Origin of the sequence: Pseudoalteromonas haloplanktis ATCC 14393 (assembly GCF_000238355.1) — a bacterium.
GTDB classification, from domain to species: Bacteria; Pseudomonadota; Gammaproteobacteria; order Enterobacterales; family Alteromonadaceae; genus Pseudoalteromonas; species Pseudoalteromonas haloplanktis.
In genome coordinates, this window is sequence record NZ_AHCA01000003.1 from 229,167 (window position 1) to 286,837 (window position 57,671).

The window sequence follows — 57,671 nt, forward strand, 5'->3', positions numbered from 1 at the left end:
TAGCCTTTTTGGGTATGAGTTTTCATCACTTCCCACTCTTCATCGGTCAATTTAGCGGGCTTATTTAAAATAGCATCTGGAATACCGACTTTACCAACATCATGCAATGGCGAAGCTAAGCGCACAAGCTCTGCCTCGCGCTTTGATAAGCCATAACCCAAAGCTAATGTATTACAAATATGTGAAACCCGTTTAACATGATTCCCTGTTTCAGTAGAGCGCTGCTCGAGCGCTTCACTTAAACGAAGTACGAGTTCTTGTTGAGTCGCTTCAATTTCCGATTGCAATTGCACATTCTCATACGCAAGTTGTACATTTTGCGAAAATATCTCAATTAAATGCCGCTGTGTGTCTGTTAAATATTTAGGGATCCCAGAAATAAATAACATTGAATTATGGTTATGCTCACTGCAACAGTATGCAAACAGATAATTATCTTTATAAACTATGGTTTTATCTCTGAGCGCTTGTCTACACGCCGAAAGTTGCTCCGTATTAAGCACTTCTTCAATTGCTTTACCTTCACTGCGCTCAAAATCGCCTCGTCCAGAAAAAACGACCAACTTATGTTGATTATCTTGTGGATTTCCTGCGACTAAACTCGTTGCATACATGGCTTGGTCAACAGTGCCTAACAACGACGTTAGTTGTTGCATTACCCCTTCAATAAAGTGATCAAGTGAATGGGCTGAAAAGATATCTCTGGATGCTGTTATTATTTTTTCAAGCCCTTGGCGAGACTGCTCAATTGATAAAATGTCACGGTAAGAACGCAGGCTCGACATTACCACTGTAAATAACTTTTGTGCTGTGAGTTCCGTTTTAGATTTGTAGTCATTAATATCGTAGTTAACGATAACTTGCCGTTCTGGAGCTTGGCCTGGCTGGCCTGTACGAAGGATAATACGAATATGATTATTTTTTGCAACTTCACGAATGTATTGCGCAACTTTTAAACCTGCGTCATCGGTTTCCATTACTACGTCAAGTAGCACCACGGCTGCATCTGGGTTTTCATCTATTTGTATCTTCGCTTCACTGCCTGAGTATGCGCTAATAAACTCTAAACGTTTATCTTGAAATTCAAAATCACTTAATGCTAGCTTTGTTACAGCATGAACCTCGGGCTCATCATCAACTATAATAACTTTCCATGTTCCCTTTATCACTTCACAAACCTCTTCTTGCGGTTCGTCCGAAAATAAAAAATCATCCATCATACTGAGTCCTCAAAGGCATTTATGCTGCTCTCGCACCGTAATTTTTATAGTTATCCAGGCCACTGTGCAAGCGTTACACGATCATTATCTGCTAAATCTTTAACTGTAAGTATATTTGTATACGCCATTTGTGCAAAAAAACTATGCACTTTAGTACTTTGTTGATATCCATGCTCAATTAAAAGCGTACCATTTGGGGCTAAAAAATCGCGAGCTTGAGTAATAATATATTTAATGTCTGCCATTCCGTCATCATCGGCCACCAGTGCAGATAGCGGTTCAAAACGCACATCACCTTGGCTTAAATGAATATCATCATGTTCAATATACGGCGGGTTACTAACTATTAAATCAAACTGTTGTGCAGCAACATGACTAAACCAATTACTTTGCACAAAGTTCACGTTAGTAAAACCCAATCGCTGTTTATTTGTATTCGCCAGTGAAACTGCATCAGCCACTCTGTCAACACCAGTTATTTGCCAATCAGGCATTTCGCTGGCCAATGCAAGGGCTATTGCGCCAGTACCAGTGCCTAAATCAAGTACTTTGGCAGTTGTGGGGAGAGCTAAACCTAGAGCATGCTCTACCAGTGTTTCAGTATCAGGACGCGGGATCAAGGTGGTTGGGTTAACTTGCAAAGGCAAGCTCCAAAACTCCCGCAACCCCGTAATGTGAGCTACTGGTTCGCCATTTAAACGCCGCTGACAATACTCGTCAAATTGCTGTTGTTGCGCATCACTAAGATGATGTTCTGGCCAACTAAATAAATAACTTCGAGGTTTTTGTAACACATCGAGTAATAACACTTGCGCATCAAGTTTTGCACTATCACTGCTACTTTGCAACAACAAAGTAGCTCGTGTTACAGCGCTTTCAACCGTGTCTGTCACAATTATTCATCACCCATCGCAGCAAGTAAGTCTGCCTGATGCTCTTGCATTAATGGTTCGATAACACAGCCTAAATCACCTGCTACAACTTCATTTAAACGATACAGTGTTAAATTAATACGGTGATCAGTTATACGTCCTTGCGGGTAATTATAAGTACGAATACGCTCTGAACGATCGCCACTACCAACTAAGTTACGACGCTCGGAAGCTTCTGCAGCGTGGCGTTTTTCATCTTCAGCTTGTTGCAGGCGTGCAGCAAGGACTGACATCGCTTTCGCACGGTTTTTATGCTGTGACCGCTCATCTTGACACTCAACCACAACTCCCGTTGGTAAATGAGTAATACGAATAGCTGAGTCTGTTTTATTTACGTGCTGGCCCCCAGCACCTGAGGCGCGGAAGGTATCAACTTTTATGTCTGCTGTATTAATTTGAATTGCTTCAGCTTCCGGAATTTCAGCCATCACCGCCACTGTACAGGCTGATGTATGAACGCGCCCTTGTGATTCGGTCTCTGGTACACGCTGTACTCGATGCGCACCTGACTCGAACTTAAGTTGACCGTACACCCCTTCACCACTGATATTTGCAATAACTTCCTTATAACCACCATGCTCACCTTCATTGGTGCTGACCACTTCCACTTTCCATTTTTTGGTTTCTGCATAACGGCTATACATACGAAACAGATCACCGGCAAAAATTGCCGCTTCATCACCACCTGTTCCAGCACGAACTTCCAAGAATACGTTATTATTGTCTCGTGGATCTTTTGGTAACATCAGCACTTGTATTTGCTCTTCAATTGCCAAAATCTGTGCTTTCGCTTCTTTATATTCTTCTTGCGCCATTTCTCGCATGTCAGGATCTGAATCTTTAAGCATTTCTTCAGCCGTTGCTACATCATCCTGTGTTTGCTGATAGGCAAGGAATGCTTTAACAATTTCTTCTAACTCTGAATACTCTTTAGAAAGTGTACGAAAGCGATTTTGATCGCTGATCACAGACGGGTCACTTAGCAGCGCTTGTACTTCTTCATAACGCTCAACTAAGGTTTCTAACTTACGATATACGGACTCTTTCATGTAACTGCTATTCCTGATCAATACCTAACATTTTCTTTAATTGGCTTAACTGAGCAACTTCACCTTTTTTTGCCGCATCTTGAATTGCACGGGTAGGTGCGTGCATCAAACGGTTGGTTAATTTGTTGGCCAGCTCTAAAATAATTTTTTCTGCGTCTTTACCGGTATTTAATTGGCTAATTGCCTTATCAACCAGTTCAGACTTTATATCATGTACATCTTGACGATATGAACGGATCAAGTCGACAGAGTCGAGAGAACGCATCCACATTACAAATTCGGTACAGCGCTCAGTTATAATATCCTGCGCTTCATCGGCGGCTTGCTCTCTTGAGGCGATATTTTCGCTTACTATTGTCTGTAAGTCATCAACCGAATACAAATAGGCAGCATCTAATTCACCCACTTGACTTTCAATATCACGCGGCACTGCAATATCAATAAATAACATAGGCTTATTACGGCGCTGTTTAAGTGCTTGCTCAACTACACCTTTACCAATTATCGGTAATGTGCTGGCTGTCGAGCTAATTACAATGTCAGCTTGATGTAAACGCTCTGGTAATTGCGCTAACGCAATGATATCTGCATTCACTTCCTCAGCTAATAAACGCGCTCGTTCAATGGTGCGATTGGCTACTGTGATCTGTTGCGGATCATTTTGATATAAATGTTTAGCAACTAATTCTATGGTTTCGCCAGCACCAATTAACAATACCTTCGTTTTATCTAATTTACCGTATATATGTTTGGCTAAATTAACCGCAGCATACGCTACCGATACCGCACTAGCACCAATATCCGTTTCAGTACGTACTTGTTTTGCGACCGAGAACGTTTTTTGAAACAAGCGATCAAACACTACGCTGACTGAGTTATGATTTTTAGCACTATTATAAGCTTGCTTAATTTGCCCCAGTATTTGCGGTTCACCGAGCACTAATGAGTCGAGTCCGCACGCAACCCGCATTAAATGATTAATCGCCTCGTTATCTTGATGGCAATATACATTACTGCTCAGTTCATATTCATCCAAACCATGGAAACTGGCTAACCATTGCAACAGTATTTGGGAATTTTGCTGGGCAAGGCTACAATAGATTTCTGTTCGGTTACAGGTTGACACTATAACCGCTTCATTAAACTGATCGTGATCACTCAGTTGCTGTAATGCTTCTGACAATTGCTCAGGCGAAAAGGCAACCTTTTCTCGTAATTCTACAGATGCGGTTTTATGATTAATACCAAGTGCTACTATGGTCATAAGTGCCAAATATTGCTAAGCCGTGCGTGAAAGACGATAATTTTACCAAAAATCAGCGGAATATGGAAAGTAAGGAACGACATTTGATTCGACTATATTTGATTTTACTCATCTTTTTTTTATTTTTAAGTGGTTGCGCGCAGCAAATTCAGCCACAAACAGCCCTTTATGATGACTGGAAGTCGCAATTATCACAACAAAGCAATTGGCAAGTAGAAGGTAAACTCGCCTTTATTAGCCCAGATGAACGCCAATCTGCTAATTTAAATTGGCAACAACAGGAAGCATTAAACCAATTAATTCTCACTAGTTTTATCGGTACCCGTGTTTTGGCATTAACTCAAAATAGTGACGGTGCTGAACTTGAATACGATGATGAAGTTTATCATGATGTAAACGCATCACGTCTCCTTGCGAGACTTACAGGGTTTACCATCCCAATGGACAGGGCTGATGACTGGTTAAAAGGCACCGTTATTGATTCAAGCCTACAGGTTGATGAACTTGGTCGCGCAAAGAGCGTAACTTGGCATGCAGCGGATGGTGCTCAATGGCAAATCAATTACGCTGACTACCAACAATATGCCGGTTTTTGGCTGCCGAAAAAGCTGACTTTAAAACACCGCGATATTAAAATAAAAATTCAACTCTATGAGTGGCACTTTGACTAACATAAATAAACACACTATGACTTCATTTTCTTTACTCGCTCCGGCAAAACTGAATTTATTTTTACACATAAATGGTCGCCGTGATGATGGCTATCATGAGCTTGAAACCCTATTTACATTTTTAAATTATGGCGATCAACTCACCTTTACTTTGAGTGAAACAACAGAGATTGAAATCACAGGCGATACCTTTGATATCCCCCTGCAAGATAATTTAATCTATAAAGCGGCTGTTTTATTACAAAAACACACCAATTCATCGCAGGGTGCAAAAATAAATTTAACTAAAATTTTGCCTATGGGTGGCGGTGTTGGCGGAGGTTCTTCCGATGCAGCAAGCACGCTTTTAGCGCTTAATAAATTATGGCACTGCCAATTATCGCTGCTTGAATTAGCAGAACTGGGGGTGCAGCTAGGTGCCGATGTGCCTGTATTTATAAATGGCAAAAGCGCTCTAGCTCAAGGTATTGGCGAGAAGTTGCTCGATGTTGAGCTGCCGTCAAAATGGTATTGTGTGGTTCATCCTAGTGAACATGTAAGCACAGCCAAAATATTTACTCACCCCGATTTAAAACGTGATACACCGAAGCTAAAAGGTGATTGGCAACAGCAAACATTAAGCAACGATTGTGAGCCTTTAGTCAAAAAGCTCTGCCCTGAGGTTGAAAAGACCCTCCAGTGGTTGCTAAAATACGCTCCGTCGAAGATGACTGGCACAGGTTCATGCTGTTTTGTTGAATTTGCCACGCAAAAAGAAGCACAACATGTTCTTGAAAATCTCCCCCATAATTGGGACGGTTTTATTGCCAGCAGCGTTAATATCTCTCCTGCCCATACGCAGTTGAACGCTATTCATTTAAGCAATGAAGTAACGTACAAGTAAATTAGTTTAAGTTAATAAGCAGTACTTTATGTATCACTTATTAGTCCAAAAATTCAGTGCCTGAGGAACCCTACCGTGCCTGACATGAAGCTCTTCGCTGGTAACGCAACACCTGAGTTAGCTCAAAAAGTTGCAAAACGTTTATATATTGAAGTAGGCGATGCTGTTGTTGGCCGTTTTAGCGACGGTGAGATCAGTGTTCAAATTAATGAAAATGTTCGTGGCTCGGATGTTTTTATTGTGCAATCAACCTGTGCCCCTACAAACGATAACTTGATGGAGCTTATCGTTATGGTTGATGCCTTACGTCGTGCATCTGCAGGTCGTATTACAGCCGTCATTCCTTATTTTGGTTATGCACGTCAAGACCGTCGAGTACGTTCTGCCCGTGTGCCAATCACAGCAAAAGTTGTTGCCGATTTCTTATCAAGTGTAGGTGTTGACCGTGTTCTTACGGTTGATTTACACGCTGAGCAAATCCAAGGCTTCTTTGATGTACCAGTTGATAACGTATTTGGTAGCCCAGTGCTACTTGATGATATGAAAGAGCGTCAGTTTGATGATGTTGTTGTTGTATCACCAGATATCGGCGGCGTAGTGCGTGCTCGTGCTATTGCTAAGCTTTTAAACGATACCGACCTTGCAATTATTGATAAACGTCGTCCACAAGCGAATGTTTCTCAAGTTATGCATATTATTGGTGACGTTGAAGGTCGTGACTGTATTATCGTTGATGATATGATCGACACTGGCGGTACTTTATGTAAAGCAGCTGAAGCACTTAAAGAACATGGCGCTAAGCGTGTATTTGCATACGCAACCCACCCTGTACTTTCTGGTAAAGCCGTAGAAAATATTCGTAACTCTGTTATTGATGAAGTAATTGTTACTGATTCAATTCCACTGTCTGCTGAATTAAAAGCAATTGATAAAATTAAAGTGTTAACACTTGCAGACATGTTAGCGGAAACGATTCGTCGTATTAGTAATGAAGAGTCAATCTCTGCGATGTTCGAACACTAAGCCGTGTAGTGACATTGTATACTGACTTATTAAAGCGCCTCATTGGCGCTTTTTTTATCTGTCGTGTTTCTTTTAATTGATGGTGGTGGTATGATAGCGCGCCTTTTGGCTAGGGACCTTGGTCGCAAAGGCCCTACACTATTTATTTATTGGAGACATCATGTCTAACGAAACATATACATTTAATGCAGAATTACGCACAGAAACAGGTACAGGTGCGAGCCGCCGCCTACGTCGTGAAGATAAAGTTCCTGCTATCCTTTACGGTGCTGACAAAGAAGCTGCATCACTTACTTTTGAACACAAAGACATTATCAAAGCACAAGAAAGTGAAGGTTTCTACACTCACATTCTTACTCTTGATATCGCTGGTGAAAAAGTTGAAGCTATCCTTAAAGATATCCAACGTCACCCGTTCAAGCCAAAAATCACTCACCTTGACTTCCAACGTGTAGATGCTGCTCACAAACTTCACACTAAAGTGCCAGTTCACTTCATCGGTGAAGACGTAGTAACTAAAGCAGGTAACACTGTAGTTCACCAATTAACTGAAATCGAAATCACGTGTCTTCCTAAGTCACTTCCTGAGTTCGTTGAAGTTAACGTATCTGGCCTAGTTGCTGGTGATTCACTACACATCTCTGACGTTAAACTTCCTGCAGGTGTTTCATCTGTTGATTTAGCGAAAGGTGCTGATCACGACCAGTCTATCGTAACTATCAAAGCTAACAAAGCTGCGCCAGTTGAAGACGAAGCTGCAGAATAATTTTTAAGGTTTGCACCTTGAATTCTATTCAAATGCTTGTGGGCCTGGCTAATCCAGGCCCCGAATACGCAAACACTCGCCACAATGCAGGTGCTTGGTTCATCGAGCAACTCGCTGCACGCTACAACTGTACGCTAAAACACGAGCCTAAGTATCACGGCCTTACAGGTAAAGTGATCATCCAAGGTCAAGAATTCAAATTACTGATCCCCACCACTTATATGAATTTAAGTGGTAAAGCAGTCGGTAGTTTAGCCAACTTTTTCAAAATCCCTGTTGAGAGCATTTTAGTTGCCCATGACGAAATGGATTTAGAACCCGGTGTTGCCAAATTAAAGAAAGGTGGCGGACACGGTGGCCATAATGGCTTAAAAGACATTATTGCAAAAATGGCAAATCAAAAAGATTTCATGCGTTTGCGCGTTGGTATTGGTCATCCTGGACATCGTGAAATGGTCACCGGATGGGTGCTTGGAAAAGCAGCCAAAGAAGACCAAGAAAAAATGGATGCCGCAGTAGATGAAGCAGTTCGTTGTATGGAAATACTTGCAAAAGATGGTGTGTTAAAAGCACAAAACAGACTACATTCGTTTAAGCCATAATCGGTTAAGCGGATCTAAACAAGGTATCTTAACTATGGGTTTCAAATGTGGCATCGTCGGTTTGCCTAATGTTGGTAAATCAACACTTTTTAATGCATTAACCAAAGCGGGTATCGAAGCCGCTAACTTTCCTTTTTGTACCATTGAGCCGAACACGGGTGTGGTACCGGTACCAGATCCTCGTCTTGACGAACTTGCAAAAATTGTTAACCCGCAACGTATCCTAACCACCAGTATGGAATTTGTGGACATTGCAGGTCTAGTAAAAGGTGCATCAAAGGGTGAAGGCCTTGGTAATCAGTTTTTAGCTAATATTCGTGAAACCGATGCAATTGGTCACGTAGTTCGCTGCTTTGAAGATGAAAACGTCATTCATGTAGCGGGAACAATTGATCCTGCAGATGATATTGACGTGATCAATACCGAGCTAGTACTTGCCGATATGGATAGCGCTGACAAAGCAATTTTCCGTAATGCAAAAAAAGCCAAAGGTGGCGATAAAGACGCCAAAGAACAAAATGCTGTTCTTGAAAAAGTAAAAGCACACCTTGATGAAGGCCTAACGTTGCGCTCTTTAGCACTAACTAAAGAAGAAAAAGCAGCCATTAGTTCGGTTAACTTCTTAACGATTAAGCCAACAATGTATATTGCTAACGTTGCCGAAGATGGTTTTGAAAATAACCCGCACCTTGATCGCGTACGTGAAATTGCTGCTGCTGAAAATGCTGTTGTTGTACCAGTGTGTGCCGCAATAGAATCTGAGCTTTCTGAGCTTGATGAAGAAGATAAGCTAGAGTTTATGGCTGATCTTGGTCTTGAAGAGCCTGGCCTTAACCTTGTGATCCGCGGTGGTTATGAGCTACTGCAATTACAAACCTACTTCACAGCAGGTGTTAAAGAAGTACGTGCATGGACAATTCCTATTGGCGCAACGGCTCCACAGGCTGCCGGTAAGATTCATACTGATTTCGAGCGTGGCTTTATTCGTGCACAAACTATCGCCTTTGATGACTATATCACTTATAAAGGTGAAAGTGGTGCAAAAGAAGCAGGCAAGATGCGCCAAGAAGGTAAAGAATACATAGTTAAAGACGGCGATGTAATGAACTTCTTGTTCAATGTGTAACAACATGCCACTGTAACTTATCACTGTTAATAATTTTAAAGGCTCGTTTTTACGGGCCTTTTTTATTTCTCCTCTATCATTAAAAAAATAAGTCTCGTTAAATCAGTTAAAAAAACACCGTTTTTAATAAAAAATAGCCGCTTAGCTTAATTTTCCTGCAAACAAACCCTGATAAGTGTTTTTTTGCAAAAAAGGTGTTGACGGATTTGGGTCATATCAGCATAATACGCCCCGCACTCAGCGATGAAGTGCTAACAAAAAAGATGGCTAAGTAGCTCAGCTGGTTAGAGCACATCACTCATAATGATGGGGTCACAGGTTCAAATCCCGTCTTAGCCACCATTTATTTTTTGTTGCTCAATGAAGAGTTTAAAATAACTACCATGTGTTTAATTACACATATGCAGAAGTGGCGGAATTAGCAGTGGTCTTGAATTAGACGCTTGATTTAGGTTCCAAAATATTAAAATCTGCATAAAGAACTGCGGGAGTGGCGGAATTGGTAGACGCGCTGGATTTAGGTTCCAGTAACTTCGGTTGTGAGAGTTCAAGTCTCTCCTTCCGCACCATGTTCTTGATAAGAACTAAAATTATCAATTGTTTTCTGTTGGGATATCGCCAAGCGGTAAGGCACCAGGTTTTGATCCTGGCATTCCCAGGTTCAAATCCTGGTATCCCAGCCAACAATGGCTAAGTAGCTCAGCTGGTTAGAGCACATCACTCATAATGATGGGGTCACAGGTTCAAATCCCGTCTTAGCCACCATTTCTTCTTTTAGAATTGGCTCTGCAAGAGTTAAATTGCACTCAATGAAGAGTTTAAAATAACTACCATTTCTTTGATTAATTCAAAGAGATAATGCGGGAGTGGCGGAATTGGCAGTGGTCTTGAATTAGACGCTGGATTTAGGTTCCAAAGCATTAAAATCTGCATTTAAAGAACTGCGGGAGTGGCGGAATTGGTAGACGCGCTGGATTTAGGTTCCAGTAACTTCGGTTGTGAGAGTTCAAGTCTCTCCTTCCGCACCATGTTCTTGATAAGAACTCAAACTATCAAACAATTCTTAGTTGGGATATCGCCAAGCGGTAAGGCACCAGGTTTTGATCCTGGCATTCCCAGGTTCAAATCCTGGTATCCCAGCCAACTTCTTCTACCAAAGAATGTTGCTAAAGAATAACTCTTTATGAGTATAAAAACTGTATGCGGGAGTGGCGGAATTGGCAGTTGTCTTGAATTAGGCGCTGGATTTAGGTTCCAAAACATTAAAATCTGCATTAAAGAACTGCGGGAGTGGCGGAATTGGTAGACGCGCTGGATTTAGGTTCCAGTAACTTCGGTTGTGAGAGTTCAAGTCTCTCCTTCCGCACCATGTTCTTGATAAGAACTCAAATTATCAAATAATTCTTAGTTGGGATATCGCCAAGCGGTAAGGCACCAGGTTTTGATCCTGGCATTCCCAGGTTCAAATCCTGGTATCCCAGCCAACTTCTTCTACCAAAGAGTGTTGTGAAAGAATAACTCTAGCTACGAGTATAAACAGCACCCCTATTGATGCGAGAGTGGCGGAATTGGCAGTGGTCTTGAATTAGACGCTGGATTTAGGTTCCAAAACATTGAAATCTGCATTAAAGAACTGCGGGAGTGGCGGAATTGGTAGACGCGCTGGATTTAGGTTCCAGTAACTTCGGTTGTGAGAGTTCAAGTCTCTCCTTCCGCACCATGTTCTTAATTAGAACTAAAACTCATCCAAATTTAGAGTTGGGATATCGCCAAGCGGTAAGGCACCAGGTTTTGATCCTGGCATTCCCAGGTTCAAATCCTGGTATCCCAGCCAACTTCCTAGAGAACCTTCTTTAATCTTTAATCTTTAATCTTTAATCTTTAATCTTTAATCTTTAATCTTTAATCTTTAATCTTTAATGTGAGCCTTCACCCACTCTATCGCTAATAGACGCTTTTTATACCAATCGTGTTAAGTTACTGACCATTTATAGCGACAGATAAATGGAGTGATAACAAGGCATAAATTTTGACATCTAGTTGTTCTCGGCAATTGCTCCTGCATTGCTCTACCTCCTGCATCCATGCAGTCGTACATGAAAAATTTATAACGCAGTTAGCGCTTTATTTAGCCCGCTAGAATGGTTAAATATTTAAGTCGATTGGTATTAGCCTACTTTGCCACTAATTGCATACTTTAATACCCAGTTTTTTACCAGTCCGGTGTTATTTGCCATTTTTAAAAAGCGACTACGCGCCCATTGTAATGGTGTCACTTGGTTGGAGAAACCAAAATAACACGCATCCATCATGCTCATCATTAATAAGTTTGCTTTACGGCGTGTATGCTCATACTGTTGCAAATGTTGTGAAGCACCGATATCGTCAGCATTATTGAGTTTATCAGCAAGCGCGACAACATCTTGAAAACCTAAGTTAACGCCCTGCCCTGCAAGCGGGTTAATAGTGTGTGCTGCATCACCAACAAGCACTATACGCCCTTGTGAGTAATGGTTTGCATGTTGACGTGCCAAAGGAAAAACAGCATGTTCAATCACCTCAAAATCTCCTACAAGCGGGGGAAAGTTATCTAGGACTTGCTGTTTCAACTCTGCAGCAGGTAGTTTTTTTAAACCCTGTAATTTGCTGCTATCGTCATACCAAATAAGATTAGCGTATGGTGCCTGCATAGGTAAAAATGCAACGGGGCCGGTGGGCTTAAATTGCTGCCACGTTTTTACTTGTTGTGGAGCATCAAGTTTAATAAGCACGCCCATACAATGTTGGCCATACTGCCAACCTGTAACACCAATACCGGCTTTTTGGCGTAACATTGATTGCCCACCATCGGCTGCAACGACTAAGTCAGCACAAAACTGTTGTTCTGCGTAATGTAATGTTACTTGTTGATCATCTTGTTCAATCGCGGATAACGGGTGGCTAATCTCAAGCACCTCAATATCATGCGCTGGAAACTGTTGCCAGAGACTTGCTTGGATTAAGTTATTTTCAATTAAATGACCTAAATGAGTGGTATTAATATCAAGACAATCAAACAATAAACTATCACCCGAACGTTCAAATGCTTCGAGCTGTTGATAAGGTGCGTGACGATGCGCGCGCAATGTAGCCATGGCACCGAGTTCATCTAATAAATTTTCTGAAAAACGATTAATTGCCGATACGCGAATATCAACTTTGTCGCTAGCAAGAACCTCAGCGGCATTAATTACGCGCTGCTCAATCACCTTTACTTGGCATCCTTGTTTTGCAAGCTTTACTGCAGTAGCAGCACCGACCATCCCGCCGCCGACAACAATAACCTTATTTTTCATCATTTTTACATCACTAATCTGGCTATTTTCAGTGTGTTTGATTGTATCGTACTTCTATTTGCAAGTGCGAGTGAGTTTCATCTTAATCGGCTATTAAAGGCGCTTTGTTTGACATCAATCCACAAACATAAAAACTATACTTGGATCTGGGCGGGTATCCAGCTAAAATACGCGTCCTTTAAGTAAGCGAACGTGCCACTTATCCTGTTTAGCGCGCTATCGTGCCACTACCGAATTGAAAACGAGGCTATATTTCAATGAGTAAAAAGCTGCATATTAAAACCTGGGGTTGTCAGATGAATGAGTACGACTCTCAGAAAATGGCGGATCTCCTCGATGCAACCAACGGCTATCAGTTAACCGAAGAAGCTGAGGATGCCGATGTCATCCTACTCAATACCTGTTCAATTCGCGAAAAAGCACAGGAAAAAGTATTTCATCAACTAGGTCGTTGGAAATTATTGAAAGATGATAAACCCGATCTGATCATTGGTGTTGGCGGCTGTGTTGCATCGCAAGAAGGTGATTCTATTCGCCAACGTGCGCCATTTGTAGACGTGATTTTTGGCCCGCAAACTCTACACCGCTTACCTGAAATGATCAAACAAGTACAAGGCAATAAAGGCAGCTCTGTGGTTGATATTTCATTCCCAGAGATTGAAAAATTTGATCGCTTACCAGAACCAAAAGCTGATGGCCCAACAGCCTTCGTTTCAATTATGGAAGGCTGCTCAAAATACTGCACATTCTGCGTGGTGCCTTACACCCGTGGTGAAGAAGTTAGCCGCCCGCTTGATGATGTTTTACTTGAAGTTGCTCAGCTTGCGGAACAAGGTGTTCGTGAAGTTAACCTACTAGGGCAGAACGTGAATGCTTATCGCGGTGAAACCCATGATGGTGAAATTTGTTATTTCTCTGACCTGATTCGTTATGTAGCAGCTATTGATGGTATTGACCGCATTCGTTACACCACATCACACCCTGTAGAGTTTACTCCTGATATCATCGACGCTTATGCTGATGTGCCTGAGCTTGTAGATCATTTACATTTACCAGTACAAAGTGGTTCAGATCGCATTTTGAATTTAATGAAGCGCGGCCATACTGCACTTGAGTACAAATCTACAATTCGTAAGTTACGTAAAATTCGTCCTAACTTAAGCATGTCGTCTGATTTTATCATAGGTTTCCCTGGCGAAAGCAAAATGGACTTTGAAGCCACCATGAACCTGATTAACGATATCGGTTTTGATATGAGCTTTAGCTTTATCTACAGCGCTCGCCCTGGCACCCCAGCGGCGGATTTACCTGACGATGTAAGCGAACAAGAAAAGAAAGAACGTTTATATCTGTTACAAAATCGTATTACCCAAATGGCTCAGCAAATTAGCCGCCAAATGTTTAATACTGAGCAACGTATCTTAGTTGAAGGGCCATCGAAGAAAAACCCAATGGAGTTACGTGGCCGAACTGAAAACAACCGTGTAGTAAACTTTATTGGCCCGCACACTGTGATCGGTCAGTTTGTTGATGTACGTATCACTGAAGCACTACCAAACTCTTTACGTGGTGACTTAATTCGTACAGAATCGCAAATGAACTTACGCCGCGCGGTTGCTCCTGCTGATATTTTAAGTAAAGCAGCACAGCCTGAACCACAAGCAACGCCAAATGAGATTGGTGTCGCTACATTCGTTCCGTAGGCGACACTTACTGTGCCAGCCTTGCTGGCACATAAAAATAGGAAGTAATTTTGAGTAATCAATTAAAAAAATTAGAGATTTATTTAGAACCCTCCGACAACAAACGTCTTTCATCTTTATGTGGCCCGTTTGACGAAAACATCAAGCACATTGAGCGCCGTTTAGGTGTTGAAATTACTCATCGCGACAACTATTTTAAAATCACCGGAAAAACCACCTGCGCGTTTGCCGCAATGGAAATTCTCAAAGACTTATACGTCGAGACTCAGCCGATTCGTGGTGTTATTACTGAAATTGAAGCTAATACAGTACACCTTGCTATCAGTGAATCAAATGCCCTTGAGCAAGATGAACTGAACGCTTATGGCAAAGAAGTTATGATCAAAACTCGCCGTGGTGTAATTAAACCGCGTAACGATAACCAAGGTCACTACGTATCTAATATCTTCCGTCACGATATCACTTTTGGTATCGGGCCTGCTGGTACAGGTAAAACTTACCTTGCTGTTGCCGCGGCCGTTGATGCATTAGAGCGCCAAGAAATACGCCGGATTTTATTGACCCGTCCTGCCGTTGAAGCGGGTGAACGACTGGGCTTTCTACCCGGTGATTTAAGTCAAAAAATCGATCCTTATCTGCGCCCCTTGTACGATGCATTGTTTGAAATGCTCGGCTTTGAAAAAGTTGAAAAACTACTCGAACAAAATGTAATTGAAGTTGCACCACTTGCCTTTATGCGTGGTCGCACACTAAACGACGCTTTTATTATTTTAGATGAAAGCCAAAACACCACGGTTGAACAGATGAAAATGTTCTTAACGCGGATTGGCTTTAATTCAAAAGCAGTGATCACCGGTGATATAACACAGGTTGACTTGCCGCGCGGTGCGCGGTCAGGGCTTCGTCACGCTATAGAAGTACTGAGTGATGTAGATGAAATAAGCTTTAACTTTTTTCAATCTCAAGACGTGGTACGCCACCCTGTGGTAGCGCGTATTGTTGAAGCGTATGAGCGCAACGATGAAGCAGAGCGACAAAAGCGCGCTGAAAAACAACGCGCTAAAGATTTGCTCGCTAATCAAGAGCAAACGCAAGCTGCGACTAAAGAGTAATAACGTGAACACTGAATTAGATTTACAAATAGCCTGTGAGTTTGACAACTTACCTAGCCTTGAGCAATTTGCACTATGGGCAAACAAAGCTCTGAGTCAATACCGTGATGAGTCAGAGTTGAGCATCGTCATTGCCGATGAGGCGCAAAGCCAACAACTCAATAATGACTACCGTGGTAAAAATAAACCAACCAATGTGTTGTCGTTTGAATTCGAAGCGCCAGCAGGAATCGAATTGCCCTTAGTTGGCGATTTAGTGATATGTCCAGCCATTGTATTAGCTGAGTCAATAGAGCAAGAAAAGTCATTTCATGACCACTTTGCCCATATGGTGATCCACGGATGCTTGCATTTACTTGGATTTGACCATATAAAGGAGGAAGATGCGAAAGAGATGGAAAGCATTGAAAAGCAATTGCTTGCCGAGTTAGGCATAGCAGACCCATATCGGGACGATATTTAAATTTACGGAGCAAATAGACGCAATGAGCGACGATAACTCGCAGACTAGCCAGGGTTCTTCTGGCAAGACCTGGTTGGGTAGAATTACCCAAATGTTGCAAGGGGAACCCCAGAATAGAGAAGAGCTGGCTGAAGTAATTGCCGATGCGCAAGTTCGGGATGTCATTGATCCTGAAACCAAAGAGATGATCGAAGGTGTGCTCGGTGTGTCAGAGTTAAAAGTGCGAGACATCATGATCCCGCGCTCACAAATGATCACTCTCGAAGTAGACGCACCACTGGAGGAACTCATTCCAATGATGGTCGATTCAACACATTCACGTTTTCCTGTGGTATGTGAAGATAAGGACCACATTGAAGGCATTCTACTGGCAAAAGATCTACTACCACTTATTCTTAACAAAGATGAACTACTGCCGTCATTACGTAATTATTTACGCCCAGCAGTCGTTGTCCCAGAGAGTAAGCGTGTCGATACACTACTGAATGAATTTCGCCAACAGCGCTATCACATGGCATTAGTTATTGACGAGTACGGCGGTGTGTCAGGCTTAGTGACAATCGAAGATATACTTGAGCTTATCGTCGGTGAAATTGAAGATGAACACGACGAAGAAGATCAACAAGATATTCGTCAAGTTGCAAAACACGTGTTCGTTGTTCAAGCCCTTACACCCGTTGATGATTTTAACGAATACTTTAAAACCGGCTACAGCACACAAGAAGCAGATACCATAGGCGGTACTGTACTGCACGCCTTTGGTCACATGCCAAGTCGTGGTGAGCTTATTGAGATTGATGGCTTTCAATTTAAAGTAACTAATGCTGATAATCGCCGATTATTGCAATTACAAGTTACTGTGCCAAAGGCTGATGATAACGACAGTGAAGACATTTCTGACTAACTGCCTGAATTTAGCAAAAGACAAAAAAGCATGGCTCGCACTGGTTGCGGGCCTTCTTTTAACTTTCAGCTATGCTCCTTTTGAGGCTTGGCCCCTCACCTTTGCCTGCTTAGCACTGGCAATTTACACCACTCAAACGACAAAACCTAAACCACAATATGGTAAGTTAGCCAGCAAACGTGCCACTAAATATGGTTTTATATTTGGCCTTGGCTGGTTTGGCGCAGGCATAAGCTGGGTGCATGTTTCAATTGCCACCTTTGGCGGTATGCCATTGATTGCCTCAATATTACTAATGGTGTTGTTATGCGCTTATCTCGCCATTTACCCTGCACTGGCCTTTATGTTTGCCACACGCTTTGCCAGCGGCCCTAATAGCTATGGTTTATTGTTACTCAGCGGTTTTGCCATCACCGAGTATTTGCGTGGCGTGGTAATGACCGGTTTCCCTTGGCTAAGCTTTGGTTATACGCAAACCGATAGCCCATTAAATCAACTTGCCCCAGTGATTGGTGAATTTGGCTTAACCCTTGTTTGTATCGCTATTGGCTTTGCGCTCTACCGCCTGCTGTTTACTCGTGACTTCAAAGCAGCAGTAGCCAGTTTAGTGGCTCTCGCTTTATTGTTTGGTATTACTCATTATACGCGAACTAACAGCTACAGTAACAAAACCATTAGTACCTTATTGGTACAAGGCAATATCAAACAACACCTGCGTTTTGACCCAAGTGAATTTTGGACCACGATGAGTAAGTACCAAGATATGACTCGCCCGCATTGGGATGCAGACTTAATCGTTTGGCCAGAAGCCGCCGTGCCGGAAATAGAAGCCCTTGCAGATAGCTATTTAGCCGGTCTTGATAGCGCAGCTTCATTTAACAACACCGCCCTCATTACTGGTATAGTTGACTATCAACGCGACACTAAAGCTATCTTCAACACCTTGATTGTAGTTGGTAATAAAGAGCACGACGACGAGCATGGCCATTATCAATACCTAGGTAAAAACCGTTACCAAAAACACCAATTACTGCCTATTGGTGAGTTTGTGCCGTTTGAAGATATATTACGCCCTATCGCTCCCTTATTTGATTTGCCCATGTCATCATTTTCTCGCGGTGACAAAGTGCAAAATAACTTACGCGCTAATGGCTTAAATATCTTACCGGCCATTTGCTATGAAATAGCTTTTGCTGATTTAGTGCGTGGTAATTACCACAATGATTCAGATATTTTATTTACCGTCAGTAACGATGCCTGGTTTGGTGCCTCCCACGGCCCTCACCAACATATGCAAATAGCCCGCATGCGCGCCCTTGAATTACAACGCCCGCTAATACGTGTTACAAACAATGGTATCAGTGGTGTTTACGACCCTATCAGTCAAACACAAGTCAGCATGCCACAGTTTGAAGCCGATACCTTAAAAGTGAACGTTAAGCTCATTCAAGGCGACAGCATCTATAGTCAATATGGCAACTTACCAGTGTGGATAGTCGTGGTGTTGATGGGAGTTGTAGGGATAGCAATAAGCAATAAGCGGTAAGCGGTAAGCGGTAAGCGGTAAGCGGTAAGCGGTAAGCGGTAAGCGGTAAGCGGTAAGCGGTAAGCGGTAAGCGGTAAGCGGTAAGCGGTAAGCGGTAAGCGGTAAGCGGTAAGCGGTAAGCGGTAAGCGGTAAGCGGTAAGCGGTAAGCGGTAAGCGGTAAGCGGTAAGCGGTAAGCGGTAAGCGGTAAGCGGTAAGCGGTAAGCGGTAAGCGGTAAGCGGTAAGCGGTAAGCGGTAAGCGGTAAGCGGTAAGCGGTAAGCGGTAAGCGGTAAGCGGTAAGCGGTAAGCGGTAAGCGGTAAGCGGTAAGCGGTAAGCGGTAAGCGGTAAGCGGTAAGCGGTAAGCGGTAAGCGGTAAGCGGTAAGCGGTAAGCGGTAAGCGGTAAGCGGTAAGCGGTAAGCGGTAAGCGGTAAGCGGTAAGCGGTAAGCGGTAAGCGGTAAGCGGTAAGCGGTAAGCGGTAAGCGGTAAGCGGTAAGCGGTAAGCGGTAAGCGGTAAGCGGTAAGCGGTAAGCGGTAAGCGGTAACGAGTTTATTCGTAGGTTGGGTTGAGTGCAACGAAACCCAACAGTTAAATGTATAATACTCAATCTTTTTCAAGGATAGAATAAATGTCACACATTAAAAAAGTTGCTCACAACTCCCATACCATATCCATGCTTATTTGCTGTACGCTGATGTTGGTTTTCATAGCTGCTTTTTTTCCCTAGTGCATTGATTGTTGATAATGAGCTTGGACTTAAACCTGAACATATTCTTTCAGCAATTATTAGCTTATTAATGTTTTTAATAACAATCGTTACTGGCTTGATTGCTTTTAAATCTTACCAAATAGCAAAGGCAGCAAATGAGTTAAGTGAAAGAATATTTACATCGCAACGAGAACAAATAGAATCTCAAGATTTTTCACGGCTATATGAAAGATTTGAAAAAAGAATTAATCAAATTGAAAAGCAAAAAAATGTTACTATTTATTGCGAAGGTTTAATTCAAGAATATTTGTCAGCCGGCAGATTCGTTAAGGGTAAATATGAACCTACTGAATTAGAATTGAAAAATGCGATAGAAATGAGTAAGCCTATTAACAGCTTTTACGAAGAAGTCTCAGATAGATGTAAAAACGTTAAAGCAAATATCCCAAACAAGTCATTAACTAAGGATTGGATAAATTCAACTTTTAGTCAACTACAACACATAGGTAAAACGGACCCTATTTATGATTCCTTTATGAGTATTCCTGATGAAGACTTAGTGTCAATTATTAAAGATTGTCATCCAATTCCTGTGAAACGAACTAACCCTCTTTATTATGCTGAAGTTCATCGCCTTATTATTTCATCATTATTAGTAACAATGAACCAGCATAAATTGGTAATACCAAACTTGAATAACGAAACAATATATAATGATTTCTTGATTAAAATAGACGAACTTATTTGGGGACAATAAACGGAGAATAAATAAAACAACATTTAAATTTGTACAAAATATACAATTGTACTGACCATAAACGTAATAAAACCAGTAGAACCTTTACTTTGAGCGCTTCATTAGCTTTTTATACACTGCATCTTTATCTCGTTTGCCGATAGCGAGTACATATACTACAACTTCATCATCTATCACTTCATAGGCAAGCCTGTAGCCTGCTGTGCGCAATTTTATTTTATATACGCTATCAAAACCCCTCAGTTTCGATGCAGGTACATGAGGATTTTCTAAACGCTCTATGAGTTTATTTTTAAACTGACTTTTTATCGGTGGAGCAAGCTTGTTCCACTCTTTTTGCGCTGCGGGTAAAAATTTGAGCTTATAAGTCATCAATATTAACTTCAACCGCCTCTGATAAGTCTGCTCTGCGACTTTCGACAATTTTTGCTAATTCGATATCGTCGATCAGTTCCATTAGGAACTCATACGTTTGCGCAGGTACTAAATAAGCTGCTGGTTTATTGTGATTTAGAATAGCTATCGCTGAACCATCAGCTTCATTTAATAACGCTGTCGGATTTTTCTTTAATTCTGAAATACTTGCTGAACAGTCTGCTAATATTTGTCTCATAACTCACCAAAATGACCATAAATATGAGCTAACTTTAGACCTTTTTTAGTTTTATAGCTAGCGCTTTTTAGAGCCTTTTATTGCCGACACACACTATTTCGTAAACAACTTTTCAAATAATAACTCTGCTTGTTTTAAGCCCTCTTCGGTCAATACGACTGATTTAGCTTTGCCAATTGGGTTATCAATTAAACCTTTTTCATGCAGCCGATTGGTTACGTCCCAATCAATTTGTTTCCATGCACGGCAATGGTCGTGCAAGGTTAAATACATCAGTGCTAATGCAGCGTCGTCTATTTTATCTGTGTCTATTTGCATATGCTGATCCACTATTGACTAAAGTTTTACTTATATTGTCATTTTAAAAGTAGCCGTTCAACAGCCACCATTATAATTTACCCAGCTAGAAATCGTCACGCAGCTCAAATTCATACTTGTTATACTTTATTTCACTGGTTTGTAATTAATCATTAGGTCATACCAAGATTACTTGAGACAATCACCACCGTCATTTTTAAATAGAGTTCATTATGAAACTATTAGTCAGAAATTTAGCACGCACCACTAGCGAACACGATATTCGCACACTATTTACCGTTCACGGTAAAGTTACTAACTGTAATTTAGTCCTAGATAAAGAAACTGGCCAATCAAAAGGCTTCGCGTTTGTTGAGATGCCAGACAATGCTGAAGCGAATGCAGCAATCACAGCGTTAAATCAAACCAGTGTTGATAAAAGCAAAATACGTGTAAAATTAGCCGATGCTTAATGTAAGTGGTTGATAAAACACTTACGCTTGTATAAACATAATGGCTTGAATCTACAAGCCATTTTTATTACTTATGCATTACGCGTTTTTACGGTGCCGCTGGGTGCTCAACAACAAAGTCTCTGCTTTAGCACCTAAATACACATAAATCGCCAGTGCAATTAATAACCCAACGACTGCTAACATCATGTAAATAGCCGGTAATAAGTATTGAGATTGACCCAGTGCTGCTTTAAACATGGTTAGTAAAGCTTCAATAGACACCGCAATCAAAATAGTCGAAATAAATCGCGTGATTGTTCGCCGTGTAGAGCTGTGCCTAAAGATGTCTTTATGCATCAGAATTTCTTCTTCTAGAATGGTTTTACCCAAATCGAATATTGCTAACGCTAAAGTAATAAAAATAATAATACTAAATGGCTCAAGCGGATCCTCTGCTAACGACGTGGTAAAGAGTAAATTATAAATATCGCCAAATACCCGATAAAGTAAAAATAATACTAAACAAAATAAGCAGCTAACAATAATGCCATAGCCAGCTTTAAAAAATGGCGTCATATTTGCGCGAGTACGATCCCCCATAATAAACTCAATTAATTGAGTTAAGCATACATCAATAACTAAATACGCTTGCTCGCCATGGGGGTGATCAAGCGCTTTAACTGCTGATATACATAAGTGATTTGTCGCTATCGAAATATAGGGCGCAGTAAAACGAGTTTGTGATTGCTGTTGAATATCTTGAAAATAAGGGCGTTCACTTAAATCTTGTGCGTCACCCCGATTGTTTAAGGTTTTCATATACTGGCGTTTAAAACAAACATTGTTGCCCAACTGCACCCCGTTTTTATCTAAACAATACTGCAATTCCAAAAATGGATATTGAGCCACTAAATGACGGTTATCTTGTTGCTTTTTAACGCCATCGGCAAGGCTTGCTAAAATTGAATCGAGTAATTCATGAATAACAGGTTGATACTCTTGATAACGCTCAACACTACTGATGTAACTCATTCTGGCCATAATTGGAGCTCCTAACTACATTATTAGGATCCAAAGCAATTACAGAACCAACTTTAAAAAAACATAAAAATCAATGCACTATGTTATTTTATAAATAATAACAAACTATTTTGCACCACGTGCGTGCATAGTGCGGTGCAATAAATTTAGCTTGCAAAAAACTAAGGGAGCAAGGTTAGGGATTTTACACTTATCGTAGCTGTGCCGCCGTGCTCATCGGTTAGATCCGGCACTAAATAAATTGCATTGATATGTTCCAGTATCATACCTACATCAATTGATTCAACAGGTGTCCAACTAGGACGCGAAAAATCATCTAATGTAAAACACCGCGTTGTCCAATTATCAGCTGGCGCTAACTTATGTTGATAATGAGCATAACTTTTATCCCCCAGCCCACCATAATCTTGCTGTGACAATTTAACGACTAAGCCGGTACTGCTTTTATATTTTTATATTCCAGTGCAATAGTGGCCACCGCTGCCAATGATTTATTTGGTAAATCATAAATCAATTCAACCCATGAATTACTTTTAGCATTTAACCGTGGCACACGAGAAAACTGGATCCAAATATGATCATCATTAATCAGTTGTGATTTTGTTTGTACACTGCTACCAATGGCATCCGTTGCGTAATGCCAATCGTTTTGTACAACAGAGTTGACTTTCAAGCTCGTGGGGCAATTGTGTTGTGCACTTAGCGGTAATGACGTAGTAACTAGTACGCCACAACTATATAAAGCCACTAGTAGCGGGTAAAGCATATGCATCCTTTTTATTGTTTTTCTTATCCAGTCTTAGGGCTAGTTTGCAGTATTTTGATCGTAAAGTCTGTACCTATTAGGTTATTTTTGACACAAAAAATGGGCTATTCAGCCCATTCTTTAGTAAATCAATTACTTTTAAACTTCATCATCAAAATCTTGCACTTGACGTTGCGCAGCTCGCGCAATGATTTCAACATAGAAAGATTCTAAGCCTTGCTTTTCAATCTCACTAATTGAATTACTGATTTCAGCAACATGTACTACTTGTGCATCTTCGGCCGTGTTGCCAAATTTACAATCAAATGCCCAGTAATCAGCATCAACTGGCAATGTTTTGTTACGCTCTCTTTTCAAATACTTTTTAACTTCATGCTTTGCAGCATCTACCATACGTGGGTATTTGATTTTCTCATGATTCAGCGTGAATGTTTTCTTCATTACGTTCCTAATTACCTTGATTTAATGATGATGACATTTACACCAAGTAAGTTGGAAATGCCATTTCGGTCATTATAGCAATTGCATTTAGTTTTTGGATGCTTTTTTTACCCGAAAGTAAATAAATCTGCTTGCTGATAATGATATCAGCCTAACATCACGCCTGTGCAAGGTGCAAGGGTTGATGGAGATCGTCATTATTAAGGCTATCGTAGAATGCAACTGCATCCATTTGTGGGTGATCTAATTGGCTTTCTTTATTTAAATGACGCTTGCGTACAACGGGTTCGCAGTTATCAATTACTAGCAGTGGAATATGGTTTTTATCATCGCGGATCACTAATGGCTCAGGTGTAAGGCATGAGCGTAAACGAATATCCGCCATCCCCCCTTGCTGTAATCGCTGCGCATTATGTTGTCCAATTAGCATATCAAATTGCGCAGGTGCCAGTGCTTGCTCAGGACCTGCCCCTAAGTATTTGCGTAATTGAGTTTCACTTTGTGTTGTCGCATGAGTATCAACGGACGTCTTAGGTAAATGAAACTGACTAAAATCGAGCGCATCATGTGAGAGCATTGCCAATAATAATGCAAACTCACCACGGCGTGATTCACTCACACTTTTGGCAAGACGATTATTAAGTTGACTCTCTGTGATTAACAAATCATCGATTTGCATAGACTTTAGCCGATTAAAGTAGGGAATAGATATTTATCGGCATTATTTGCTATTTCTTTAGCTTTTTTCTTTACTTAAATACTCACTTTGCTATTATCAGCGCCGTTGCATTGGAGGGGTTCCCGAGCGGCCAAAGGGATCAGACTGTAAATCTGACGGCTCAGCCTTCGCTGGTTCGAATCCAGCTCCCTCCACCACTTTTCTATCGCTCAGTTAAGTGGGGTCAAATGTAACAAAATTAGTGTGGAGGGGTTCCCGAGCGGCCAAAGGGATCAGACTGTAAATCTGACGGCTCAGCCTTCGCTGGTTCGAATCCAGCTCCCTCCACCACTTTTCTTCTCAAGTATTATCCTTATACCAATCTACTTAAATATTTAACCATTCTAGCGGGCTAAATAAAGCGCTAACTGCGTTATAAATTTTTCATGTAGAACAACTAGATGTCAAAATTTATGCCTTGTTATCACTCCATTTATCTGTAATAACCTAACGCTATTCAATCACCCATTGTAAACCCGCACCATGCTCTTTGAGCCAGGTTGTTGCTTGCTTATATTCAGGGTAAAACTCACCTACTCGCTGCCAAAACGCAGCACTATGATTTAAATACTTTAAATGGGCAAGTTCATGCACAATCACATAGTCAATAATCGTGTGAGGTGCACTAGCAAGTAACAAATTAAAGGTCAGCGCCCGTCGTCGATTACAACTCCCCCAACGACGTTTATAAGTATGAATACGAATACTGCTTGGTAATGCCTCCGCCATTTTTATACAATACTGTTGTACTCGCATTTCTATATAACTTTCTAGTTGCTCATGTAAAAAAGCTTCAATCAGGCTTTGATACATAGCGTGCTGGTGTTTAACACGTCGAGATAAATTTAACTGCAAAGTTGGCTGCGCCTGATTATTATCTAAGCGCCACTCACAACGTGTTCCAGTGCCATACACCAGTGTTATAGGCTGATCAAAAACAAGAACTCTATTATCTTTTAAAGGATACTGGCGTGTATCAAGCAACTGACTTTGCTTATAGAGCTGCTCATTTATCCAGCCACTTTTACTCACTAACCAGCCCTCAAGCTCCTCAATAGCAACCCCTACAGGGGCATACACTGTCACACTCTGTTGCTGGACTTTAATAGCCACGGTTTTGCGGCGACGACTACGCTTTAACTTATATTCAAACAAACCTGACTCTTGTAACTGTTCGACAGTCATTTAACTAATTACAGGGTGGCTATATTACCTTGCGAAATAACTGCTAATCTATAACTAAGTGGAATTAAATAAAGCGACGTCACAGATGCCAGATAAGCCTTGTTGTAATTATACTTCTCCTGATGGCCATAATTGCCAAGAAACTGACATGGGTTCAGGCTTCTGCTTTTGGCATGATGGAAAGTTTGATAAGTCAGGTTTAGATCTCACCCAAAAATTAGAACGCTATGCAAAAAAAGGAGGATTATTACAAGGGTTACAATTACAACGCGCCAACCTCACCGGACTTAGCTTAATAAAGCAGGATGATGAAGATGGTTTTGATTTATCCTACAGCAATTTTTATCGCGCAACGTTAACACACGCTCACCTATTTAATAATAAAATAGCTCACAGCTCGCTCATGAAAGCCACTTTACATGATGCCAGCCTACATTATTGTAATTTACAAGACACTAACCTGTTGGGTATAAAGCTCAACAACACTCGTATAGATAACATAGATTTAGGCACTGAATTATTACAAGAAAAACAAGCCAAAGCCGCGTTAAAAGATGCCGACCATACTGCAGCACTTGACCTATTTGAACAATCTGAAGAGATATTTCGTAATTTACGAAAAGCATCTGAGCAGCAAGGGTTATTTGAATTGGCTGGCAATTTCACTTATAAAGAGCTAAGGATGCGGCATGCGCAATACCCTAAAGGCTCAAAAAAACGGTTGGCATCAAGCTTTATTGATATGTTATGCGGCTACGGCGAAAAGCCCGAAAACGTGATCCGCTTTAGTTTGTCACTAATCATCTGCTGTGCCCTGTGTTATTTTATCTTTGGCGTGATGGATGCCAGAGGATTAATGCAGCTAAATACTGGGGCATCATTGGGCGATAATTTATCAGCGCTGTTAAATAGCGTTTATTTTAGCGTGGTTACATTTACAACTTTAGGCTATGGCGATATAACACCTGTCGGTTTTTCGCGCTTAATTGCCGCAATAGAAGCATTTTGTGGTAGTTTTTCATTGGCGCTGTTCGTTGTGGTATTTGTGAAACGGATGACACGTTAACTGGTGACTATTTTACAAACAAAAAAATCACTAGTTAGTGATAAATAGTCGCTATAAAATTGGTTATAAATAGTGCTATCATTATGCCCAATAAAACTTAGTAACTTGATTTTACAAAGATTTTAATTTTGTTAAATTTTATAGTTGAAAATGTAAATAACAACTAAGCCACTCACATGCGTTTAAACTTTTATCAACATAAATTTCAGATAGCGTTAAGCGCTGAAATAAACTAAATTGAGCCGTTATGCTTTCAGCTTTTTTTATTACAGATCAAGATCCTAGCCTTATTATCAATGGTGTATATGACCCATTCCTAGTAACACTGTCTGTTTTAACTGCTATTTTTGCAGCATTTTTTGCAGCTTACCTAATTGATCTCGCTAAAGAAACACGCTTTAAAAGTTATCAAAGATTGGCCAACTCCACAGCTTCCTTAGTGTTAGCTGGCGGTATTTGGAGTATGCACTTTATTGGCATGCTCGCATTCTCACTCTGTACAAATATTAGTTATGATCCAATACTCACTTTATTCTCATTCATTCCTGCATTTTTCGCTTGCTTAGCAGCTGGATCATTACTTGTTAAAAGCAACAATACAATTGCTAGTTTAATAATACCATCTATCCTACTTGGCGCTGGCATCGGCACTATGCATTACAGCGGTATGGCTGCCATGCAATTAAGTCCTTTGTTACGCTACGACCCACTGACATTTGGGCTATCAATCATAGTCGCTGTAGTACTGGCATTCATTTCTTTATATTCGCGTTTTAATATCAGTAAGTACTTTCCATCTTTTACTGCTGCGCAAACACGATTGCTCAGTGCCACCATTTTAGGTTTTGCAGTTGCAGGCATGCATTACATGGGGATGGCCGCTACGCGATTTGTCGCAACTTCGCCATTAATTGGTGATGGTAGTGATAGCTCACAGCTTACTTTTGTTGCCATTAGTGTGGTATTTGCAACCATTATTTTAACTGCGGTTGTTGCGATTATTAATGGCATGGTGCGCTACCGCATGTTACTTGAAGAAAAAACGGGCAACGAATCTCGCTTAGAAGCGATTTTATCGACCGCCATAGATGGCATTGTAACCATTGATCATCGCGGTCACATTTTAAGCTTTAATAACGCAGCGCAAAATATTTTTGGCTGGCGCCAATCTGACGTACAAGGCAAAAATGTAAAAATGCTGATGGCAGATGACATTGCCGTCCATCATGATGAGTACCTTTCAAAGGCGGGTCACATCGATTTAGGAAAAGTCATTGGCATCAATCGAGATGTACTTGCAAAACACAAAGATGGCCATTTATTCCCTATTCGTTTAGGAATTGGCGAAGCAACCCAACCTGGTCAGGACTCAATATTTGTTGGCTTTATTACCGATTTAACCGAGCAGCGAAAACTACAAAAAAATCTCATCGAAAAAGAACAACAATACCGTTCGCTGATGGACAATATGCCAGGTGTGGTATTTCGCTGCGAGTTAAATAAAAACTGGAGTATGATTTTTATCAGCCCTAGCATTAATGAAGTAACAGGCTACGTACCTTCAGAGTTTATTAATAAGCATATAGAATTTGGTGATTTAATTTTCAAAGACGACACCGATCGTATCAATGAAGCAATCGCCCAAGCCGTTGCAGATAAATCACAATACTCAATTGAATATCGACTGCGCCACCGTAATGGCAAACTTATTTGGGTGCTTGAAAAAGGCAGCTTTGAGTTTAACAATCAAGGTGAAGCGGTTTGGATTGACGGCGTTATTGTTGATATTAGTGAACGTCGTGAATACGAAGATAAGCTAAAATTAGCCAAATTAGCGGCTGAAGAGGCAGCGCAAGCGAAGCAATCATTTATGGCAAATATGAGCCACGAAATTCGTACCCCAATGAACTCTATTATTGGTTTTAGTGACTTATTAATGGATACACCGCTTGATCAAGAGCAACAAAAACATTTGATCACCGTCAACAATGCCGCTCGCTCGCTGCTGCGCCTATTAAACGAAATACTGGACTCGGCGAAACTAGAAAAAGGTAAGCTGACCATAGAGCCAGTACATTTTAATCTTCAGCCCGTTCTTGATAGTATTATTTCCACCTTTTGGTTAGAAGCTAAAAAGAAAGATCTTGAACTAACACTAACCATTAAAGAGTCTGTTCACTCTGCTTACTATGGTGATCCGGATCGAATTCGCCAAGTGTTAACTAATTTAATTGGCAATGCGATTAAATTTACAGCACAAGGTTCTGTAAATCTAACGGTCAGTACGACCCAAAATAATTACTTATTTTTTGAAGTACAAGATACCGGTATTGGCATTGCTAAAGATCGCCTTAAAGCCGTATTTCAACCTTTTGTACAAGCTGATGGCACCACCACTCGCCGATTCGGTGGTACTGGACTGGGCACCACGATCAGTAAACAGCTCGTCGAACTGATGGGTGGCATAATCAATGTAGTAAGTGAAGAAGATAAAGGCAGTTGCTTTTACTTTTCATTACCTTTAGAGCCTAGTGATGAAACAAAGATCAACTACTTTGATGAGTTACACACTCAATTACCGCAACTGCGCATTTTAGTCGTTGACGATATAGAGCAAAATGTTGAGTTACTGCAACTATTATTATCGCGAGATCAACATATTATCAGCACTGCAAGCAATGGTTTAGAAGCACTTGCTATCTTTGAAAGCCAAGATTTTGATGTTATTTTGATGGATATCCACATGCCTGAGTGTGACGGTATTACTGCAACACATAGAATTCGTGAAGTCGAACAGCAACGACAATTAAAGAACACACCAATCATTGCCCTTACTGCCAGTGTATTACAACAAGATAAGTTAACTGCGAAAAAAGCAGGCATGAACGGTTTTGCAAACAAACCTGTTGATATTAACCAATTGAATCAAGAAATTGCCCAAGTACTTGGTTTTGGCCTAAATAAAGAGACTCTGATTGCACAAAGTGACCCCACGGCACAGCATATTGACTTTAAAAAAGGGCAACAACTGTGGGGCAGTAAATGTAAACAATTGACCGAAATACACCGTTTTCTTAAAGATCAAAAAGAAGTATTTGAGGTCATTTTTAATGATGGATTAAATGCGTTAAAAGATTTTAAAGGCACATTACATACGCTTAAAGGACTTTCAGGTAATCTAGGTTTACCAACAATGATGAAATTATTCTCAGCATTAGAAAAAAGTGAGTCGGCGCAGCAACAAGTACAAGTAATTAAGCAATTAGAACTAGAATTCAATGCGGTAAGTGAGTTTTTGGCTGAAAAAACTCTAGCATGTATGCCCACAACAAATGTTGAGCAAAGTAGCGAAACATTATCACTGAGTGCATTTAAGGTGATCTGTGAGCAGCTACATAAAGATGCTGAAAATGCTGAACTAAACGATGAATTACTCGCAAAAATCGAAGCTAATGCGCCAATTGTGTACCAAAGTGACGTGGTAGCATTGGTCGAATATTTTGACCAATTTGATTTTGATAGTGCGCAGAGTCACTTGGCAGCATTAATTGAATTACTCAATCAAACAGAAAACGTGGATGCATAATCATGGACTTAATCACTGAACGCCCTCGAATTCTTATTGTTGATGATGAACCTGCCAATCTTAAAGTTATGCGCGAAGTATTAGGCAATCAATATCGCCTTTCTTTCGCCAAATCAGGAGATGCGGCGCTTGCATTAGTCGAAAAAGAATTACCGAAACTCATTTTACTCGATATTATGATGCCTAATATGAGTGGGTTTGAAGTATGCCAACAACTTAAACAGAATCCAGTCACCCAACATATCCCCATTATTTTTGTCACCGCGCTGGCAGATGAAAGTGATGAATTTAAAGGTTTTGAAATTGGCGCGGTAGATTACATTACCAAACCTATCAGCCCAGCGATTGTACGTGCTCGTGTTAAAACCCATTTATCCTTGGTGCAAGCTGAGCAGTTAAAGCAAGCCCATGTCGATTTAGTTCATCGCTTAGGTTGTGCCGCAGAGTACAAAGATACAGATACTGGCGAACACATAATAAGAATGAGTAAATACAGTAAAATTTTAGCGCTGGCCTATGGGATGGATGAGCAGCACGCTGAACTTCTCAAACAAGCCGCCCCCATGCACGACATAGGCAAAATTGGCATTCCCGATGCAATTTTACTCAAGCCTGGAAAGTTAACCGACGAGGAATTTGCGCATATGAAAGAACATGCGCAAATAGGTGCAAAAATTTTAGCGAATTCAACCTCACCATTACTGCAATTAGCTCACCTACTTGCTATGGAACACCACGAAAAGTGGGATGGTACAGGCTACCCCAATGGTTTAAAAGCAGAACAAATATCTATAGAAGGGAGAATTGTGGCAATTGCAGATGTATTTGATGCATTGACATCTAAACGCCCTTATAAACAAGCTTGGAGCGTTGATGAAGCGATTTCTCATATGCGTACACAAGCGGGCAAACACTTTGATCCTCAACTGATTGCTTTATTTGAAGGTCAACTAGATGCAATTTTAGAGGTCTATTTAGCTTATCAAGATTGAGCTAAATATGAGCTGCTATATATAAATAGTCATGAGACGTTATTTCATGACTATTACCACTTAAATCTTTGAAAGTAAACAGAGTACGTTACTTTATGATCCGCCACTACGGTTTTAACTCCTAAATCAGCAAAGTGTTTAAGCCAGGCAATAAACTGCTCTCCTGTCGCACCAAATGCAACACCTTTACTAGTCCCTTCTCGCTCAAATAATGCTAAACGAACGCTCGCAGCTGAGTCTTGTAATGTTAACGGCCCTTTACCTTCATCCCAAAAAGCCAACTCTGGCACAACATGAAACCCTAACACAGCTTTGTACCAAACGACGGCATCAGTTAAATTAACCACATTCAAATGGCAATGATCAATACCGGATAATAAAGGAAGCGTCATATTAGCCAATCTCAGATTTTAGCTGGGCGATAAATGCGTGCATATATTCAGTACGACGCGCAGCTTCTGCTTTTGCAGATGGCGTATTCATGCTGTTTGCGATGTGTAACAGCTTGATGAAAAAGTGGTCAAGTGTATAAAGAGTATCATTAGGGGTTCGCTGCGCACAGAATGGGTCGACAGGATCATACAAATTACGCCCTATTGAACCACCAACCTTCATACAGCGGCTAACTCCTATTGCCCCTAACGCATCCATACGATCGGCATCTTGTACAATTTGTGCCTCCACAGTTTCAATTGCAATATTAGCGCTGAAACTATGTGCTGCAATGGCGTGGTGAATTGCGTCAAAATAGTGTGAGTCATGGCCAATTGAAGTTAAGAATGTGATCGCCTTATCCGCGGCCATTGTCGACGCTTTAGCACGATCAGGATGGTTCTTCGCAACAGCAACACAATCATGTAACCATGCAGCTGGTAAAACAATATTCATATCAGCTTGCTCAGCAATACATAACTGCTTAGCAACTCTCACAACACGCTCAATATGGGTAATATCATGCGCTACATCAGCACTGACTAGCGACATAATAAAGTTACGGCAATGATTTTCTAATTGCTGCAATGAATCACTCAGCGCTAAAACGGGCAAAGATTGTTCCATAGTTCCTATAATTTCAAATTAATACATTGAATTATAGTTACTTTACCGCGGTTATAGGGGGCGATGCAAAACATTCATTGTATGTTCGAGTCTGCTTCACTAAAATACGCCCTTAATTTATCTGTAATGAGAAGCCTAATGTCATCTGCTATATACCTACAAGCTGGTCGTGAAAAATCACTGAAAAGAAAACACCCATGGTTGTTTTCAAAAGCCATCAAAAAAATAAAAGGTAAACCAAGTTTAGGTGACACAGTAACCATTCACGATAACGACGGTAAATTTTTAGCTACTGCAGCTTACAGCCCACATTCACAAATCCGCGCCCGAGTGTGGAGTTTTGATGAAAAAGAAGTGATCGACCAAGCATTTTTTGAACGTCGTTTACGCCGAGCGCTTGCTGCTCGCGAGCAAGTAATCACTGAAGGTGGTTTAACCGGTTTTCGTTTATGTGCTGCAGAATCAGACTTTTTACCTGGCGTTACTATTGATAAGTTTGACAATTTTTTAGTGTGCCAGTTATTAAGTGCTGGTGCAGAGCGCCATAAGGGCGAAATAGTCGGTGCTTTGCTCGCTATTTTCCCAGGCTGTGATGTCTATGAACGCTCTGATGTCGATGTACGAAGCAAAGAAGGTTTGGAGCCAACTATGGGCGTGTTATGGGGTAACAAACCAGAGCAACCCGTGTTAATAGAAGAAAATGGCTTTAAAATTGAAGTTGATATTCTTGAAGGCCATAAAACCGGTTTTTACCTTGATCAGCGCGATAGCCGAGCAGCACTAGAGCGTTTTGTAAAAAATAAAAAAGTGCTTAACTGCTTTAGCTACACAGGGACATTTTCATTATATGCACTACGCGGCGGCTGCGAACATGTCACTAACGTTGATGTATCACAACCCGCTCTTGATACCGCTAAGCGCAATGTTGAGCACAACGAGTTAGATTTAAACCGTGTTGATTTTATCAAACAAGATGTGTTTAAGTTATTACGTCAATACCGTGAAGAAGGCGTGCTATTTGACACGATTGTGATGGACCCACCAAAGTTTGCTGATAACAAAGCACAGCTTACAGGTGCATGCCGAGGCTATAAAGATATCAACATGATTGCTATGCAAATTTTAAAACCTGGCGGCACGTTACTCACATTCTCATGTTCAGGGTTAATGGATCAGAACTTATTTCAAAAAGTCGTCGCTGATGCTGCCCTCGATGCCGGTAAAGACTTATTGATCATGGAGCGTTTAAATCAAGCTGCTGATCACCCCATTGCAGGTAGCTATCCTGAAGGTTTTTACCTAAAAGGTCTGATCTGTAAAGTGTATTAAACTGACCGCAACGAATTAACCTGAGCTCATCAGGTTAATTGAACTGCATTATTTCTAGTCCTGCGGTCACCGTGCCATCACACTCTTTGCTAGCACGGATCACTTTGGCGGTTGCATCAAGTGGTGCAATCGCAGGGCTAGTTGAAGCTATGTTCACTTTAACAATGGTGCCCAATTCAAGTAATTCATCCAAATGAACTGATAATCCCGTTGCACTTAAATCAACACAGACTACATCAAATTGTTGGCCAGCAATTGGCTCAAGTGTCGTTAGTTTGGCATCTGCATTTAACTGCATTCGCCTAAAGTTACGTTTATCTTCATTGAGCATTTAGCCCCCTTACATCACCGTTTTTATTTTCTCTAACAACCCCACCACTGAAAAAGGTTTAACTACATAAGCATCGCAACCGGCATCAAACCCAGCCTGTTGTTCTTGCGCTGACTCTAAACCTGACACCATCACAATTGGAATATTGCGAGTTTCAGGGGTATTTTTCAACATTCTACAAGTATCATAGCCATCTAAGCCTGGCATACAGACATCTAACAAAATAGCATCCGGCGGATTTGCTATTGCCGATGACAAGCAGCTCTTACCTGATTCTGCATAACTGAGCTCAAAGTTAGTTGATAGAGCGACTTTAAGCATCTCAAAATTAAAATACTCGTCGTCTACAACTAGTAAACGCAAGGGTGTGTTAGCGGATGAGCGCATGGTTAATTTCGTTCCTTCTCATCTTCAAATTTTTCCTTTGAGCTAGGTATAATAAATAACCCTAGCTCAATCAATTTCCTTTATAGCATTGAGCACACGTTTTGCTGAAATCGGATATGGTGTGCCTAATGTTTGTGCAAATAGTGAAACTCTTAGTTCCTGCTGCATCCAAAAAATATCCTGTAATTGTTGTGGTACAGGCATTCCTGGCGGTACTTTTTTCAACAGTTTTTGATACTCTTGAGCAACTTTATCTAATTCGAGTACACATAATCTGTCACGATTTGGGTCAACAGGCAACTTTTCTAAGCGTTTTTCTATCGCTTTTAAATAGCGAATTAAATCACTGAGCTTATCGGCTCCATGACTTGAAACAAACCCTTTAAATATTAAAGATTCGAGTTGGCTTTTTATATCACCGTGCGCGGTGATCATGGTTAAATCAACACGGCCTTTCATCTTTTTATGCAACGCATGAGCGATGCTAAGCACTTGTTCAACTTGTGTAGCAATCGCCACAACTGTATCACCAAGCTCCCCACGGATCTGCTCTTTAACCTTTTCAAACGCTTGCTCAGTTCGAACATCGCCAAGCGAAACTAATAAGCTATCAACCCCAGCGGCGATACAGTCATCAATTAAATCAGCCACTTTACCAAACGGATTAAAATATAGACCTAATTTTGCCTTATTGGGTAAATGTTGTTGTAAATATTTTATCGGCGATGGCACATTTAACAAGACTAAACGGCGTAACCCTTGTTGGTGAGCTGCTTGTGCTTTTATTTCATTATCAAATAGTTCAACAGCCGCAGAAGACTTTTTATCCACCAGCGCTGGGTACGCTTTGATCTCATACTGACCTTGTTTTTTAACATAGGATACGGGTAACTTACCAAAGTCCCATTGTATGAGCTCACTTTTCTCTATGCCTTTATCCGCAACCTTAGACAAAGTTTGCGTCACTTTACCTTGTAATTGTGCTTTGAGCTGCGCTAAATCCATGCCCCGTGCAAGCACATTATTCTTATCATCACGTACTTCAAACTGTAAGCGTAGATGAGTTGCCAGTGTGGTGAGATCCCACGCATCTGGCTCCACGCTTACCCCAGTCATTCGCAATAACCGCGTCGTTAACGCTTCAATAAAATTACCTTGCATTGGCTCAATAGCGGCCAATACGGCATCCGCATAATTTGGTGCAGGCACAAAGTTACGACGCAATGATTTTGGTAACGATTTAATTAAGCCGGTGATCAACTCATGACGAAATGCAGGGATATGCCAATCAAAACCAGTCTCTTCCACTTGGTTTAACAAAGCCACGGGAATGTGTACCGCCACCCCATCAACAGCTTGACCCGGATCAAAATGATAACTCAGAGGTAGCATTAGGTTACCTTGCTGCCATACATCAGGGTAATCAAACTCAGTAACGCTATCTGCGCCATGCTGCATTAAATCATCACGGGTCATATGCAAATAGTGTTTATCTTGTTGTTTTTGCGTTTTATACCATTTATTAAATGCTGCACGATTGTTTATTTGCGCAGGGATCTTCTTATCATAAAACTCATACAAGGTTTGCTCATCAACCAAAATATCCCGACGCCGACTTTTGTTTTCAAGGGTTTGGATATCTTCAATTAATTCACGATTAAATTGTAAAAAGCCTTCATTTTGACCTAAATCCTGCTCAACTAATGCGCTGCGAATAAACAACTCGCGGCTTACTTTTGGGTCTATATTGCTATAAACACAGCGGCGTTTAGACACAATTACAAGCCCGTATAACACTTGCTGTTCAAAAGCAATCACTGCCCCCGGCTTTTTCTCCCAATGAGGTTCACTGTAACTGCGTTTTACTAAATGCTGTGCAAGTGGTTCAACCCAATCGATATTAATTTTGGCATTAATACGTGCATACAGTTTACTGGTTTCAACTAATTCAGCCGACATCAACCATTTTGGACTTTTTTTGAATAACCCTGAACCTGGAAAAATATGAAACTGGCTATTGCGCGCGCCTTTATAAAGTTGTTTATCATCTTTAAAACCAATGTGACTTAGCATGCCACTAAGTAAGGCTTGATGAATTTTATCGCCATCAGCAACATTCGTGGTGGCTTTCATGCCCATCTCATTACACACAGTGCTCAACTGATAAACAATATCTTGCCACTCACGAATACGCATGTAGGCCAACATATCTTTTTGACACAATTTCCTAAACTGGCTATTACTCAATTCACTTTGTTGTTCTTCAAGGTAATTCCACAAATTTAAAAATGCGATAAAATCTGAATCAGGATCATCAAAGCGACCATGTTTTTCATTCGCCACAGCGCGTTTTTCTTGTGGGCGCTCTCGCGGATCTTGAATCGACAATGCCGCGACAATAATAATTACCTCGCGCAGCGCACCTATCTTTTGTGCTGTTAGCACCATTTTTGCTAACCGCGGGTCCACCGGCAAGCGACTGAGCTCTAGTCCCGATTTAGTAAGTTGAGTCGTGCTTTTGTGTCGTCCTGGTTTTACCGCTTCAAGTTCTTCAAGCAAAGTTAAACCATCGTTAATATTTCGGCTATCTGGGGCTTGCACAAACGGGAATTGCGCCATATCACCTAAACCTAGACCTAACATTTTTAAAATTACAGACGCTAAATTTGTACGCAGTATTTCTGGATCGGTGAACTCTGGCCGTGAATTAAAATCTTCTTCTGAATAAAGACGAATACAAATACCCGCTTCAACACGACCACAGCGCCCTTTTCGTTGATTAGCACTAGCTTGAGAAATAGCTTCAATAGGCAAACGCTGCACCTTAGTGCGATAGCTATAACGGCTAATTCGCGCTGTACCCGGATCTATTACATAGCGAATACCGGGTACGGTCAGTGATGTTTCAGCAACGTTGGTTGATAAAATAATATGGCGACGGCTATGCGGGGCAAAAATTCGATTTTGCTCTGCATTTGATAATCGAGAATAAAGAGGTAATACGTCAGCCCCTTTTAAATTACGCTTACTAAGTGCATCAGCTGTGTCTCGGATCTCTCGCTCACCATTTAGGAAGATTAATATATCACCTGGCCCTTCTTGGCAAAGTTCGTCAACGGCATCGAATATCCCTTGCAACTGGTCGCCTTCGGCTTCCATGTCATTTTTATCAATGTCAACCAGCGGTCTATAGCGTACATCGACCGGAAATGTCCGCCCTGATACTTCAATGATTGGCGCATCATTAAAGTGCTTTGAAAAACGTTCTGGATCGATGGTTGCTGAGGTAATGATCACCTTTAAATCAGGGCGCTTTGGTAATAGGTTTTTGAGATAACCTAAAATAAAGTCAATGTTTAAACTACGCTCATGGGCTTCATCTATAATAATAGTATCGTATTGATTCAAAAATCGATCTTGTTGAATTTCAGCCAATAAAATACCGTCGGTCATTAATTTTATGTAGCTATTATCAGAAACTTGATCGCTAAAACGTATTTTAAAACCGACTTGCTGGCCAAGTTCACATTGCATCTCATGAGCGATACGATCCGCGACACTACGGGCTGCAAGTCGCCTAGGTTGCGTATGTCCAATATAACCATCAACACCACGGCCAAGTTCTAAGCACATTTTTGGAATTTGTGTCGTTTTACCAGAACCCGTTTCGCCTGCAATAATCACCACTTGGTTATGCGCTATTGCTTGTTTAATGTCGTCTTTTTTCTGACTAACAGGCAATTGCTCCGGGTAAGTTACTGTCGGCAATTGAGCTAAGCGCACTTCACGCAAATCTTGGCTGCGGGTAATATCCGCGGTGATTTTTTCAACAACGGCCGCTTGTTTTGTTTCATCGGTTATTTTTTTTATGCCATGAAGGCGTTTTTTAAAGATGAATTGATCTTTTCTTAGACACGTTTTTAGCTCACCAAACAATTGACCTAGGTTAACCACCCGCACTACCTTATAATATTTGAAAAAAGACGCACAATTATACCCAAGCTACCTCAAGATGCGAGCGTCGTTGAAATTAAAAGCGATTTTGACAAGACATTGAATACAGATTATGGCTACTCCTTTTTAAAATTAGTCACTTACAAAACTAGTGTAATGTTGACCAGATAAAAGGGAGTAGCGAAATAACTCAGCTAGTTATGCCAAGCGACTTAACTATTTAACTACTGAAGTAACCTAAAAAAAGCACTAACTGCGTGAGTCATTTTCAAATGGAACAATAATTATCGTTACTTAATTGCTGCAACGACAGAAATTTCAACTAACAAGGCATCACGTGCCATTTTAGCTTCAACACAGGCGCGTGCTGGCGCATGCCCTTCAGGTACCCACGCATCCCACACCGCATTCATATCTGCAAAATATTCCATGCTTTTTACATAAATGGTGGCACTGAGCATGTGCTCTTTAGAGCTCCCCGCTTCATTAAGCAATACTTCAACTTTATCAAGCATGGTTTGTGTTTGTTCGGTGATATTCTTTTCTGCATCAGCACACACTTGGCCGCATAAATAAACGGTGCCGTTGTGTTTAACGATGCGGCTCATTCGCGCACCTGTTTGCAGGCGTTCAATTGTCATAGTTAATCTCAGCTATAATTAGTGTGGCGCTAATTTAGCAAATTTTGACATGAACGCAAGGTTACATATGAGTCTAGACTTCAACGTTGCTTGGAGCGTGAATACTGAGGTATTGGCTGCGTTGATTATTTTCGTCGTAACTTATCACCGCGACAGCCCCTGTATTAAAAATAGGCATGTTTCCGGTGCTGAGTTGATCAACTAAATAGCTAACTATTGGCATATGTGCCACCACTAACCAGGTATCACATTCAGGGTGCATGGCTATCAAAGTTTCCAAATAATCCCCTGCAATTTGTGGATTACCTTCTGGTACTATGTCCGCACAGGTCTCCTCAAATAAGAAAGCATTATGCTTTTTTACGCCTGCAGCAGTTTGCTGGGCACGAATATATGGACTTACTAATAAGGCACTAGGGGCATGCGTTGCTTGCAACCACAAACCCATTTTTTCAGCCTGTTGTTGGCCAACCGAGGTCAAATTTCTACTAGCATCGTCGGCTTGCATTGGTGTCGCTTCGCCGTGGCGCATTATTAGGATTGTTTTCATAAAAAATCAACCAATTAAAGAATATAAAACAGTAGCCAGTTTGCCTGTTTGTCCGCTATATTAAAACAACGTCATACATTTTCGCTCATGATATTCAGGTAGAAATCGCTAGCCATTAAATCGTAATCCTGAAGCTATCATTGTTGTTAACGAGTAAACTTAACGTTTCAGGAGCATCATTTGAATATCAGCCGCAATGATAACAGAACATACCGTGCCCTTACACTGGACAATGGTCTAAAAGTACTGTTAGTGCAAGATAAAGATTCAACTAAAGCCGCCGCATCGATGGCAGTCAATGCAGGACATTTTGACGATCCGCTTGACAGACAAGGGCTCGCGCACTTTTTAGAGCATATGCTTTTTTTAGGAACAGATCAATTTCCTGAGTCTGGAGGCTTTGGCAATTTTGTTTCTCAAGCCGGTGGTAATACCAACGCATGGACGGGGACTGAACACACCTGTTATTTCTTTGATATTAATAATCAAGAGTTTGAGCATGCACTGCATCAATTCAGTCGGTTTTTCATTGCCCCATTACTCAATCCAGCTGAAACCGAAAAAGAGCGAAATGCTATTGATGCAGAATTTAAATTAAAAATAAAAGATGATGGCCGACGAATTTATCAAGCACATAAAGAAACCGTCAATCCCGCTCATCCGTTTGCTAAATTTTCCGTAGGCAATCAACAAACCTTAGCTGATCGCAATGGTTGTGTAAGCAAAGAGTTACGCCACTTTTTTGAAGAACATTATCAAGCGCAATGGATGAGCCTAGTGATCTGCTCCGATGCAGATATAGACACTATGGTGCAATGGGTTAATACCCTGTTTAGTGATATTAAAGGTCAAGCTAAGCCAAAACCTGTGATTGCAGCCTCTTTATATCGCCAACAAGATCTCTGTAAAGTGCTGCATATAGAGCCACATAAGCATATGCAAAAACTAATTGTAAGTTTTGCCATGCCTAATATTGATGAGTTTTATCGCCACAAAACGGTGAGTTTTATTGCCCACTTATTAGGTTACGAAGGGCAAGGCTCACTGTATTCGATTTTAAAAGCACAAGGCTGGATCAACGCACTTTCAGCTGGCGGCGGCATTAACGGCAGTAATTTTAAAGACTTTAATATCAGTATGGCATTGACTGATGAAGGGATTGAATACTATGAAGACATCGTTGAAATGGTGTTTGAGTATATTTGTTTAATTAACCAAAACATCGATAAATTACCACGCTTATACCAAGATAAAAAAAATCTATTGCAAATTGCCTTTGATAACCAAGAAAAAGCGCGATTAATAGACTGGGTTAGTAACCTAAGTATTAATATGCAGCACTACGATGAAGCCAACTATGTACAAGGTGACTACCTAATGGATGGCTTTAATCAAACCGCACACCAAACCGCTATGCAATGGTTAACACCTCATAATATGCGCTTGGTATTGATCCACCCTGATGTTGAGCCTGAACACACAACTCAGTGGTACCATACGCCATATCGAGTCGAGAGTATCTCAAGCTGCTGGCTTGAAGCACTGTGTGAAATCAATGCACCATTACCTGAAATGCTGTTACCCACAGCAAACCCCTATTTGAGCAAAGAAGTCTTACTCTATGATGTTGAACAGGCATATTCACACCCAAGATTGCTAGTCAAAGAGCCCGGATTCGATTTTTGGTTCAAGCAAGACAGCACCTTTCGAGTAGCCAAAGGCCATTTTTATTTAGCAATGGATTCCGACTTTGCTGTTAAAGACATCAAGCACATGGCACTGACGCGTTTATTTGCTGACTTATTTATGGACAGTGTTGCAGAGCAATTTTACCCCGCTGAACTTGCAGGATTAAGTTACCACTTAACATCACATCAAGGCGGCTTAACCTTACACACTGCCGGATTGTCATCTAGTCAATTGGAGTTGGTTGATGAACTACTCGAAGCATTGTTTAATGTCGATATTTGCGCCAAGCGCTTTGCAGAATATAAAAAGCAGCTAGTGCGCCACTGGCGTAACAGTAACCAAAATAAACCCGTCGGCGAACTATTTAGCGTACTTGGCGCAAAAATAATGCCCTGGAACCCTGAGCCAGAGCAACTTGCTGTGGCACTGAAAGATACCAGTTTCCAGCAATTTAATTGTTTTCGTCGCGAATTTTTTAATGCCTTGCATGTTGAGTCATTTTTACATGGTAATTGGCGCGAAAGTGATGCGACTGAGTTTCAAAAGAAAGTGGCTCACCATTTAGCCAAGTCAGCCACAATTGAAGATTTGGCTCGGCCATTATTTGAAATTGAACAAATCACCCGCTCAGCGCAGACCCTTAACTGTAACGATTATGCGATGGTTATTTACTATCAAGCGCAAACCGATGATGTCACTGAAAAAGTTAAAATGATGGCACTCAACCATCTTATTAATCAAGACTACTTTAACGAGTTACGCACCAAACAACAGCTAGGTTATTTAGTCGGTGCCGGTTACGCGCCCTTTAATACCCGTGCTGGGATTGCTTTTTATGTACAGTCGCCAAATTATTCAGCAAACGCGCTGCTTGAGCGCCACAATGCATTTATTGAGCATTATTTAGATTCATTACAACAACTCAACGAAGAGCAGTGGCAACAACAAAAGCATGGTTTAATCACCCATATTGCCGAAAAAGATAAAAACTTACGACTACGTTCGCAACGTTTATGGCTTGCTATTGGTAACCAAGATCATCATTTTCATATGCAACAAAAACTGCTGGAAGCACTCGACAGCCTCAGCTTAGCGCAAATAACAGCCTATATTCGCGAAACTTTTAGCGGATCTAGACCAAGATATGAACTAACAAGTGTGCCAAAAACAAGTAAGTCGACAAAAACAGTACTTTCTTCGCAATCTCTTTGACACAACAGCGTGCTTCTATTAGATTATCAGGTGCAAAAAACAGAAGTGCACAATGATAATAAAAAAAATAAAAGCCAACGCATCCATATTCGTCACATTATTACTGTGCTATAGCCCACTGAGCCATAGCACTGAGGTTGTCGATTTTCATACCATAATGGTGTACTTACCTAGTGCCTTTGTTGCACTGGTACTTCCGTATTTGTTGTTCACTATTCACAAGTTACGCCGCTCACGACAGCAATTAAGTATTTCTGAACGGCGCTTAAAAAGCACCGTTGAAGGCAGTGGTGACACCCTTTGGGATTGGAATATAAAAACCGGTGAAGTGCTGCGCATAAACGATAAATATAGGATGGATAAAAATACCATCATTGACGTTCCCCCCAATAAAGCGCTGATCCACCCAAATGACATAGCGCAGGTAGAGCTACTTTTAAAACAGCATTTTGCAGAGCAAACGGCCTTTTTTGAAGCCAGTTACCGAATAAAAGACAGCTTTGATCGTTGGCACTGGGTACTCGATAGAGGCAAAATAATAGAAAAAGACGCCAACTTAAACCCGCTCCGTATGACAGGCACAGTGCGTGATATTACCCAATTAAAATCAACCGAGGCGCGACTCAATCTATTTGCTAAATGTGTTGAATCACTCACCGATGCACTGGCAATTTATGATAAAAACTTTAACTTGGTTGATCTTAACCCTAGCTTTTTGACCCAGTTTGGCGGTAATCGAGATAATTACTTAAATAAACCATTTACCCTCCCCGGCTACGAACAAAGTTATATTGATGATATTAAAGACACGGTACGTGCAACAGAACACTGGCAACAAGAAGTAAAATTACGCAATAGTGAGCGAAAACTACTCCCGATTGAGATCTCAATTGATGAAATTAAAAACGAACATAATCAAATTTGTAATTATGTAATTGTTTTTTCTGATTTAACCGAACGTAAAAAAGCAGAGTCGCAGCTACATAATTTATCAAACCGAGACCGCACAACCGGTTTGCCAAACCGTAATCTCTTTTTTACTGATTTAAAAAAGCTTGCAAAAAAAGACAACCACCATGCATTGCTGGTCTTTGATCTAGATAACTTTAAAAAGATTAATGACTCATTAGGCCACCAGTTGGGCGATAGCTTACTGGCTAAACTGGCAATGCGGTTAAACAAATTAACCCGTGAAAAGGATGTATTTTATCGTTTAGGGGGGGATGAGTTTGCACTTGTTATGTCTGGCACTAACGATATCCATACCATCACCCGTATGGCAAAACAGTTTTTAGCAGCCATTGCTACGCCATTTAAAATGGCTGGTCATGAATTAGTGATCACCTCCAGTGTCGGTATCGTGTTATTCCCTGAAGACGGTAATACCCCTGAACTGTTGCTAAAAAATGCCGATACCGCGATGTATCATGCGAAAAAGAAAGGCAATAGCTACTTATTCTTCAACGACACCATGAACCGCCAAGCCGTGAAACGTTTACAGATTGAAAACCTGATGCGCTTTGGTTTAAAAGAAGATCACTTTGAAGTGTACTACCAACCAAAAATGAACATTCGCACGGGTAAATTCACCGGTATGGAAGCCCTAGTACGCTTTATTACCCCGAAAAAAGGTATTATCAGCCCGGGCGTGTTTATTCCTATTGCAGAAGAAACCGGGCAAATTATTGAAATTGGTGAAGTGGTACTCAATAAAGCGTGCCGCGATGTGAAAGCTTGGCTGGACGCGGGTTTATTTAATGGCCGTGTTGCCGTGAATTTATCTGCTAAGCAGTTCAGCCTACCAGATCTAACTACCCGTATTGATGTAATTTTGCAAAATCATGCTTTGCCATCATACTTTTTAGAACTTGAAATCACCGAAGGCACGGTAATGGACGACCCACAAGATGCGATTGCGATTATGCGTTCACTCAGCGCCCGTGGTATCCATTTAGCAATGGATGACTTTGGTACCGGTTACTCATCATTGGCATATTTAAAACAATTTCCATTGAATACTTTAAAAGTAGATAAAGCCTTTATTGATGATATGCAAACCGAGCGTGGACGCAATATGGTGGACTCTATTGTCACTATTGCCCATAACTTAGACTTACATGTTGTCGCTGAAGGGGTGGAACAGGCGGATCAAATTGCGATATTAGAAGAGCTAAATTGCGAAACAATGCAAGGCTATTATTATTCAAAACCGCTCTCACGAATTGAATTTACTGAATTTTTGCAAAAACAACAAAACCAAGCAGCGTTGAGTTTAGTACAACAAGCATAACGCCTTGTATCTTAAGCGCGCCAAGCACATGCACGGATACCCACACAGCGCAGTAATGCGCGACGATAATGTAAATTAAATAAACACCATGCAACGGGCCCTAACAGCCCACCAAGCACAACCCAGCGCTTAACTGGCATGCCTTTTTTAATCACTTCTAATACCAATCGTGTTAAGTTACTGACCATTTATAGCGACAGATAAATACAGTGATAACAAGGCCTAAATTTTGACATGTAGTTGTTCTACATGAAAAATTTATAACGCAGTTAGCGCTTTATTTAGCCCGCTAGAATGGTTAAATATTTAAGTCGATTGGTATAAATACATGATGGCAATAAATGCAGTGCAGATCAAAAAATACAAACGAGGCCCATTATACCAATCGTGTTAAGTTACTGACCATTTATAGCGACAGATAAATGGAGTGATAACAAGGCATAAATTTTGACATGTAGTTGTTCTACATGAAAAATTTATAACGCAGTTAGCGCTTTATTTAGCCCGCTAGAATGGTTAAATATTTAAGTCGATTGGTATTAGCTTATTAAAATCGAGCGCGCAGCGTAACGAAAGTATTGGCGAGTTTAAAGCCATATGGACAAATAGTGAACATAAATAATGGTGATATAAAAAACCGGCACTGATGCCGGTTTTTTATAAGTAAGCTATAAGCGCGATTACTTTTCAGCACGGCCCATAAATTTATGCTCAGCCGTATTGATACGGATACGATCACCAGTAGAAATATGTTCAGGTACTTGAATCGTTAAACCTGTTGATAAACGAGCTGGTTTTGAGCGTGCGCTTGCTGAAGCACCTTTGATTGATGGATCTGTTTCTTCAACCACAAGTTCAACGCTTGACGGTAAATCTAAGCCCACTGGTGCGCCATCAATGACAATAACGTGCACACCTTGTGTTTCTTCGTTTACAAATAAAATCTCTTCGCTGATCGCGTTTTTATTCAGGTTATATGGTGTGTAATCTTCGTTATCCATAAACACATATTCTTCACCGTCCACGTACGAGAACATTGCTTCGCGACGCGTTAAATCGGCTAATTTTAGCATGTCGCTGTCTTTGAATGTTTCATCTACTTTGCTGCCTGTGACAACATCGTACAAACGCATGCGATATAAGCTTCCACCAGCACGACCTTGTGGCACAGAGCGAACAATATCTTTAACCACTAAAACACGGCCATTGAACTCAATAGCAGTACCTTTTTTAACTTCACTTGCCTTTGGCATCAGTGTCTTCCTATAATTTATAAATCCCGAGAAACATACCACGAACTGGGTTTTCTTCAATAAGAAAATATCGCTTATCACAGTTTTTCTACTAGAGTCTGTATTTACTAATAAATTTTACCTATTGATCGATTTTTCATGACTAAACTACGAAAAAGCTGCTATGGTTAATTTACCATAAATGACTTCAAGGACTGGATCATGGATCAACACACAGCACATGAGTATTTATCTAAAAAACCTCTGGTTATGGTTACCCAACCATTTGGCCAAGAAGTTGATGTATATAAAGTAAACCATAAAATGTTTGCAACCTTGTCAGTTGGTAATGAAGGGCAAACAGATGAAGACGGTAATCCGCTTTGGTGGATGAATTTGAAATGCGACCCTGATGAAGCGCAAGCTCTTCGGGATATGTTTCCTTCGATTATACCTGGCTATCACATGAATAAACGGTTATGGAATACTGTTATTCTAGATGGCTCAATTCCACAAGGTGAAATTGAGCGTATGATCGATAATTCATTTAACTTAGTGGTTGCCAACATGCCTGAAAAAGATCGTAAGGCAATTGAAATCCATATGTAACAACCCGTTGTACTGTTCAAAACACTTGAACAGTACAACCTACGTTTTACTTGTACAGTCTAACAAGTAATGGTGATCATCAATTAGCACGCCAGCAATTTCGTAGGCTAAAGGCTCAACTTTCACAAACTTAAAGCCACATTTTACGAGCACTTTCTCCGAGCCAATATTCCCTGCACTAACCACGGCTTTTATTGACTGAATATTAAACTCCCCTCTTGCCCATGTTAAAAATGCATCAAGAGCTTCCGTTGCATAGCCACGACCATAAAACGCTGGTAGTAATAGATAACCCACTTCCTGCGTATGTGTCGTTTGCGATGCAGTAAACCCAGTTACGCCAACTGGCTTATTGCTGCATTTCTCATGAATAACCATACACAAGGGATGATTTGAATTTGGCTGCCAAGGCTTTAAACGCTCATTAAATTTTGCGCGTATTTGCACCTCAGATGGCTTATCGAAGCATTTTTCAATTACCTGAGCATCATTATGCAATGCAAAGAATAGCGGCCAATCGTCAGCCGTTAACAACTTTAGCGTTAATCTAGGTGTGTTGAGCTGCATAAATAGTTTCTTAGTACTCCTTTGCTAACGACCACTTGGCGCAAGTATGTTATACCAATCGTATTAAGTTACTGACCATTTATAGCGACAGATAAATGGCGTGATAACAAGGCATAAATTTTGACATGTAGTTGTTCTACATGAAAAATTTATAACGCAGTTAGCGCTTTATTTAGCCCGCTAGAATGGTTTAATATTTAAGTCGATTGGTATTATATCAATCAATAAGCATAAAAAAACGCACTTAAAGTGCGTTTTTATAACAAATAAAGCTCAAAGACTATTTCTTTTCTTTGCTGCTATCTGCAGTATCAGATTCTGCCACTTCTTCGCTATCAGTTGCTAACACTGGTGTATTTTCTTCATCAAGCTGTTCATTATCCGTGTCATTGGTTGTGACCGTAGGACTCTTTGTTGCAGTAACGTCGTCCTGCACTACCTCTTGTTGATTTGCAGGTTTAGCATGTTGAACAGGCGTGACTTGATAAAAGCTTGCGCCAGTATCCGCCATCGCAACTAATGGTGCACACGGGGCGAATACCGCATTATAGTTTGCAAAAGTGGCCATTTCTGAACTGACTTTATCCGCGCCCAACTTGTCCATATAACTAAATGGACCGCCTAAGAACGGCGGGAAGCCAATGCCAAATATAGCACCAATATCACCATCACGCGGGCTGGCAATAATGCCTTCATCTAAACATCGAGCAGCTTCATTAAGCATTTGCGATACACAGCGTTTCGCAATTTCACTTTTGTTTAAACGTGGCGATGGGCTAACACCTAACAATTCATAGACTGATTCATCCACTTTTTTGCTCTTTTTATCATAAAGATAAAAACCGCGACCCGTTTTACGGCCTAAGCGTTTAGCATCAATCAAACGTGAAAATGCATCAGGGGCTTTAAAGCGATCGCCCAGTTCCTTTTCAAGAATTGGAGCAATTTTAGAGCCAATATCAATCCCCACTTCGTCAAGTAAAGCAAGTGGTCCAACTGGGAAACCAAATTCAACAAGTGCCGCATCTATCTTCTCGATAGGCTCACCAGCAAGTAATAAGTTAGCCGCTTCATTCACATACGGAGCAAGAATACGGTTTACATAAAATCCTGCTTTGTCTTTTACCACTATCGGCGTTTTACCTTGCTTACGGGCAAAGTTTACAATCCGCGCGATGGTCTCTTGTGAAGTACCTTCGTGTGGAATGATTTCAACTAATGGCATTTTCTCAACCGGTGAGAAATAATGTAAGCCAATAACATTTTCAGGACGCGCAGCCTGCGCGGCTATTTGTGAAATAGGCAGTGATGAGGTGTTACTCGCAAAAATAGTGTTATCTTGGCATTCACGTTCTACATCCGCCACCATGCCTTGCTTAAGGCTTAAGTCTTCAAATACCGCTTCGATCACCAAATCAATGTGCTTAAAGCCACTGTAATTAGTAGTACCGGTAATTTTGTTCATGGTTTGTTGCAGGTCAGCTTTAGATAAAATGCGGCGTTTTTGCTTTTTATCTAAAATCTTATAGCTGTAATTCATGGCATTACTAATGCCCTGCTCGGCTACATCTTTAATACGCACTGGCACACCGGCTTTAACGGCACTAACATGTGCAATACCCGCGCCCATTAAACCGCCACCCAGTACAGCTGTTTTGGTGATTGCAGGTGCATCCTCGTTACGCCATTCTTTTTTCATTTCGGTGGTAGCGAAAAAGATCCCACGTAATGACTTAGACTCACTGCTCATTACTAACGTAGCAAAGCCTTCGGCTTCTGTTTTATAGGCTTTGAGTTCATCAAGCTCAACACTTGCACGTATTGCTTTGATGATCGCCAATGGCGCAGGATAATGACCACCGGTTTTCTTCAGCACATTTTCTTGCGCTTTTTTAAAGATGATATTGCGACCAAATGGGTTTGACTCAAGCAATTGGCTTAAACGGTCAAGCTTTGGTTTACTTGCTTTAGCTTTGCCTTTTAAAGCAAACTCTTTAGCAACACGTAACAACACAGTTTGTGGTACGCAGTCATCAACTAAACCCGACTTTTTAGCCTGTTTAGCGCGTATTTGCTTACCTGTTAAGGTCCACTCTAAGGCTTTTTGTAAGCCAACTAGTTTAGGTAATCGTTGTGTACCCCCACCACCTGGTAACAAGCCAAGCTGTACTTCGGGCAAGCCTAGTTTGGTAATATCACTGTCGGTACATACGCGGTAATCACAGGCTAACGCGAACTCTAACCCACCGCCTAATGCTGGGCCATGAATAGCGCTTACAGTGGGAAACGGCAATTTTTTCATATCAAAAAAAGCACGGTGGCACAGCTCACTAATTGCTAATGCATCTTCACGCTTTTCAACATTATCGAGCATTTTTACATCAGCACCGGCGATAAAGTTATCACTTTTACCGCTAATAAATACCATGCCTTTTACTGATTGCTGTTTTGCATCAGTAAGCAATGCTTGCAAGTCATCTGCAAAGCTGTCGCGCAGGGTATTCATTTTTTCACCCGGCACGTCGATAGTTACAACAGCAAGTTTTTGCTCATCTATTTCTAAACTAAATACTGAATCTGTCATTACGCACTCTCCAATACAAAAGCTGCACCTAATCCACCAGCCGCACAAGCTGTTGTAAGGGCTAAACCACCGCCACGACGGTTAAGTTCATGTAAACTTTGGGTGATAAGTCGTGCGCCGGTGGCCGCAAATGGGTGACCATAAGCAAGCGAGCCGCCCATCACGTTAAACTTATCCATGTTAATTTCACCGATGGCTTTATTACGGCCAAGCTTTTCTTGAGCAAACTTATCTGAGGCAAACATTTTCATGTTCGCCAAGGTTTGCGCGGCAAATGCTTCATGCATTTCAATTAAATCAAGATCTGCCAGTGTGATTCCTGCTCTATCTAATGCAATAGGCGTTGAGTGTGCAGGTCCCATCAACATGTCTTCATGCACACCAATTGCAGAAAATGCAAAGCTACGTACGTAACCTAAAATGTTATAGCCTAACGCTTTTGCTTTGCTTTCGCTCATCATTAATACCGCTGCGGCACCATCTGTTAATGGTGTTGAGTTTGCAGCAGTTACAGAACCATGTTGACGGTCAAAAGCCGGCTTTAATTTAGCATAGCCTTCAACGGTTGAGTTATGGCGAATATTGTTATCTTGCTCGATAAAGCTTTTATACGGCGCCACATGCGCAGTCATTACTTCATTAGCAAGTTTACCATCAGCCCATGCTTGGCTAGCAAGCGTGTGCGAGCGATGTGCTAAAGCGTCCTGATCTTCACGGCTAATGTTATGGGTTTTTGCCATTTGCTCAGCTGTTTGCCCCATCGATAAACCGGTAGAATATTCTGCAACGGCTGGCGGTACAGGGAGTAAATCTTTTAAGCGCAGCTTTGAAAATATTTTTAAACGCTGACCTAAGGTACGTGCTTTATTTAAATCAACCAGACTACCCGCTAATTTTTTACTCACGCCAATGGGGAGTACAGATGACGAATCAGCGCCACCGGCGATACCCACTTGCACGGAGCCTGCCATGATTGACTCGGCCACATTGGCAATCGCTTGAAAACTAGTCGCACAAGCGCGTGATACTGAATACGCATCAACAGAAACCGGCATACCTGTCCCTAATACGATTTCACGGGCGATATTCGGTGCTTCTGGCATTTGCACCACTTGACCGAATACCAGTTGATCAATTTCAGATTTATCAAAATTAAGACGTTCAAGCATTTCGTTAACCACTAACTTACCCATATCAAGAGCCGGTACATGGTGAAATGCTGTCGCTTGCTTAGCGAACGGCGTACGTAAACCACTGACGATGGCGATACGATCGCCCTTTGCTGTTTTTAGTATGTTTTGCTCAGACATTAATGCTCTCCCGCTGACAGGTCTGACCTGTTTATTTTCCTCGATTCTAAACAACCCGTGTACTAAAGCCAATAGCGAAATTGAAAATAGTATAATTAGTTACCAACAATAGGCTTTTTTTAACGTATTTACAAAAAATAGTGTGATTTGTGTGCTAGGGTAAAAATCGTTAAAAAATAACGAACTATTTTGTAAATTTAAGTCTAACACTTGTGTTATAGAACAATAATCCCAATAACCATTAAAGCTTTTTATAAACCTTGCTAATCAGGACAGTTTTTTTACTATGGCCACTAACGTATTTTCACAATTAAAAACTTATTTAGACAGCCAAATTATTGGCCAGCCAGAACTAACGCAAGCACTCCTTATCGCTATTTTAGCCGATGGCCACTTATTAGTAGAAGGTCCTCCTGGACTTGCTAAAACCCGAGCTGTTAATGCGCTAGCAAAAGGCGTAGAGGGTTCATTTCAACGCGTACAATTCACCCCAGACTTATTACCTGCTGACGTCACGGGTACTGATATTTATCGTCAACAGACCAGCGAATTCGTGTTTGAAAAAGGCCCTTTATTCCATAACCTCATCTTAGCCGATGAAATTAACCGTGCTCCTGCGAAAGTACAATCAGCATTATTAGAAGCCATGGCTGAACGTCAGGTTACCGTTGGCAAAAATACCTACCCACTGTCTGACTTATTTATGGTTATGGCTACTCAAAACCCGCTTGAACAAGAAGGGACTTACCCCCTTCCTGAAGCGCAATTAGACCGCTTTTTATTGCACTTGAGCATTGACTACCCAGGCGCAGAACATGAGCTTGATATTTTACGCCTTACTCGCGGTGAAGCACTGAGCGAGCATCAAGCACCAGCACAACAAATTAGCCAAAGCGACTTATTTGCTTCACGCAAAGCAATTTTAGGTCTGCATTTAGCTGAGCCGCTTGAGCAATATTTAGTGCAATTGATCATTGCCACCCGTGAAGGGGCTAAATTGGATGCGCAACTGGGCAGCTGGATTGAGTATGGCGCAAGTCCACGTGCGACAATCGCGCTTGATAAATGTGCCCGTGCACATGCTTGGTTACAAGGCCGTGATTTTGTTGCCCCCGATGATATTCAAGCTGTACTACATAACGTGCTGCGCCATCGCATTATCTTAAGTTATGAAGCACAAGCTGATGGTGTTACTAAAGATCAGGTTATTAGCCGTATTCTAGAACTCGTTGCCGTACCATAAGCCATGCAAAAGCAATTAGATAATCAACAGTGGCTCCGTTTAAGTCATAGCCATGGGGTCGACTTAGGGTTAAAAGAGCTCATGTATTACAAAGCGAAAGCCCGCTTACTTGAGCTTGCTCCAAAAGTTAAGATCAGAAATAGTCTAACCGGTCAGTATCTTGCTCCCCATAAAGGTCGCGGTATGGAATTTGCCGAAGTACGCCATTATCAACACGGCGATGATATTCGCTCAATTGATTGGCGGGTTACGGCGCGAACCGGTGAAACCCACACAAAACTTTTTCAAGAAGAAAAAGAACGCCCTGTATTTGTGTTTACCGACTTTTCTAATTCCATGTTATTTGGTTCTAAACTGTTACTTAAATCTGTGCAGGCGGCACATATTAGTGCTTTAGTTGCATGGTCAGCATGCCAACGTGGCGATCGCATTGGCGGTATTGTGTTTAATCAACACGGTCATTTAGAGCTAAAACCCAGCGCACGTGAAAAGGCGGTACTAAAATTGTGTCACAATTTATGTGATAGTCACCACCAAGCCCTGAGCCAAATTGACGACGTTGCCACTAATAAACTAAGCGATAACCTAAAACGCTTAAACCACTTAGCCAAACCGGGCAGCTTAGTATATTTAGTCTCTGATTTTAGCGCCCTCGATGATGCCAGTTTTAAACAACTCGAAATACTCAGTCGGCACTGCGAGTTGATCGGCTGCCATATTAGCGATCCATTCGAACACCAGCTTCCAGCGTTTAAACAAACCGTTACGGTCAGCGCCAACGGCAGTGATTTTGCCCTGCCACTGATGGATAAAAGCTTTCGAGATAAGTTTGCTAAAACTGCTGCACAAGCCTTTGCTGCACGTTTAGAGCGCTTAACTAAATCGGGTCTTAATTTAATATCATTCAATGCAGCCACACCACTTGAGCTGCAATTAGTGAGAAAGTAACATGCAAACCTCTCCTTTAGATGGCCTACATGATGTCATTGTCCCAACTCAGGTATCTTGGTGGCCTTTGGCCCCCATTTGGTGGGTCATTATTGCCATACTGCTACTTACTATTAGCTTTACAGGTTATAAGTTGTATCAAACCTACCAATTTAAAAAAGCCAAGCGACACGCTGTGCTATTGAGTAATCAATATGATGACGATGCTCAACAGTTACATATTTTAATCAAGCGTTTGGTTTTACATTACTACGGTCAAAGCGCAGCATCACAAGGCACAAAGCAATGGTGTAAAACTATTAATAAGCTGACCGGACAACAATTTACTGAAGGTGAACTAATGAGCCTTTATCAAGCAAACAGTGAACAGAGTGCGCTGGCAAATAAATTAAAACTCGCCATCTCACAATTTAAATTAAAGGAGCCACTGAATGTTTGAATTTAGCTGGCCTTGGCTCTTTGTATTATTACCACTACCTTGGTTATTGCGCTTTTTAAAGCCTGTTCACACTGAAGGAAATACCCGATTACGTATTCCAAGTTTTGCCAAACATAATTTAGCCACACAAGTCGCCCATCAACACACCCGCAGTATTAGCGCATTCGAGTGGCTGATCTGGGCTTTATTAGTGAGTGCACTGGCCAACCCAACTTGGCTTGACGAACCAATTACGTTACCTAATGAAGGCCGCGATATCATGCTCGCAGTAGATTTATCAGGATCTATGACCGAGCAAGATATGGCATATCAAGGCCAATATGTTGACCGTTTAACCATGGTAAAAGCAGTGTTAAGTGACTTTATTGAGCAGCGCCAAGGTGACCGTTTAGGACTGATTTTATTTGGCGATACGGCCTTTTTACAAACCCCACTAACACGGGATGTAAAAACAGTGAGCCAAATGCTCTCTGAAACGCAAATTGGCTTAGTTGGCCGTGCAACAGCTATCGGTGATGCCCTAGGTTTATCAGTAAAACGCTTTGCTAATAAAGATGAAAGTAACCGTATCGTGGTGCTATTAACCGATGGCCAAAATACAGCGGGCAATTTAGATCCAGAAGAAGCTCTATTACTTGCTCGTGAAGAAGGCATAAAAGTCTATACCATAGGGGTAGGCTCTGATAACCCTCGCGGTTTTAGCTTATTTAATATGGGTGGCATGAGCGGCGGCAGCCTAGATGAAAGATTATTAAAACGCATTGCAGAACAAACCGGTGGTCTGTATTTTCGTGCTAAAGACGTTGCGGGCTTACAACAAATTTACCAAGAGCTAGATAAACTAGAGCCCATCAGTGCTGACGAGCAAACGTTTCGCCCACAAAGCGCTTTATTCTATTTCCCTTTATTAATTGCACTGGGTTTGATTGCTTTACGCATTATGTTTATTAGCGCAAAAACACTAAGACAGGAGGCCTAATGGACTTTGAATTTATCCGACCAACCGTTTTGTGGCTATTAGTGCCTGTGTGTGTCGTATTTGCTATTGCAATGTTAAAACACAAAAATGCTAAGCAAGCTGAGTTAATTGCTCCTCATTTAGCAAAGTTTGTGATCAGCAACAATACTCAACAACATAGCCAACCTATGTGGCTAATTGCATTATTTGCAGTGTTAGCCGTTATTTTTAGCGCAGGTCCTAGTTTTGAAGAAAAACAAGTACCTGTATTTCAAAGTAAAAATGCCCGGGTAATTGTAATGGATATGTCGTTGTCTATGTACAGTACCGACATAGCGCCTAGCCGTTTAGTGCAAGCACGCTTTAAAGCACTGGATATGATTAAGTTATTCAAAGAAGGTGACACCGCTTTAGTCGCGTATGCGGGCACTGCGTATACGATTTCACCCTTAACCACCGATGCTACCACGCTCGAGAACCTGATCCCCAGCTTAAGCCCAGATATTATGCCCGATAAAGGCTCTAACGTACTGGCAGGCCTTGATACTGCCAAAGAGCTATTGACCCAAGCAGGTTACCTTGAAGGTGACATTATCTTAGTGACCGATGGGATTGAGCAAAGTGAACAAAATGACATTAGTCAATTTACTGGCAATAACCCGTATCGCTTAAATATTTATGGGGTAGGAACAGAGCAAGGTGCGCCAATCAAGCTTCCTGAGGGGGGATTTTTAAAAGACAGTTACGGGCAAATCGTGGTGCCAACTATCAATACAAGTTTACTTAATAGCTTAGCTAAAAATAGCGGTGGTAAGTTTACCACATACCAGCCCAGCGCTCGGGATATTCAAACATTTGCACCCAGTGCAAATAGTGAAGTGCTTAAAAATGAAAAACAAAGCCAAGCATTATGGCGTATAGATGCTGGGATCTATGGCCTGTTCATATTGTTGCCAATGATGATGTGGATTTTTCGCCGTGGTGCATTTGCCGCTGCATTTTTAGTGGTGTGCTTTTTACCACAACAAAATGCGTATGCTGTAGCGCTTCCAACACTCTTTAAAAACCAAGATCAACGTGCCCTAGATGCATATCAACAAGGTGAATATGAACAAGCTGCGACTGCTGATTCAAGTCAATTAAAAGGCGCGGCACTGTATCAGCAAGGGAATTTTGATGCGGCATTAGCCCAATTTAGCGAAGATAAAAGCCCTACTGGTTTATATAATTACGGCAATGCCCTAGCCAAAGCAGGCAAACTAGAAGAAGCCATTAACGCCTACCAGCAAGCGCAACAGTTGCAAGATAACTTTACTCAAGCAAAGGAAAATCAAGCATTAGTTGAGCAACTACTGCAGCAGCAGCAGGAGCAGCAACAACAGCAAGAAGGTCAAGACGGCGAACAAAATCAAGACCAAGACTCTCAAGATGGCGAGCAAGGCCAAGATCAGCAAAATAAAGATAAATCACAACAAGGTGAGCAAGCCGATCAGGATGAACAATCTCAACAAAATGATGAATCCCAGCAAAGTGATGAGCAACAAGATGGGAAACCATCAGGCCAGCAATCTGATGAACAAAATGACCCGCAAATGGAAGCTGAGCCTGAGCAAGCTGATGAGAATGACGCACAACAAACGGATGCTCAAAGCGAAGCAAAAGATGAACCCGAAAATGATGAACCACAAGCACAACTGAGTCCTGAACAACAGCAACAGGCTGAAGAAGCGGCCAAACAGCAAGCCATGCAAGCACACACCGCTGAGCTGACTAATGAAGAAAAAGAGAAAGCGCAACAATTGAGTCAGTTGTTGCGCAAAGTGCCCGATGATCCCGCTATTTTATTACGTAACAAAATGCAATTAGAAGCCCAAAAACGAAACTATCAACGCCGTCCACAAGGAGTCGAAAAATCATGGTAATGCGATTAATCTGTTGTTTATTGCTTATCAGCGCTATGCCCTCGTGGGCGATTACACAACTACAAGCCAGTGTTGATAAAAACCCCGTATTAGCGGGTGAATTTTTTATGCTCAGTATCAGTGCGGACGACAATATTAAAGATGACCAACCAGATACATCGGTGCTGTTAAAAGACTTTGTTGTTGGCCGAACGACTGTTAGCACTCGTACCAATATTATTAATGGCAGTATTTCAAAGCAAACAAACTGGTCTGTTAAACTAATGACTCGCGATGCTGGGAATTATACTATCCCCGCATTCACTGTAGCCGGTGTCAGCTCTGATCCCATAGAGTTAAAAGTTGCCCAGCGTAGCCAAGATGCTGAGCAAAACAACGATATATTTATCAAAGCATCGCTTTCTAGCGACAGCTTATTCGTGCAAGAAGCCGGACTGTATACTGTAAAACTCTACCTCGCAAAAGAGTTGCTTGATGGTAATTTAAGCACCCCAACGATGCCCGATGCGCAGCTAAGCCAAATAGGTAAACAAGCTGAAGATTACGAGTTAATTGATGGAAAACGTTACTTAGTCATCACGCGAGAGTATTTAGTACAACCACAAAAAAGTGGCAGCTACACAATTCAAGCACCCGCCTTTCAGGGACGAATTCGCCAAGATTACCGCCAATTAGATGTCTCAGCATTGGGTGAAGATGTAAACGTTGAGATAAAACCAATTCCCAATGACTATCAAGGTGCCTGGTTACCAAGCGAGTTAGTCAGTTTAGATGAGCAATGGCAGCCAGAGCATGACACAGTAGAAGTTGGCACACCAATAACACGAACGCTGACATTAACCGCACTTGGCATCACCAAAGAGCAACTACCCGATATTGATTTACCTGAAATAAAAGGCATACGCAGCTATCCCGATGAAAAGGAAAACAACCACTTAGTCAGAGATGGCCGTGTTATTTCACAACAAACTGCATCGTATGCTCTACTGCCACAATTGCCTGGCACCTATACATTGCCAGAAGTGAGCGTTCCTTGGTATAACACTAAAATTAACCGTATTAGCTATGCAACCTTGCCAGCGCGTACCATTACCGTAACGCCAAGTAGTAACGATGTAGTCCCCCCACCCCCTGCGGCACCGACCTCGGCATTACCAACAACCGAAGCGCCAAGCTCGCTAACTTCACAACCAATCCAGGTAAGCCATATC

Annotated in this window: 52 protein-coding genes, 12 tRNA genes and 1 pseudogene (2 of these 65 cut by a window edge); 38 read left to right on the forward strand and 27 right to left on the reverse strand. The window is 41.3% G+C overall.

What is annotated here, in order from left to right; translation table 11 throughout:
• The 4 genes in view from PHAL_RS0108095 to hemA are tightly spaced (at most 50 nt apart) and all read right to left on the reverse strand, a layout consistent with a single transcriptional unit that may run on beyond the window.
• On the reverse strand, window positions 1–1,220 hold the 5' portion of the coding sequence (locus PHAL_RS0108095; RefSeq protein ID WP_016707899.1) for a response regulator. 322 nt of this gene lie to the left of the window's left edge; 1,220 of the gene's 1,542 nt are visible here — the first part of the coding sequence; the start codon lies at window positions 1,218–1,220; its stop codon lies beyond the left edge, outside the window.
• A gap of 50 nt (window positions 1,221–1,270) precedes the next feature.
• Complete coding sequence (gene prmC, locus PHAL_RS0108100) at window positions 1,271–2,113, reverse strand: peptide chain release factor N(5)-glutamine methyltransferase (RefSeq protein ID WP_016707900.1); 843 nt, start codon at window positions 2,111–2,113, stop codon at window positions 1,271–1,273.
• A gap of 2 nt (window positions 2,114–2,115) precedes the next feature.
• Window positions 2,116–3,201, reverse strand: coding sequence for a peptide chain release factor 1 (prfA, locus tag PHAL_RS0108105; RefSeq protein ID WP_016707901.1), 1,086 nt, complete (start codon window positions 3,199–3,201; stop codon window positions 2,116–2,118).
• Between the two features lie 7 nt (window positions 3,202–3,208).
• Window positions 3,209–4,465, reverse strand: coding sequence for a glutamyl-tRNA reductase (gene hemA / locus PHAL_RS0108110; protein WP_029216073.1), 1,257 nt, complete (start codon window positions 4,463–4,465; stop codon window positions 3,209–3,211).
• An 83-nt stretch (window positions 4,466–4,548) separates the two neighbouring features.
• Between hemA and lolB the strand changes: the two genes are divergently transcribed.
• The 16 genes from lolB (at window position 4,549) to PHAL_RS0108190 (ending at window position 11,370) form a co-directional block, all read left to right on the forward strand.
• On the forward strand, window positions 4,549–5,136 hold the full coding sequence (lolB, locus tag PHAL_RS0108115; RefSeq protein ID WP_029216074.1) for a lipoprotein insertase outer membrane protein LolB: 588 nt from the start codon (window positions 4,549–4,551) through the stop codon (window positions 5,134–5,136).
• Window positions 5,137–5,152: 16 nt separating this feature from the next.
• A complete protein-coding gene (gene ispE, locus PHAL_RS0108120; RefSeq protein ID WP_016707904.1) occupies window positions 5,153–6,019 on the forward strand; it encodes a 4-(cytidine 5'-diphospho)-2-C-methyl-D-erythritol kinase in 867 nt (288 codons plus the stop codon).
• Between the two features lie 75 nt (window positions 6,020–6,094).
• On the forward strand, window positions 6,095–7,042 hold the full coding sequence (locus PHAL_RS0108125) for a ribose-phosphate pyrophosphokinase (protein ID WP_016707905.1): 948 nt from the start codon (window positions 6,095–6,097) through the stop codon (window positions 7,040–7,042).
• A 160-nt stretch (window positions 7,043–7,202) separates the two neighbouring features.
• The gene (locus tag PHAL_RS0108130) at window positions 7,203–7,808 is read left to right on the forward strand and encodes a 50S ribosomal protein L25/general stress protein Ctc (protein ID WP_016707906.1); all 606 of its coding nucleotides are present in this window, start codon (window positions 7,203–7,205) and stop codon (window positions 7,806–7,808) included.
• Window positions 7,809–7,825: 17 nt separating this feature from the next.
• Window positions 7,826–8,410, forward strand: coding sequence for an aminoacyl-tRNA hydrolase (gene pth / locus PHAL_RS0108135; RefSeq protein WP_016707907.1), 585 nt, complete (start codon window positions 7,826–7,828; stop codon window positions 8,408–8,410).
• A 34-nt stretch (window positions 8,411–8,444) separates the two neighbouring features.
• Entirely contained in the window at window positions 8,445–9,536 is a 1,092-nt protein-coding gene (ychF, locus tag PHAL_RS0108140; protein WP_016707908.1) for a redox-regulated ATPase YchF, read from the forward strand.
• Window positions 9,537–9,801: 265 nt separating this feature from the next.
• A tRNA-Met gene (locus tag PHAL_RS0108145) sits at window positions 9,802–9,878 on the forward strand.
• Between the two features lie 142 nt (window positions 9,879–10,020).
• Window positions 10,021–10,105, forward strand: a tRNA-Leu gene (locus PHAL_RS0108150).
• A gap of 39 nt (window positions 10,106–10,144) precedes the next feature.
• Window positions 10,145–10,219 (forward strand) — tRNA-Gln (locus tag PHAL_RS0108155).
• A gap of 5 nt (window positions 10,220–10,224) precedes the next feature.
• A tRNA-Met gene (locus tag PHAL_RS0108160) sits at window positions 10,225–10,301 on the forward strand.
• Window positions 10,302–10,479: 178 nt separating this feature from the next.
• A tRNA-Leu gene (locus tag PHAL_RS0108165) sits at window positions 10,480–10,564 on the forward strand.
• A 40-nt stretch (window positions 10,565–10,604) separates the two neighbouring features.
• A tRNA-Gln gene (locus PHAL_RS0108170) sits at window positions 10,605–10,679 on the forward strand.
• A 141-nt stretch (window positions 10,680–10,820) separates the two neighbouring features.
• A tRNA-Leu gene (locus tag PHAL_RS0108175) sits at window positions 10,821–10,905 on the forward strand.
• A 40-nt stretch (window positions 10,906–10,945) separates the two neighbouring features.
• Window positions 10,946–11,020: transfer RNA gene (locus PHAL_RS0108180), tRNA-Gln, on the forward strand.
• 151 nt (window positions 11,021–11,171) lie between these two features.
• Window positions 11,172–11,256 (forward strand) — tRNA-Leu (locus PHAL_RS0108185).
• Between the two features lie 39 nt (window positions 11,257–11,295).
• Window positions 11,296–11,370, forward strand: a tRNA-Gln gene (locus tag PHAL_RS0108190).
• A gap of 334 nt (window positions 11,371–11,704) precedes the next feature.
• Here the strand turns inward: PHAL_RS0108190 and PHAL_RS0108195 are convergent.
• The gene (locus tag PHAL_RS0108195; RefSeq protein WP_016707909.1) at window positions 11,705–12,874 is read right to left on the reverse strand and encodes an FAD-dependent oxidoreductase; all 1,170 of its coding nucleotides are present in this window, start codon (window positions 12,872–12,874) and stop codon (window positions 11,705–11,707) included.
• A 254-nt stretch (window positions 12,875–13,128) separates the two neighbouring features.
• On the opposite strand from PHAL_RS0108195, the gene miaB reads away from it, so the two are divergent.
• From miaB to lnt, 5 genes are read left to right on the forward strand one after another with little or no spacing between them, the layout of a single operon-like run.
• The gene (miaB, locus tag PHAL_RS0108200; RefSeq protein WP_016707910.1) at window positions 13,129–14,574 is read left to right on the forward strand and encodes a tRNA (N6-isopentenyl adenosine(37)-C2)-methylthiotransferase MiaB; all 1,446 of its coding nucleotides are present in this window, start codon (window positions 13,129–13,131) and stop codon (window positions 14,572–14,574) included.
• Window positions 14,575–14,624: 50 nt separating this feature from the next.
• Complete coding sequence (locus tag PHAL_RS0108205; RefSeq protein WP_016707911.1) at window positions 14,625–15,686, forward strand: PhoH family protein; 1,062 nt, start codon at window positions 14,625–14,627, stop codon at window positions 15,684–15,686.
• A gap of 4 nt (window positions 15,687–15,690) precedes the next feature.
• Entirely contained in the window at window positions 15,691–16,149 is a 459-nt protein-coding gene (ybeY, locus tag PHAL_RS0108210) for an rRNA maturation RNase YbeY (RefSeq protein ID WP_016707912.1), read from the forward strand.
• A gap of 22 nt (window positions 16,150–16,171) precedes the next feature.
• Window positions 16,172–17,053 carry a CNNM family magnesium/cobalt transport protein CorC gene (corC, locus tag PHAL_RS0108215; RefSeq protein WP_016707913.1) on the forward strand — a complete coding sequence of 294 codons (882 nt, stop codon included), beginning with the start codon at window positions 16,172–16,174 and terminating at the stop codon, window positions 17,051–17,053.
• Entirely contained in the window at window positions 17,034–18,599 is a 1,566-nt protein-coding gene (gene lnt / locus PHAL_RS0108220; RefSeq protein ID WP_016707914.1) for an apolipoprotein N-acyltransferase, read from the forward strand. The genes corC and lnt overlap by 20 nt, the downstream gene beginning before the upstream one ends.
• Here lnt and PHAL_RS24225 read toward each other — a convergent pair.
• Complete coding sequence (locus PHAL_RS24225; RefSeq protein WP_016707915.1) at window positions 18,534–19,187, reverse strand: hypothetical protein; 654 nt, start codon at window positions 19,185–19,187, stop codon at window positions 18,534–18,536. The two genes, lnt and PHAL_RS24225, sit on opposite strands and share 66 nt — an antisense overlap.
• Before the next feature lie 124 nt (window positions 19,188–19,311).
• On the opposite strand from PHAL_RS24225, the gene PHAL_RS0108230 reads away from it, so the two are divergent.
• Window positions 19,312–20,046: a hypothetical protein gene (locus PHAL_RS0108230; RefSeq protein WP_016707916.1), complete on the forward strand. Its 735-nt coding sequence runs from the start codon at window positions 19,312–19,314 to the stop codon at window positions 20,044–20,046.
• Between the two features lie 84 nt (window positions 20,047–20,130).
• Here PHAL_RS0108230 and PHAL_RS0108235 read toward each other — a convergent pair whose 3' ends face one another.
• From PHAL_RS0108235 to PHAL_RS0108245, 3 genes are all read right to left on the reverse strand, one after another.
• Window positions 20,131–20,418 (reverse strand): type II toxin-antitoxin system RelE family toxin, encoded by a 288-nt coding sequence (locus PHAL_RS0108235; RefSeq protein ID WP_016707917.1) that lies wholly within the window; start codon window positions 20,416–20,418, stop codon window positions 20,131–20,133.
• Window positions 20,408–20,659, reverse strand: a complete 252-nt coding sequence (locus tag PHAL_RS0108240) for a type II toxin-antitoxin system Phd/YefM family antitoxin (RefSeq protein WP_016707918.1) — start codon at window positions 20,657–20,659, stop codon at window positions 20,408–20,410. Before PHAL_RS0108240 ends, PHAL_RS0108235 begins: the two co-directional genes overlap by 11 nt.
• A gap of 93 nt (window positions 20,660–20,752) precedes the next feature.
• Entirely contained in the window at window positions 20,753–20,977 is a 225-nt protein-coding gene (locus tag PHAL_RS0108245) for a DUF6429 family protein (protein WP_016707919.1), read from the reverse strand.
• A 212-nt stretch (window positions 20,978–21,189) separates the two neighbouring features.
• Here PHAL_RS0108245 and PHAL_RS0108250 point away from each other — a divergent pair, with 212 nt between their 5' ends.
• Window positions 21,190–21,429 (forward strand): RNA recognition motif domain-containing protein, encoded by a 240-nt coding sequence (locus PHAL_RS0108250; protein ID WP_016707920.1) that lies wholly within the window; start codon window positions 21,190–21,192, stop codon window positions 21,427–21,429.
• 78 nt (window positions 21,430–21,507) lie between these two features.
• On the opposite strand, the gene PHAL_RS0108255 is transcribed toward PHAL_RS0108250, so the two are convergent.
• The 5 genes from PHAL_RS0108255 to PHAL_RS0108270 form a co-directional block, all read right to left on the reverse strand.
• Entirely contained in the window at window positions 21,508–22,452 is a 945-nt protein-coding gene (locus PHAL_RS0108255; protein WP_016707921.1) for a hypothetical protein, read from the reverse strand.
• 161 nt (window positions 22,453–22,613) lie between these two features.
• Window positions 22,614–22,871 carry a hypothetical protein gene (locus PHAL_RS23580; RefSeq protein WP_050901570.1) on the reverse strand — a complete coding sequence of 86 codons (258 nt, stop codon included), beginning with the start codon at window positions 22,869–22,871 and terminating at the stop codon, window positions 22,614–22,616.
• An 8-nt stretch (window positions 22,872–22,879) separates the two neighbouring features.
• Entirely contained in the window at window positions 22,880–23,218 is a 339-nt protein-coding gene (locus tag PHAL_RS23585; RefSeq protein WP_050901571.1) for a hypothetical protein, read from the reverse strand.
• A gap of 138 nt (window positions 23,219–23,356) precedes the next feature.
• Window positions 23,357–23,659, reverse strand: a complete 303-nt coding sequence (locus tag PHAL_RS0108265) for a DUF6172 family protein (RefSeq protein ID WP_016707922.1) — start codon at window positions 23,657–23,659, stop codon at window positions 23,357–23,359.
• 157 nt (window positions 23,660–23,816) lie between these two features.
• Window positions 23,817–24,338: a VC2046/SO_2500 family protein gene (locus PHAL_RS0108270; RefSeq protein WP_016707923.1), complete on the reverse strand. Its 522-nt coding sequence runs from the start codon at window positions 24,336–24,338 to the stop codon at window positions 23,817–23,819.
• Between the two features lie 112 nt (window positions 24,339–24,450).
• On the opposite strand from PHAL_RS0108270, the gene PHAL_RS0108275 reads away from it, so the two are divergent.
• Window positions 24,451–24,535, forward strand: a tRNA-Tyr gene (locus PHAL_RS0108275).
• A gap of 48 nt (window positions 24,536–24,583) precedes the next feature.
• Window positions 24,584–24,668, forward strand: a tRNA-Tyr gene (locus tag PHAL_RS0108280).
• 162 nt (window positions 24,669–24,830) lie between these two features.
• On the opposite strand, the gene PHAL_RS0108285 is transcribed toward PHAL_RS0108280, so the two are convergent.
• On the reverse strand, window positions 24,831–25,562 hold the full coding sequence (locus tag PHAL_RS0108285; protein ID WP_016707924.1) for a M48 family metallopeptidase: 732 nt from the start codon (window positions 25,560–25,562) through the stop codon (window positions 24,831–24,833).
• A gap of 85 nt (window positions 25,563–25,647) precedes the next feature.
• Between PHAL_RS0108285 and PHAL_RS0108290 the strand changes: the two genes are divergently transcribed.
• The 3 genes from PHAL_RS0108290 to PHAL_RS0108300 all read left to right on the forward strand — a co-directional run bounded on the left by PHAL_RS0108290 (window position 25,648) and on the right by PHAL_RS0108300 (window position 31,206).
• Window positions 25,648–26,628, forward strand: a complete 981-nt coding sequence (locus PHAL_RS0108290) for an ion channel (protein ID WP_016707925.1) — start codon at window positions 25,648–25,650, stop codon at window positions 26,626–26,628.
• A 247-nt stretch (window positions 26,629–26,875) separates the two neighbouring features.
• Complete coding sequence (locus PHAL_RS0108295; RefSeq protein ID WP_016707926.1) at window positions 26,876–30,214, forward strand: PAS domain S-box protein; 3,339 nt, start codon at window positions 26,876–26,878, stop codon at window positions 30,212–30,214.
• A gap of 2 nt (window positions 30,215–30,216) precedes the next feature.
• Window positions 30,217–31,206, forward strand: coding sequence for a response regulator (locus tag PHAL_RS0108300; RefSeq protein ID WP_016707927.1), 990 nt, complete (start codon window positions 30,217–30,219; stop codon window positions 31,204–31,206).
• A gap of 1 nt (window position 31,207) precedes the next feature.
• On the opposite strand, the pseudogene PHAL_RS22895 reads toward PHAL_RS0108300, so the two are convergent.
• Together PHAL_RS22895 and PHAL_RS0108310 are read right to left on the reverse strand one after the other, a co-directional pair.
• Window positions 31,208–31,598: pseudogene (locus PHAL_RS22895) on the reverse strand (VOC family protein).
• Between the two features lies 1 nt (window position 31,599).
• Window positions 31,600–32,265: an HD domain-containing protein gene (locus PHAL_RS0108310; RefSeq protein ID WP_016707929.1), complete on the reverse strand. Its 666-nt coding sequence runs from the start codon at window positions 32,263–32,265 to the stop codon at window positions 31,600–31,602.
• Between the two features lie 138 nt (window positions 32,266–32,403).
• Here PHAL_RS0108310 and PHAL_RS0108315 point away from each other — a divergent pair, with 138 nt between their 5' ends.
• Complete coding sequence (locus PHAL_RS0108315; RefSeq protein ID WP_029216076.1) at window positions 32,404–33,594, forward strand: class I SAM-dependent methyltransferase; 1,191 nt, start codon at window positions 32,404–32,406, stop codon at window positions 33,592–33,594.
• Window positions 33,595–33,628: 34 nt separating this feature from the next.
• Here PHAL_RS0108315 and PHAL_RS0108320 read toward each other — a convergent pair whose 3' ends face one another.
• From PHAL_RS0108320 to sixA, 5 genes are all read right to left on the reverse strand, one after another.
• Window positions 33,629–33,925 (reverse strand): PilZ domain-containing protein, encoded by a 297-nt coding sequence (locus PHAL_RS0108320; RefSeq protein WP_016707931.1) that lies wholly within the window; start codon window positions 33,923–33,925, stop codon window positions 33,629–33,631.
• 9 nt (window positions 33,926–33,934) lie between these two features.
• Window positions 33,935–34,312 carry a response regulator gene (locus tag PHAL_RS0108325; RefSeq protein ID WP_016707932.1) on the reverse strand — a complete coding sequence of 126 codons (378 nt, stop codon included), beginning with the start codon at window positions 34,310–34,312 and terminating at the stop codon, window positions 33,935–33,937.
• Window positions 34,313–34,378: 66 nt separating this feature from the next.
• Window positions 34,379–38,266 (reverse strand): ATP-dependent RNA helicase HrpA, encoded by a 3,888-nt coding sequence (gene hrpA, locus PHAL_RS0108330; protein ID WP_029216077.1) that lies wholly within the window; start codon window positions 38,264–38,266, stop codon window positions 34,379–34,381.
• Between the two features lie 290 nt (window positions 38,267–38,556).
• Window positions 38,557–38,907: a RidA family protein gene (locus PHAL_RS0108335; protein ID WP_016707934.1), complete on the reverse strand. Its 351-nt coding sequence runs from the start codon at window positions 38,905–38,907 to the stop codon at window positions 38,557–38,559.
• Between the two features lie 73 nt (window positions 38,908–38,980).
• Window positions 38,981–39,457, reverse strand: coding sequence for a phosphohistidine phosphatase SixA (sixA, locus tag PHAL_RS0108340; protein ID WP_029216078.1), 477 nt, complete (start codon window positions 39,455–39,457; stop codon window positions 38,981–38,983).
• A 180-nt stretch (window positions 39,458–39,637) separates the two neighbouring features.
• On the opposite strand from sixA, the gene PHAL_RS0108345 reads away from it, so the two are divergent.
• Complete coding sequence (locus PHAL_RS0108345) at window positions 39,638–42,358, forward strand: insulinase family protein (protein ID WP_016707936.1); 2,721 nt, start codon at window positions 39,638–39,640, stop codon at window positions 42,356–42,358.
• Between the two features lie 157 nt (window positions 42,359–42,515).
• Window positions 42,516–44,648, forward strand: a complete 2,133-nt coding sequence (locus tag PHAL_RS0108350) for a putative bifunctional diguanylate cyclase/phosphodiesterase (protein ID WP_016707937.1) — start codon at window positions 42,516–42,518, stop codon at window positions 44,646–44,648.
• Window positions 44,649–44,659: 11 nt separating this feature from the next.
• Here the strand turns inward: PHAL_RS0108350 and PHAL_RS24370 are convergent, their stop codons facing one another.
• Both PHAL_RS24370 and efpL read right to left on the reverse strand, forming a co-directional pair.
• Entirely contained in the window at window positions 44,660–44,836 is a 177-nt protein-coding gene (locus PHAL_RS24370; RefSeq protein WP_016707938.1) for a hypothetical protein, read from the reverse strand.
• Between the two features lie 492 nt (window positions 44,837–45,328).
• The gene (efpL, locus tag PHAL_RS0108360) at window positions 45,329–45,901 is read right to left on the reverse strand and encodes an elongation factor P-like protein EfpL (protein WP_016707939.1); all 573 of its coding nucleotides are present in this window, start codon (window positions 45,899–45,901) and stop codon (window positions 45,329–45,331) included.
• A 201-nt stretch (window positions 45,902–46,102) separates the two neighbouring features.
• Here efpL and PHAL_RS0108365 point away from each other — a divergent pair, with 201 nt between their 5' ends.
• Window positions 46,103–46,489 (forward strand): MmcQ/YjbR family DNA-binding protein, encoded by a 387-nt coding sequence (locus PHAL_RS0108365; RefSeq protein ID WP_016707940.1) that lies wholly within the window; start codon window positions 46,103–46,105, stop codon window positions 46,487–46,489.
• A gap of 39 nt (window positions 46,490–46,528) precedes the next feature.
• Here the strand turns inward: PHAL_RS0108365 and PHAL_RS0108370 are convergent, their stop codons facing one another.
• The 3 genes from PHAL_RS0108370 to fadI all read right to left on the reverse strand — a co-directional run bounded on the left by PHAL_RS0108370 (window position 46,529) and on the right by fadI (window position 50,950).
• On the reverse strand, window positions 46,529–47,056 hold the full coding sequence (locus PHAL_RS0108370; RefSeq protein WP_016707941.1) for a GNAT family N-acetyltransferase: 528 nt from the start codon (window positions 47,054–47,056) through the stop codon (window positions 46,529–46,531).
• 280 nt (window positions 47,057–47,336) lie between these two features.
• A complete protein-coding gene (gene fadJ / locus PHAL_RS0108375) occupies window positions 47,337–49,640 on the reverse strand; it encodes a fatty acid oxidation complex subunit alpha FadJ (RefSeq protein ID WP_016707942.1) in 2,304 nt (767 codons plus the stop codon).
• A complete protein-coding gene (gene fadI, locus PHAL_RS0108380) occupies window positions 49,640–50,950 on the reverse strand; it encodes an acetyl-CoA C-acyltransferase FadI (RefSeq protein WP_016707943.1) in 1,311 nt (436 codons plus the stop codon). Before fadI ends, fadJ begins: the two co-directional genes overlap by 1 nt.
• Window positions 50,951–51,236: 286 nt before the next feature.
• Between fadI and PHAL_RS0108385 the strand changes: the two genes are divergently transcribed.
• The 6 genes in view from PHAL_RS0108385 to PHAL_RS0108410 are tightly spaced (at most 3 nt apart) and all read left to right on the forward strand, a layout consistent with a single transcriptional unit that may run on beyond the window.
• Window positions 51,237–52,193 (forward strand): AAA family ATPase, encoded by a 957-nt coding sequence (locus PHAL_RS0108385; protein ID WP_016707944.1) that lies wholly within the window; start codon window positions 51,237–51,239, stop codon window positions 52,191–52,193.
• 3 nt (window positions 52,194–52,196) lie between these two features.
• Complete coding sequence (locus PHAL_RS0108390; RefSeq protein WP_016707945.1) at window positions 52,197–53,141, forward strand: DUF58 domain-containing protein; 945 nt, start codon at window positions 52,197–52,199, stop codon at window positions 53,139–53,141.
• Window position 53,142: 1 nt separating this feature from the next.
• Window positions 53,143–53,580 carry a DUF4381 domain-containing protein gene (locus tag PHAL_RS0108395; protein WP_016707946.1) on the forward strand — a complete coding sequence of 146 codons (438 nt, stop codon included), beginning with the start codon at window positions 53,143–53,145 and terminating at the stop codon, window positions 53,578–53,580.
• The gene (locus PHAL_RS0108400) at window positions 53,573–54,559 is read left to right on the forward strand and encodes a vWA domain-containing protein (protein WP_016707947.1); all 987 of its coding nucleotides are present in this window, start codon (window positions 53,573–53,575) and stop codon (window positions 54,557–54,559) included. The genes PHAL_RS0108395 and PHAL_RS0108400 overlap by 8 nt, the downstream gene beginning before the upstream one ends.
• Window positions 54,559–56,460, forward strand: a complete 1,902-nt coding sequence (locus PHAL_RS0108405) for a vWA domain-containing protein (protein ID WP_016707948.1) — start codon at window positions 54,559–54,561, stop codon at window positions 56,458–56,460. The genes PHAL_RS0108400 and PHAL_RS0108405 overlap by 1 nt, the downstream gene beginning before the upstream one ends.
• Window positions 56,454–57,671, forward strand: partial view of a BatD family protein gene (locus PHAL_RS0108410; RefSeq protein WP_016707949.1) — the 5' portion only. The gene runs 426 nt beyond the window's last position; the window shows 1,218 of its 1,644 coding nt (coding positions 1–1,218); it begins with the start codon at window positions 56,454–56,456; its stop codon lies off the right edge, out of view. The genes PHAL_RS0108405 and PHAL_RS0108410 overlap by 7 nt, the downstream gene beginning before the upstream one ends.

What these genes read in the sequence shown, in the direction of transcription:
- fadJ (WP_016707942.1), bottom strand. Translation starts at nt 49,640, where the DNA reads ATGACAGATTCAGTATTTAGTTTAGAAATAGATGAGCAAAAACTTGCT.
- PHAL_RS0108250 (WP_016707920.1), top strand. Translation starts at nt 21,190, where the DNA reads ATGAAACTATTAGTCAGAAATTTAGCACGCACCACTAGCGAACACGAT.
- PHAL_RS0108195 (WP_016707909.1), bottom strand. Translation starts at nt 12,874, where the DNA reads ATGATGAAAAATAAGGTTATTGTTGTCGGCGGCGGGATGGTCGGTGCT.
- corC (WP_016707913.1), top strand. Translation starts at nt 16,172, where the DNA reads ATGAGCGACGATAACTCGCAGACTAGCCAGGGTTCTTCTGGCAAGACC.
- efpL (WP_016707939.1), bottom strand. Translation starts at nt 45,901, where the DNA reads ATGCCAAAGGCAAGTGAAGTTAAAAAAGGTACTGCTATTGAGTTCAAT.
- PHAL_RS0108240 (WP_016707918.1), bottom strand. Translation starts at nt 20,659, where the DNA reads ATGAGACAAATATTAGCAGACTGTTCAGCAAGTATTTCAGAATTAAAG.
- PHAL_RS0108245 (WP_016707919.1), bottom strand. Translation starts at nt 20,977, where the DNA reads ATGCAAATAGACACAGATAAAATAGACGACGCTGCATTAGCACTGATG.
- PHAL_RS0108405 (WP_016707948.1), top strand. Translation starts at nt 54,559, where the DNA reads ATGGACTTTGAATTTATCCGACCAACCGTTTTGTGGCTATTAGTGCCT.
- sixA (WP_029216078.1), bottom strand. Translation starts at nt 39,457, where the DNA reads ATGAAAACAATCCTAATAATGCGCCACGGCGAAGCGACACCAATGCAA.
- PHAL_RS0108300 (WP_016707927.1), top strand. Translation starts at nt 30,217, where the DNA reads ATGGACTTAATCACTGAACGCCCTCGAATTCTTATTGTTGATGATGAA.
- PHAL_RS0108390 (WP_016707945.1), top strand. Translation starts at nt 52,197, where the DNA reads ATGCAAAAGCAATTAGATAATCAACAGTGGCTCCGTTTAAGTCATAGC.
- PHAL_RS0108370 (WP_016707941.1), bottom strand. Translation starts at nt 47,056, where the DNA reads ATGCAGCTCAACACACCTAGATTAACGCTAAAGTTGTTAACGGCTGAC.
- PHAL_RS0108290 (WP_016707925.1), top strand. Translation starts at nt 25,648, where the DNA reads ATGCCAGATAAGCCTTGTTGTAATTATACTTCTCCTGATGGCCATAAT.
- PHAL_RS0108130 (WP_016707906.1), top strand. Translation starts at nt 7,203, where the DNA reads ATGTCTAACGAAACATATACATTTAATGCAGAATTACGCACAGAAACA.
- prfA (WP_016707901.1), bottom strand. Translation starts at nt 3,201, where the DNA reads ATGAAAGAGTCCGTATATCGTAAGTTAGAAACCTTAGTTGAGCGTTAT.
- PHAL_RS0108335 (WP_016707934.1), bottom strand. Translation starts at nt 38,907, where the DNA reads ATGACAATTGAACGCCTGCAAACAGGTGCGCGAATGAGCCGCATCGTT.
- PHAL_RS0108350 (WP_016707937.1), top strand. Translation starts at nt 42,516, where the DNA reads ATGGTGTACTTACCTAGTGCCTTTGTTGCACTGGTACTTCCGTATTTG.
- PHAL_RS0108235 (WP_016707917.1), bottom strand. Translation starts at nt 20,418, where the DNA reads ATGACTTATAAGCTCAAATTTTTACCCGCAGCGCAAAAAGAGTGGAAC.
- PHAL_RS0108385 (WP_016707944.1), top strand. Translation starts at nt 51,237, where the DNA reads ATGGCCACTAACGTATTTTCACAATTAAAAACTTATTTAGACAGCCAA.
- ychF (WP_016707908.1), top strand. Translation starts at nt 8,445, where the DNA reads ATGGGTTTCAAATGTGGCATCGTCGGTTTGCCTAATGTTGGTAAATCA.
- PHAL_RS0108285 (WP_016707924.1), bottom strand. Translation starts at nt 25,562, where the DNA reads ATGACTGTCGAACAGTTACAAGAGTCAGGTTTGTTTGAATATAAGTTA.
- PHAL_RS0108325 (WP_016707932.1), bottom strand. Translation starts at nt 34,312, where the DNA reads ATGCGCTCATCCGCTAACACACCCTTGCGTTTACTAGTTGTAGACGAC.
- PHAL_RS0108315 (WP_029216076.1), top strand. Translation starts at nt 32,404, where the DNA reads ATGTCATCTGCTATATACCTACAAGCTGGTCGTGAAAAATCACTGAAA.
- PHAL_RS0108265 (WP_016707922.1), bottom strand. Translation starts at nt 23,659, where the DNA reads ATGAAGAAAACATTCACGCTGAATCATGAGAAAATCAAATACCCACGT.
- ispE (WP_016707904.1), top strand. Translation starts at nt 5,153, where the DNA reads ATGACTTCATTTTCTTTACTCGCTCCGGCAAAACTGAATTTATTTTTA.
- PHAL_RS0108255 (WP_016707921.1), bottom strand. Translation starts at nt 22,452, where the DNA reads ATGGCCAGAATGAGTTACATCAGTAGTGTTGAGCGTTATCAAGAGTAT.
- PHAL_RS0108320 (WP_016707931.1), bottom strand. Translation starts at nt 33,925, where the DNA reads ATGCTCAATGAAGATAAACGTAACTTTAGGCGAATGCAGTTAAATGCA.
- hemA (WP_029216073.1), bottom strand. Translation starts at nt 4,465, where the DNA reads ATGACCATAGTAGCACTTGGTATTAATCATAAAACCGCATCTGTAGAA.
- PHAL_RS0108310 (WP_016707929.1), bottom strand. Translation starts at nt 32,265, where the DNA reads ATGGAACAATCTTTGCCCGTTTTAGCGCTGAGTGATTCATTGCAGCAA.
- PHAL_RS0108395 (WP_016707946.1), top strand. Translation starts at nt 53,143, where the DNA reads ATGCAAACCTCTCCTTTAGATGGCCTACATGATGTCATTGTCCCAACT.
- PHAL_RS0108365 (WP_016707940.1), top strand. Translation starts at nt 46,103, where the DNA reads ATGGATCAACACACAGCACATGAGTATTTATCTAAAAAACCTCTGGTT.
- fadI (WP_016707943.1), bottom strand. Translation starts at nt 50,950, where the DNA reads ATGTCTGAGCAAAACATACTAAAAACAGCAAAGGGCGATCGTATCGCC.
- PHAL_RS23585 (WP_050901571.1), bottom strand. Translation starts at nt 23,218, where the DNA reads ATGCTTTACCCGCTACTAGTGGCTTTATATAGTTGTGGCGTACTAGTT.
- miaB (WP_016707910.1), top strand. Translation starts at nt 13,129, where the DNA reads ATGAGTAAAAAGCTGCATATTAAAACCTGGGGTTGTCAGATGAATGAG.
- PHAL_RS0108270 (WP_016707923.1), bottom strand. Translation starts at nt 24,338, where the DNA reads ATGCAAATCGATGATTTGTTAATCACAGAGAGTCAACTTAATAATCGT.
- PHAL_RS0108400 (WP_016707947.1), top strand. Translation starts at nt 53,573, where the DNA reads ATGTTTGAATTTAGCTGGCCTTGGCTCTTTGTATTATTACCACTACCT.
- PHAL_RS0108295 (WP_016707926.1), top strand. Translation starts at nt 26,876, where the DNA reads ATGCTTTCAGCTTTTTTTATTACAGATCAAGATCCTAGCCTTATTATC.
- PHAL_RS24370 (WP_016707938.1), bottom strand. Translation starts at nt 44,836, where the DNA reads ATGGTCAGTAACTTAACACGATTGGTATTAGAAGTGATTAAAAAAGGC.